At 63.4% G+C, this 57,671-nt stretch carries 47 protein-coding genes (1 of these 47 running past the window's edge); 30 read left to right on the forward strand and 17 right to left on the reverse strand.

Annotation, left to right across the window (positions count from 1 at the left end):
• The first annotated feature begins 1,487 nt into the window (after nucleotides 1-1,487).
• The 3 genes from htpG (at nucleotide 1,488) to sixA (ending at nucleotide 5,944) form a co-directional block, all read left to right on the forward strand.
• Entirely contained in the window at nucleotides 1,488-3,380 is a 1,893-nt protein-coding gene (htpG, locus tag E0L37_RS17795; protein WP_133493017.1) for a molecular chaperone HtpG, read from the forward strand.
• A gap of 1,071 nt (nucleotides 3,381-4,451) precedes the next feature.
• Nucleotides 4,452-5,477, forward strand: coding sequence for an NAD(P)H-dependent glycerol-3-phosphate dehydrogenase (locus E0L37_RS17800; protein WP_133493018.1), 1,026 nt, complete (start codon nucleotides 4,452-4,454; stop codon nucleotides 5,475-5,477).
• A complete protein-coding gene (gene sixA / locus E0L37_RS17805) occupies nucleotides 5,474-5,944 on the forward strand; it encodes a phosphohistidine phosphatase SixA (protein ID WP_133493019.1) in 471 nt (156 codons plus the stop codon). The genes E0L37_RS17800 and sixA overlap by 4 nt, the downstream gene beginning before the upstream one ends.
• Before the next feature lie 235 nt (nucleotides 5,945-6,179).
• On the opposite strand, the gene E0L37_RS17810 is transcribed toward sixA, so the two are convergent.
• Both E0L37_RS17810 and xthA read right to left on the reverse strand, forming a co-directional pair.
• Nucleotides 6,180-7,271: an ion transporter gene (locus E0L37_RS17810; RefSeq protein ID WP_133493020.1), complete on the reverse strand. Its 1,092-nt coding sequence runs from the start codon at nucleotides 7,269-7,271 to the stop codon at nucleotides 6,180-6,182.
• The gene (gene xthA, locus E0L37_RS17815; protein ID WP_133493021.1) at nucleotides 7,268-8,089 is read right to left on the reverse strand and encodes an exodeoxyribonuclease III; all 822 of its coding nucleotides are present in this window, start codon (nucleotides 8,087-8,089) and stop codon (nucleotides 7,268-7,270) included. Before xthA ends, E0L37_RS17810 begins: the two co-directional genes overlap by 4 nt.
• A gap of 657 nt (nucleotides 8,090-8,746) precedes the next feature.
• On the opposite strand from xthA, the gene E0L37_RS17825 reads away from it, so the two are divergent.
• The 3 genes from E0L37_RS17825 (at nucleotide 8,747) to E0L37_RS17835 (ending at nucleotide 11,695) form a co-directional block, all read left to right on the forward strand.
• Complete coding sequence (locus E0L37_RS17825; protein WP_133493022.1) at nucleotides 8,747-9,598, forward strand: alpha/beta fold hydrolase; 852 nt, start codon at nucleotides 8,747-8,749, stop codon at nucleotides 9,596-9,598.
• Nucleotides 9,567-10,442 (forward strand): alpha/beta fold hydrolase, encoded by an 876-nt coding sequence (locus tag E0L37_RS17830; protein ID WP_133493023.1) that lies wholly within the window; start codon nucleotides 9,567-9,569, stop codon nucleotides 10,440-10,442. Before E0L37_RS17825 ends, E0L37_RS17830 begins: the two co-directional genes overlap by 32 nt.
• Nucleotides 10,443-10,753: 311 nt before the next feature.
• On the forward strand, nucleotides 10,754-11,695 hold the full coding sequence (locus E0L37_RS17835; protein WP_133493024.1) for a metal-dependent hydrolase: 942 nt from the start codon (nucleotides 10,754-10,756) through the stop codon (nucleotides 11,693-11,695).
• Between the two features lie 148 nt (nucleotides 11,696-11,843).
• On the opposite strand, the gene E0L37_RS17840 is transcribed toward E0L37_RS17835, so the two are convergent.
• From E0L37_RS17840 to E0L37_RS17865, 6 genes are all read right to left on the reverse strand, one after another.
• Nucleotides 11,844-12,035: a hypothetical protein gene (locus tag E0L37_RS17840; protein ID WP_133493025.1), complete on the reverse strand. Its 192-nt coding sequence runs from the start codon at nucleotides 12,033-12,035 to the stop codon at nucleotides 11,844-11,846.
• On the reverse strand, nucleotides 12,032-13,168 hold the full coding sequence (locus E0L37_RS17845) for a PepSY domain-containing protein (RefSeq protein ID WP_133493026.1): 1,137 nt from the start codon (nucleotides 13,166-13,168) through the stop codon (nucleotides 12,032-12,034). Before E0L37_RS17845 ends, E0L37_RS17840 begins: the two co-directional genes overlap by 4 nt.
• Before the next feature lie 301 nt (nucleotides 13,169-13,469).
• Nucleotides 13,470-15,881 (reverse strand): TonB-dependent receptor, encoded by a 2,412-nt coding sequence (locus E0L37_RS17850; RefSeq protein WP_133493027.1) that lies wholly within the window; start codon nucleotides 15,879-15,881, stop codon nucleotides 13,470-13,472.
• Between the two features lie 67 nt (nucleotides 15,882-15,948).
• Nucleotides 15,949-16,965 (reverse strand): FecR domain-containing protein, encoded by a 1,017-nt coding sequence (locus E0L37_RS17855; protein ID WP_133493028.1) that lies wholly within the window; start codon nucleotides 16,963-16,965, stop codon nucleotides 15,949-15,951.
• Nucleotides 16,962-17,471 carry a sigma-70 family RNA polymerase sigma factor gene (locus tag E0L37_RS17860; RefSeq protein ID WP_133493029.1) on the reverse strand — a complete coding sequence of 170 codons (510 nt, stop codon included), beginning with the start codon at nucleotides 17,469-17,471 and terminating at the stop codon, nucleotides 16,962-16,964. The genes E0L37_RS17855 and E0L37_RS17860 overlap by 4 nt, the downstream gene beginning before the upstream one ends.
• Before the next feature lie 267 nt (nucleotides 17,472-17,738).
• On the reverse strand, nucleotides 17,739-18,935 hold the full coding sequence (locus tag E0L37_RS17865; protein ID WP_133493030.1) for a trans-acting enoyl reductase family protein: 1,197 nt from the start codon (nucleotides 18,933-18,935) through the stop codon (nucleotides 17,739-17,741).
• A 122-nt stretch (nucleotides 18,936-19,057) separates the two neighbouring features.
• Between E0L37_RS17865 and E0L37_RS17870 the strand changes: the two genes are divergently transcribed.
• Nucleotides 19,058-19,570 carry a DUF2505 domain-containing protein gene (locus E0L37_RS17870; protein ID WP_133493031.1) on the forward strand — a complete coding sequence of 171 codons (513 nt, stop codon included), beginning with the start codon at nucleotides 19,058-19,060 and terminating at the stop codon, nucleotides 19,568-19,570.
• A 216-nt stretch (nucleotides 19,571-19,786) separates the two neighbouring features.
• On the opposite strand, the gene E0L37_RS17875 is transcribed toward E0L37_RS17870, so the two are convergent.
• From E0L37_RS17875 to E0L37_RS17890, 4 genes are all read right to left on the reverse strand, one after another.
• Nucleotides 19,787-20,575, reverse strand: coding sequence for an SDR family oxidoreductase (locus E0L37_RS17875; RefSeq protein WP_133493032.1), 789 nt, complete (start codon nucleotides 20,573-20,575; stop codon nucleotides 19,787-19,789).
• 27 nt (nucleotides 20,576-20,602) lie between these two features.
• On the reverse strand, nucleotides 20,603-21,898 hold the full coding sequence (locus tag E0L37_RS17880) for a dicarboxylate/amino acid:cation symporter (protein ID WP_022995988.1): 1,296 nt from the start codon (nucleotides 21,896-21,898) through the stop codon (nucleotides 20,603-20,605).
• Between the two features lie 77 nt (nucleotides 21,899-21,975).
• Nucleotides 21,976-22,488, reverse strand: coding sequence for an EVE domain-containing protein (locus tag E0L37_RS17885; protein ID WP_236564193.1), 513 nt, complete (start codon nucleotides 22,486-22,488; stop codon nucleotides 21,976-21,978).
• Nucleotides 22,489-22,523: 35 nt separating this feature from the next.
• Nucleotides 22,524-22,937, reverse strand: a complete 414-nt coding sequence (locus tag E0L37_RS17890) for a hypothetical protein (protein ID WP_133493033.1) — start codon at nucleotides 22,935-22,937, stop codon at nucleotides 22,524-22,526.
• 591 nt (nucleotides 22,938-23,528) lie between these two features.
• On the opposite strand from E0L37_RS17890, the gene prmB reads away from it, so the two are divergent.
• The gene (gene prmB / locus E0L37_RS17895; RefSeq protein WP_133493034.1) at nucleotides 23,529-24,455 is read left to right on the forward strand and encodes a 50S ribosomal protein L3 N(5)-glutamine methyltransferase; all 927 of its coding nucleotides are present in this window, start codon (nucleotides 23,529-23,531) and stop codon (nucleotides 24,453-24,455) included.
• A gap of 28 nt (nucleotides 24,456-24,483) precedes the next feature.
• Nucleotides 24,484-25,590: a chorismate synthase gene (gene aroC / locus E0L37_RS17900; protein WP_133493035.1), complete on the forward strand. Its 1,107-nt coding sequence runs from the start codon at nucleotides 24,484-24,486 to the stop codon at nucleotides 25,588-25,590.
• 1,094 nt (nucleotides 25,591-26,684) lie between these two features.
• On the opposite strand, the gene E0L37_RS17905 is transcribed toward aroC, so the two are convergent.
• Nucleotides 26,685-27,551, reverse strand: a complete 867-nt coding sequence (locus tag E0L37_RS17905; protein WP_133493036.1) for a LysR family transcriptional regulator — start codon at nucleotides 27,549-27,551, stop codon at nucleotides 26,685-26,687.
• A gap of 252 nt (nucleotides 27,552-27,803) precedes the next feature.
• On the opposite strand from E0L37_RS17905, the gene leuC reads away from it, so the two are divergent.
• The 20 genes from leuC (at nucleotide 27,804) to E0L37_RS18005 (ending at nucleotide 52,628) form a co-directional block, all read left to right on the forward strand.
• Nucleotides 27,804-29,216 (forward strand): 3-isopropylmalate dehydratase large subunit, encoded by a 1,413-nt coding sequence (gene leuC, locus E0L37_RS17910; RefSeq protein ID WP_133493037.1) that lies wholly within the window; start codon nucleotides 27,804-27,806, stop codon nucleotides 29,214-29,216.
• A gap of 6 nt (nucleotides 29,217-29,222) precedes the next feature.
• On the forward strand, nucleotides 29,223-29,876 hold the full coding sequence (gene leuD, locus E0L37_RS17915) for a 3-isopropylmalate dehydratase small subunit (protein WP_133493038.1): 654 nt from the start codon (nucleotides 29,223-29,225) through the stop codon (nucleotides 29,874-29,876).
• Nucleotides 29,877-29,913: 37 nt separating this feature from the next.
• Nucleotides 29,914-30,990, forward strand: coding sequence for a 3-isopropylmalate dehydrogenase (gene leuB, locus E0L37_RS17920; RefSeq protein WP_133493039.1), 1,077 nt, complete (start codon nucleotides 29,914-29,916; stop codon nucleotides 30,988-30,990).
• A gap of 56 nt (nucleotides 30,991-31,046) precedes the next feature.
• A complete protein-coding gene (asd, locus tag E0L37_RS17925; protein ID WP_133493040.1) occupies nucleotides 31,047-32,159 on the forward strand; it encodes an aspartate-semialdehyde dehydrogenase in 1,113 nt (370 codons plus the stop codon).
• Nucleotides 32,160-32,354: 195 nt separating this feature from the next.
• Nucleotides 32,355-33,368, forward strand: coding sequence for an aspartate-semialdehyde dehydrogenase (locus tag E0L37_RS17930; protein WP_133493041.1), 1,014 nt, complete (start codon nucleotides 32,355-32,357; stop codon nucleotides 33,366-33,368).
• A 538-nt stretch (nucleotides 33,369-33,906) separates the two neighbouring features.
• Nucleotides 33,907-36,900: a FimV/HubP family polar landmark protein gene (locus E0L37_RS17935; protein ID WP_133493042.1), complete on the forward strand. Its 2,994-nt coding sequence runs from the start codon at nucleotides 33,907-33,909 to the stop codon at nucleotides 36,898-36,900.
• 181 nt (nucleotides 36,901-37,081) lie between these two features.
• Complete coding sequence (truA, locus tag E0L37_RS17940; protein ID WP_133493043.1) at nucleotides 37,082-37,888, forward strand: tRNA pseudouridine(38-40) synthase TruA; 807 nt, start codon at nucleotides 37,082-37,084, stop codon at nucleotides 37,886-37,888.
• A gap of 257 nt (nucleotides 37,889-38,145) precedes the next feature.
• Nucleotides 38,146-38,790, forward strand: a complete 645-nt coding sequence (locus E0L37_RS17945; RefSeq protein WP_133493044.1) for a phosphoribosylanthranilate isomerase — start codon at nucleotides 38,146-38,148, stop codon at nucleotides 38,788-38,790.
• Between the two features lie 71 nt (nucleotides 38,791-38,861).
• Nucleotides 38,862-40,073: a tryptophan synthase subunit beta gene (gene trpB / locus E0L37_RS17950; RefSeq protein ID WP_133493045.1), complete on the forward strand. Its 1,212-nt coding sequence runs from the start codon at nucleotides 38,862-38,864 to the stop codon at nucleotides 40,071-40,073.
• Between the two features lie 11 nt (nucleotides 40,074-40,084).
• Nucleotides 40,085-40,888: a tryptophan synthase subunit alpha gene (trpA, locus tag E0L37_RS17955; RefSeq protein WP_133493046.1), complete on the forward strand. Its 804-nt coding sequence runs from the start codon at nucleotides 40,085-40,087 to the stop codon at nucleotides 40,886-40,888.
• 67 nt (nucleotides 40,889-40,955) lie between these two features.
• Entirely contained in the window at nucleotides 40,956-41,840 is an 885-nt protein-coding gene (accD, locus tag E0L37_RS17960; protein WP_133493047.1) for an acetyl-CoA carboxylase, carboxyltransferase subunit beta, read from the forward strand.
• Nucleotides 41,837-43,093, forward strand: coding sequence for a folylpolyglutamate synthase/dihydrofolate synthase family protein (locus tag E0L37_RS17965; RefSeq protein ID WP_133493048.1), 1,257 nt, complete (start codon nucleotides 41,837-41,839; stop codon nucleotides 43,091-43,093). Before accD ends, E0L37_RS17965 begins: the two co-directional genes overlap by 4 nt.
• A gap of 125 nt (nucleotides 43,094-43,218) precedes the next feature.
• Nucleotides 43,219-43,854, forward strand: a complete 636-nt coding sequence (locus E0L37_RS17970; RefSeq protein ID WP_133493049.1) for an SPOR domain-containing protein — start codon at nucleotides 43,219-43,221, stop codon at nucleotides 43,852-43,854.
• A gap of 267 nt (nucleotides 43,855-44,121) precedes the next feature.
• Complete coding sequence (locus tag E0L37_RS17975; protein WP_026949739.1) at nucleotides 44,122-44,622, forward strand: CvpA family protein; 501 nt, start codon at nucleotides 44,122-44,124, stop codon at nucleotides 44,620-44,622.
• A gap of 15 nt (nucleotides 44,623-44,637) precedes the next feature.
• Nucleotides 44,638-46,161, forward strand: a complete 1,524-nt coding sequence (purF, locus tag E0L37_RS17980) for an amidophosphoribosyltransferase (RefSeq protein WP_133493050.1) — start codon at nucleotides 44,638-44,640, stop codon at nucleotides 46,159-46,161.
• A gap of 17 nt (nucleotides 46,162-46,178) precedes the next feature.
• The gene (locus E0L37_RS17985) at nucleotides 46,179-47,390 is read left to right on the forward strand and encodes an O-succinylhomoserine sulfhydrylase (protein WP_133493051.1); all 1,212 of its coding nucleotides are present in this window, start codon (nucleotides 46,179-46,181) and stop codon (nucleotides 47,388-47,390) included.
• 341 nt (nucleotides 47,391-47,731) lie between these two features.
• Nucleotides 47,732-48,640, forward strand: coding sequence for a MoxR family ATPase (locus E0L37_RS17990; RefSeq protein WP_133493052.1), 909 nt, complete (start codon nucleotides 47,732-47,734; stop codon nucleotides 48,638-48,640).
• 26 nt (nucleotides 48,641-48,666) lie between these two features.
• Nucleotides 48,667-49,611, forward strand: a complete 945-nt coding sequence (locus E0L37_RS17995) for a DUF58 domain-containing protein (protein ID WP_133493053.1) — start codon at nucleotides 48,667-48,669, stop codon at nucleotides 49,609-49,611.
• Nucleotides 49,611-51,635 carry a DUF3488 and transglutaminase-like domain-containing protein gene (locus E0L37_RS18000; protein WP_133493054.1) on the forward strand — a complete coding sequence of 675 codons (2,025 nt, stop codon included), beginning with the start codon at nucleotides 49,611-49,613 and terminating at the stop codon, nucleotides 51,633-51,635. The genes E0L37_RS17995 and E0L37_RS18000 overlap by 1 nt, the downstream gene beginning before the upstream one ends.
• A gap of 222 nt (nucleotides 51,636-51,857) precedes the next feature.
• A complete protein-coding gene (locus tag E0L37_RS18005) occupies nucleotides 51,858-52,628 on the forward strand; it encodes a TenA family transcriptional regulator (RefSeq protein ID WP_133493055.1) in 771 nt (256 codons plus the stop codon).
• Between the two features lie 166 nt (nucleotides 52,629-52,794).
• On the opposite strand, the gene E0L37_RS18010 is transcribed toward E0L37_RS18005, so the two are convergent.
• From E0L37_RS18010 to htpX, 3 genes are all read right to left on the reverse strand, one after another.
• On the reverse strand, nucleotides 52,795-53,334 hold the full coding sequence (locus tag E0L37_RS18010) for a YecA family protein (RefSeq protein WP_133493056.1): 540 nt from the start codon (nucleotides 53,332-53,334) through the stop codon (nucleotides 52,795-52,797).
• Between the two features lie 150 nt (nucleotides 53,335-53,484).
• Entirely contained in the window at nucleotides 53,485-54,576 is a 1,092-nt protein-coding gene (locus E0L37_RS18015; protein WP_240687498.1) for a diguanylate cyclase, read from the reverse strand.
• Nucleotides 54,577-54,856: 280 nt separating this feature from the next.
• Nucleotides 54,857-55,753, reverse strand: coding sequence for a protease HtpX (htpX, locus tag E0L37_RS18020; protein WP_133493057.1), 897 nt, complete (start codon nucleotides 55,751-55,753; stop codon nucleotides 54,857-54,859).
• A gap of 188 nt (nucleotides 55,754-55,941) precedes the next feature.
• Between htpX and E0L37_RS18025 the strand changes: the two genes are divergently transcribed.
• Nucleotides 55,942-56,868, forward strand: coding sequence for a class I SAM-dependent methyltransferase (locus E0L37_RS18025; RefSeq protein ID WP_133493058.1), 927 nt, complete (start codon nucleotides 55,942-55,944; stop codon nucleotides 56,866-56,868).
• An 89-nt stretch (nucleotides 56,869-56,957) separates the two neighbouring features.
• Here the strand turns inward: E0L37_RS18025 and E0L37_RS18030 are convergent, their stop codons facing one another.
• Nucleotides 56,958-57,671: the 3' portion of a pyridoxal phosphate-dependent aminotransferase gene (locus E0L37_RS18030; protein ID WP_133493059.1), read on the reverse strand. It continues 516 nt past the right edge of the window; the window shows 714 of its 1,230 coding nt (coding positions 517-1,230); its start codon lies off the right edge, out of view; it ends in the stop codon at nucleotides 56,958-56,960.

Genomic DNA, 57,671 nt, shown 5'->3' on the forward strand with positions numbered 1-57,671 from the left:
TGGGATACTCGCTTGCCAGCAAGCTTCCCACAGTGGCTTCGTGGCAGACCTGTGGGAGACCAGCTTGCTGGCGAGTTCCGGCCCTCTGGTGTTGGGATATTCGCTTGCCAGCAAGCTTCCCACAGCGACTTCGTGGCGGATCCGTGGGAGGCCCGCTTGCTGGCGAATTCCGGCCCTCTGGTGTTGGGATACTCGCTTGCCAGCAAGCTTCCCACAGCGACTTCGTGGCGGACCTGTGGGAGACCAGCATGCTGGCGAGTTCCGGCCCTCTGGTGTTGGGATATTCACTTGCCAGCAAGCTTCCCACAGCGACTTCGTGGCGGACCTGTGGGAGGCCAGCTTGCTGGCGAATTCCGGCCCTCTGGTGTTGGGATATTCGCTTGCCAGCAAGCTTCCCACAGCGGCTTCGTGGCGGACCTGTGGGAGACCAGCATGCTGGCGAATTCCGGCTCTCTGGTGTTGGGATATTCGCTTGCCAGCAAGCTTCCCACAGCGGCTTCGTGGCGGACCTGTGGGAGACCAGCTTGCTGGCGAGTTCCGGCCCTCTGGTGTTGGGATATTCACTTGCCAGCAAGCTTCCCACAGCGACTTCGTGGCGGACCTGTGGGAGACCAGCATGCTGGCGAGTTCCGGCCCTCTGGTGTTGGGATATTCACTTGCCAGCAAGCTTCCCACAGCGACTTCGTGGCGGACCTGTGGGAGGCCAGCTTGCTGGCGAATTCCGGCCCTCTGGTGTTGGGATATTCGCTTGCCAGCAAGCTTCCCACAGCGGCTTCGTGGCGGACCTGTGGGAGACCAGCATGCTGGCGAATTCCGGCTCTCTGGTGTTGGGATATTCGCTTGCCAGCAAGCTTCCCACAGCGGCTTCGTGGCGGACCTGTGGGAGACCAGCTTGCTGGCGAGTTCCGGCCCTCTGGTGTTGGGATATTCACTTGCCAGCAAGCTTCCCACAGCGACTTCGTGGCGGACCTGTGGGAGACCAGCATGCTGGCGAGTTCCGGCCCTCTGGTGTTGGGATATTCACTTGCCAGCAAGCTTCCCACAGCGACTTCGTGGCGGACCTGTGGGAGGCCAGCTTGCTGGCGAATTCCGGCCCTTTGGTGTTGGGATATTCGCTTGCCAGCAAGCTTCCCACAGCGGCTTCGTGGCGGACCTGTGGGAGACCAGCATGCTGGCGAATAGAGCGGCTTGGTAGCCCCTTCCGTTACAGACCCGTGTCCATGATTGAAGCGCCGTGGCCCGCCAAACCGCGATGAACCCTAAAAAGCGTTTTAGTGCTTGCCAGGGCGTTGGGTCTGGTTTTGCATTATCGGCGTCCGGCGTCCGGCGTCCGGCGTCCGGCGTCCGGCGTCCGGCGTCCGGCGTCCGGCGTCCGGCGTCCGGCGTCCGGCGTCCCAACAAACCGTGCCCCCTTGAAATCCTGGTCGCCAACCCTATTCTGCTCCTATCCCAAAACCGCACTCGACAACAAAACGGAGACCCCCTCGATGAGCAGTGACCGCGAGACCCGTGGTTTTCAGGCGGAAGTGTCCCGCCTGTTGCATCTGATGATTCACTCCCTGTACAGCAACCGGGAAATTTTCCTGCGCGAACTGGTATCCAACGCCTCGGACGCCTGTGACAAGCTGCGTTTCGCCGCTCTGGATCACCCGGAATGGCTGGAGGAAGACCCCGAGCCGGCCATTGATCTGGCGGTGGACGCCGACACCGGCACCCTGACCATCAGCGACAACGGCATTGGCATGAACCGCGAGGAAGTGGTGGAGAACCTCGGCACCATTGCCCGCTCCGGCACCGAGAAATTCCTGGCCAGTCTCACCGGTGATCAGAAGAAGGACGCGCAACTGATCGGCCAGTTCGGCGTCGGTTTCTATTCCGCGTTTATCGTCGCCGACAAGGTCACCGTGGAAAGCCGCCGGGCCGGAGATAGCGCGGAACAGGGGGTGCGCTGGGAAAGCGATGGTCAGGGCGAGTTCAGTGTGGAAACGCTGACGGTACCGCGCCGTGGCACCCGTATTACCCTGCATTTGCGTGACGACGCCAAGGACTTCGTCGACACCGGCAAGTTGCGCGGCATAGTACGGCAGTATTCTGACCACGTGGCCTTCCCGATCCGCATGGCGGTACCGGCCGGTGACGAGAAAGCCGGTGACGAGAAGGAGGAGGGCGCCACCGAGCTGGAAACCCTCAACTCCGCCACCGCCCTGTGGCAGCGCCCCCGTCAGGAGATCAGCGACGACGAATACAAGAGCTTCTATCGTCATGTCAGCCATGACTTCCAGGATCCGCTGACCTGGAGTCACAACCGGGTGGAAGGCAACCTGGAGTACACCAGCCTGTTGTACGTACCGCCGCGGGCGCCGTTCGATCTGTACCACCGGGAAGCCAGCCGGGGGCTCAAGCTCTATGTTCAGCGCGTGTTCATCATGGACGACGCCGAGCAGTTCCTGCCCTTGTACCTGCGTTTCATCAAAGGCGTGGTGGACGCCCCGGGGCTGCCGCTGAATGTCAGCCGTGAGTTACTGCAGGACTATGGCCCGGTGCGCAAGATCCGCGCGGCGCTGACCAAGCGGGTACTGCAAATGCTGCGCAAACTCAGCGGCGACCAGGACGCTTACGATACCTTCTGGCAGCAGTTCGGCCAGGTGCTCAAGGAAGGGATCGGCGAGGACGGCGATAACCGCGAGGCCATAGCCGGTTTGCTGCGCTTTGCTTCCTCCACCTCGCCAACGCCAGGGAGCGTGGGGCTGGATGATTACATTGAACGCGCCGGTGAGGAAAACAAGCGCATTTACTATCTGCTGGGCGACAGCCTGAGTGCCGCGCGGAACAGCCCGCACCTGGAAGTGTTCCGCAAGAAAGGCGTCGAGGTGCTGCTGCTGGCCGAGCGGGTGGACGAATGGATGATGGGCTTCCTTACCGAGTATAAGGGCCGCACCCTGGTCAACGCCGCCCGTGGTGAGCTGGACATGCCTGGAGACGACACCGACGAAGCGGAACAGCCGAAGCAGGACGCACCGGTGCTGGGCCGTCTGGGCGAAGTGCTGAACGAGCAGGTGGAAGCGGTGCGCGCCACCGCGCGGCTGGTGGAATCCCCGGCCTGTCTGGTGCTCGGCGCCGACGAACTGGGCCCGCAGATGCGCATGATGCTGGAAGCCGCCGGCCAGCCGGTGCCGGAAAGCAAGCCGATCCTGGAGGTGAACCTGTCCCACCCGCTGATGCAACGCATGGCGGAACTGGAGGACAGCGATACCTTTGCCGAACTGGCTCAACTTCTGCTGGACCAGGCGCTGCTGGCGGAAGGGCAGTTGCCGAAGGACCCGGCGGCCACCGCGCGGCGCTTGAATCAACTGCTGCAGGATCGCGCGGAGAGGGCGTGAGAAAAGAGCGCCGGACGCCGGACGCTAAAGTCAAAACCCGGGGCTGCGGGCATTGCAGGAATAAAGAATTGCCGGGAGCAATTTTTAACGTTGCTGTGCGACGGCCCGAAGGGTGACCGCCATGGACGGCGGTCATGAAAAGGTTCCTCGCGGTTTAGCGGGAAGGGTCGCTCCGGCGGGGGGCTCCCGTATTGCCCGGTTACCTCGAAGACCTCCCTTCAGAGGTGGCTACAGCGCCGCTGTGGGAAGCTTGCTGGCAAGCGAATCGCCAACGGCTCAGGGCATTCGCGGCCAAGCGGAGCGCCGCCCGGGCCGCTTCCCACAGCGGTTTCGTGGCATGATCCGTGGGAGGCCAGCTTGCTGGCGAATTCCGGCCCTCTGGTGTTGGGATATTCGCTTGCCAGCAAGCTTCCCACAGTGGCTTCGTGGCATGATCCGTGGGAGGCCAGCTTGCTGGCGAATTCCGGCCCTCTGGTGTTGGGATATTCGCTTGCCAGCAAGCTTCCCACAGCGGCTTCGTGGTAGATCCGTGGGAGACCAGCATGCTGGCGAATCCGGCCCTCCGGTGTTGGGATATTCGCTTGCCAGCAAGCTTCCCACAGCGGTTTCGTGGTAGATCCGTGGGAGACCAGCTTGCTGGCGAATTCCGGCCCTCTGGTGTTGGGATATTCGCTTGCCAGCAAGCTTCCCACAGTGGCTTCGTGGCATGATCCGTGGGAGGCCAGCTTGCTGGCGAGTTCCGGCCCTCTGGTGTTGGGATATTCGCTTGCCAGCAAGCTTCCCACAGCGGCTTCGTGGCATGATCCGTGGGAGACCGGCTTGCTGGCGAATACAGCGGCTTGATAGCCCCTTCCGTTACAGACCCGTGCCCATGATTGAAGCGCCGTGTCCCGCCAAACCGCGATGAACCAAAAAAAACGTTTTAGTGCTTGCCAGGGCGTTGGGTCTGGTTTTGCATTATCGGCGTCCGGCGAGCACCCGATGGTGGAAAGATCCGGCCCAGGCTCTTATGATGCCGGAAATTCGCGGCTTGGGCCCTGGGCCCGCGCCGCCGGACAAAGGATGCCCTGCATGACGCAACATACGGCGGCCATTCTCGGTGGTGGCAGCTTCGGTACCGCCATGGCCAGTATCCTGGCGGAAAACGGCCACGACACCCGGCTCTGGGTGCGTGATCCGGAAACCGCCGCGGCCATCAATGAGGATCGCGAGAACCCGCGCTACCTGCCAGGGCAGGCCCTGCCGGCCGGAGTGGTGGCTTCCGAGAGCCTGGAAGAGGTGCTCAAGGGCGCTGATCTGGTGTTCGTCGCGGTCCCCAGCAGCGCCTTTGTCGAGGTCCTGGGCCAGGCCCGCCACTGGGTGCCGGACGGTACCATCGTGGTCAGCTGCACCAAGGGTATCCTGGAGGATGGCTTCCTGCTGATGAGCCAGGTGTTGCAGCGGGAATGGCCGCACACCCGGGTCGGCGTGCTCAGCGGCCCGAATCTGGCACGCGAGATCGTCGAGCGCAAGTTCACCGGTACCGTTATCGCCAGTGGCGATGAGCAACTGCGCGGCACTATCCAGAAAGCCCTGAGCTGCGATTACTTCCGCGTCTACGACAACCCGGACCTGTACGGCGTGGAGCTGGGCGGGGCGCTCAAGAACATCTACGCGGTGGCGTCCGGCATGGCGGCGGCCATTGGTGTCGGCGAGAACAGCCGCAGTTTCATGCTGACCCGGGCCCTGGCGGAGATGAGCCGCTTCGCCGTGGGATTGGGCGCCAATCCGCTGACCTTCCTGGGGCTGGCCGGGGTGGGCGATCTGATCGCCACCTGTTCCTCGTCGTTGTCCCGCAATTACCGGGTTGGTTACGAGTTGGGGCAGGGCAAGTCGCTGGAGCAGGCGGTGGCGGATCTGGGACAGACCGCGGAAGGGATCAACACCATCAAGCTGGTGGCGGAGCGGGCCAGGGAGCTGCAGGTTTACATGCCACTGGCCACGGCGCTCTACGACATTATTTACGATCATCAGCCGCTGGAGACCATGGTGATACGGCTGATGAGTGGCGAACACAAACACGATGTGGAATTCAGTTTCCACGGAGCCTCGTCTTGAGAGTTTACCTGTGCCGTCATGGTGAAGCGGTGGCCAAGGCCCCCACTGACGCGGAGCGTCCGCTGACCGAAAGGGGCCGGGCGGAAGTCTTGTCCCTGTGGCAAACCTTGCGTGAGGAGGGGGTAAACGTGGGGCGGCTGGTGGCCAGCCCCTACCGGCGCGCGCAGCAGACCGCGTTGTGCATCGCGCAGGCGTTTGGCGGCATGGAGCAGGAATCCTGCGGTTACCTGGTGCCGGAGGCCCAGCCGGAGCGGTTTCTGGAATGGCTGATGCTGCAGCCCGAGCAGGAAGACCTGGTATTGGTCAGCCACATGCCCCTGGTGTCCTTGCTCACCGCCACCTGGATTGGCGAGCCGTGCTCCCGTCCGGCGTTCCGGGTCGGCTCGGTGGCGGCGCTGGATGTGGACGTGGCCGCCGCCAATGGCGCCCGCCTGCTGTGGCTGCGAGGGCCGCAACGGCCCTGCTGACAATTCCCCACCAGGCAGCTTCCCTCAGAGAAGGACTACAAAACTGCTGAGGGAAGCTGGCTTGCAAGCGAATATTGCCAACGGCAGGGAAAACAATTCGCTGCCAAGGCAGCTTCCCACAGAGAAGAGCTACGAAGCCGCTGTGGGAGCTTGCTTGCAAGCGAATATCCCAAACACCGGGAAACCGATTAAAACCCAGAGGCAGTAGCGGCCGATCAACCGGGACTCGCTTCCATTACTGTCCGGCTTTCCGTTCGCGCCTCTCACGGCGCGCTTTGCGGGCTTCTTGTCGGCGTTTCTCCTCGAGCATGCGCTCATCCGCTTCCTCGTGCTTCCAGTGCTGCACGGCGATTTGCGCCTTCACTTCCTCGAGAATATCGAGCAGAGTTTCGCGTAGCAGCGTATTCAACTGCTGCTGTTGGCCGCCGCTGGCGGTACGGATCAGGTCGTTGATCAGGTGGTCCAGCCGTTCGCGGTTGGCTGGCGCGCTGATGTCCTCCACCAACTGATCCACCAGCGCGTCCCCGGCATCACGCACGGTATCGCCAAGCAGGGCGACGGCCCGGGGACCGGCCACCGGGATCGCCGCCAGCCGGCGGCCCGCCGGGGTGCGGTTCACCGCCTCATTGGTGAGATGGCTGAGATAATCACCAAGCTGGTCCCGGTATTGATCGTGACTGCGCCGGGTGGCGTCGGCGATGCGCCCGCCGAGATAGTCCACCAGTTCGTCACGGCGTGGCAGCAGCACATCCTGTTCGATGCGATGCATCAACTGGCCGCCGCTGACGATCTCCCGCTGGGCGCCTTCCAGAATGTTGATCACCACCCGGTCGGAAATCTCCTCCACCAGGATCCGGTAATACTTGAGCACGGTGCGGCCCAGATAGGTCTCGGTGAAGTCCACCACGCCCCGCTTTTGCAGCCGGTACATGAGACTGATCACACGCAGAATCCGCAGCCAGCGGAAGCTGCCCACCGGGATGCAGCCGAGCAGATCGTACCAATGCGCGAACGGGTAAAAGAACCAGCGGTGGTAGGTGCGCCGGCCGATGGCGAAGCCCCAGCGGATCACGAATTCAGTGAGGAAAACCGCCACGAACCAAAGGTCGATCTCGAGGAAGTTGGCGTGCACGGTGTCCCGGTAGAAGCCGAAAAACGCCGGCGACAGGAATTGCAGGAACTCCTGCACGGCGGGAATGCGGAACAGCCAGTCGAACAGAATCAGCCCCAGATTGAGCAGGATCAGGCCGATCATCGCCAGATCGACCAGATAGCCCAGACTGTCCAGGTCCAGGCGCAGCCGTTTCAGGTTCAGACGTACATTCATGAGATCGGATCGAAGCGGCTCCACACCGGGCAGTGGTCGGAGGGTTTCTCCATGGCGCGGATATCGTAATCCACGCCGCTGTCCTTGAGCTTGTCGAGCAGTGGCCGGGTGGCCAGAAGAGTATCGATGCGCAGACCCCGGCGCGGATCACGATGGAAGCCCTTGGAGCGGTAATCGAACCAGGAGAACACATCGTTGGTCTCGGGGTTCAAATGGCGGAAAGTGTCCACCAGGCCCCAGTCCACCAGCCGCTGCCACCATTCACGCTCTTCCGGCAGGAAGCTGGTCTTGCCTTCGCGCAGCCAGCGCTTGCGGTTGTCCTCGCCGATGCCGATATCGAGATCGGTGGAGGAGATATTGAAATCGCCCATGATCACCAGTTGTTCGTCCGGCTTGTGTTCGTTCTCAAGATACCGTTGCAGATCCTCGTAGAACTTCTGTTTGGCCGGGAACTTGGTCGGGTGGGAGCGATTCTCGCCCTGAGGAAAATAGCCGTTCAGCACCGTCACCGGAGCGCCATCGTGATCTTGCAGACGGCCGATGATCATGCGTCTTTGCGCGTCCTCGTCATCGCCGGGAAAACCGTAGCGGATATCCGCCAACGGCTCACGGGTAATCAGGGCGACGCCGTAATGCCCCTTCTGACCAAAATAATAGGGGTGATAACCCATGTCCCGCACCGCCTGTTCAGGAAACTCGCTGTCCTGCACTTTGGTTTCCTGCAGACCGATCAGCGCCGGCTGGTACTTATTGATCACCGCTTCCAACTGATGCAGCCGGGCGCGAATACCGTTGATGTTGAAAGAAATCAGAGTCATGCCTTTTCCTCGGATCGTTACTCGGCCGCTGGCGGCCGTCGGCCATCGGGGCATTGTACACGAGCGGACGGGCGTTGCGCCGGGTGCTAGACGTCGGACGCCAGACGCCAGACGCCAGACGCCAGACGCCAGACGCTAGACGCTAGACGCTAGACGCTAGACGCTAGACGCTAGACGCTAGACGCTAGACGCTAGACGCTAAAGTCAAAACCTGGGGCTGCGGGCATTGCGGAAATAAAAAATTGCCGGGAGCAATTTTTAACGTTGCTCGGCGACGGCCCGAAGGGTGACCGCCATGGACGGCGGTCATAAAAAATTGCCGGGAGCAATTTTTAACGTTGCTCGGCGACGGCCCGAAGGGTGACCGCCATGGACGGCGGTCATAAAAAAGCGTTTTAGTGCTTGCCAGGGCGTTGTGTCTGGTTTTGCATTATCGGCGTCCGGCGTCCGGCGTCCGGCGTCCGGCGTCCGGCGTCCGGCGTCCGGCGTCCGGCGTCCGGCGTCCGGCGTCCGGCGTCCGGCGTCCGGCGTCCGGCGTCCGGCGTCCGGCGTCCGGCTGACCGAATTCGCCCCCCATGATGTCGTAATCGGTCCATGTGTTTCCCGGCCGGTGTGGCTATGATGTCCGGCTTTCCACGCTGGTTCTGAGGTTCATGCATGACGGATACCGATAACACCGGTGACGCCGGGCGTAAAACCACGCTCGCCTTCGCCCATGCCAACGGTGTGCCCGGCCACAGTTACGACACCTTCCTGGCGCCGCTGGCGGAGCACTACGATGTGCGGATTATCGAGTGTCTGGCGCACGATAAGCGCTTCCCGGTGGACGCCGACTGGAAAAGCCTGAGCCTGGAACTGGAAGCGTGGATGCGGGATCTGCCCAAGCCGCTGATTGGTCTGGGCCATTCCATGGGCTCGGTGCTGATGTTTCACGTGGCCCAGCGCCACCCGGACTGGTTCAAGGCGTTGATCATGCTGGATCCGCCCATGGCCAACGGGTTTCGCGGCGTGGTCATGCGCGGCATCAAGGCGCTGGGCCTGCAGGACCGGTTCACCCCGGCGGGCCTCAGCAAAACCCGGCTTGATCATTGGGACAACTGGGAGGATGTGGAGAGCTATTTCGGCTCCCGTGGTTTTTTCAAGGCGTTCGATCCGCGTTGTCTGCGGGATTATCTGCGGGCCGGTCTGGAACGTCACGGTGACGGCTGGCGGTTGCGCTTCCGCCCGGCCGTCGAAGTGGCGATCTTTCGGGAGGTGCCCACCGGCCTTACGCGCATGCCCCGTCTCAAGGTACCCGGAGCCCTGGTCACCGGCCAGGACTCGCCGCCGCCGTTCCATCACAGCGGCGAGCGTCACGCCCGGCGTCATCGTCTGCGCCGGCTGTTCTCGCCCGGGGGGCACATGTATCCATTGCAATACCCGGAGCGCACCGCTGAAATGGTGCGAGAACTGATTGTTGAACTGACCGGAGCCGACCATGCCCCCCATGCCGACAACAAGAACACCTGAAGAACGCCGCTTCTCCGCCTATGGGCAGACCCTGGCGGCGCTGTATTGGGACGGCGGGCATGGGGACGCGGAGGGGGAACCGATCCTGGCGCTGCACGGCTGGCTCGACAACGCCGCGTCCTATCTGCCGCTGTCCGGGTATCTGGACCGGCCCATGGTGGCGTTGGACTTCGCCGGCCATGGCCATTCCGAACACCGCCCGGCGGAGCTGGCCACCCATTATGTGGATCACGTGCGCGATGTGCTCGCCGTGGCCGACCAGATGGGCTGGGGCCGTTTCGTGTTGATGGGGCACTCCATGGGCGCTGGCGTGGCCTGCCTGTTCGCCGCCACCTTCCCGGAGCGGGTCAGCAAGCTGGTGCTGATCGAAGGGTTGGGCCCGCCCGCCACGCCGGCCAGTGACGTGGCGGGCACACTGCGCCAGGCCATCGACCAGATGCATTCGCTGCCAGAGAAGCGCAAGCCGGTCTACGCCGCCCAGGACGACGCCGTGGCGCTGCGCCGTCAGGCGCTGGGCGGGCTTGATACCGAATCCGCGCGGCTGCTGTGTGAGCGGGGACTGGTGGCGGTGGAAGGCGGCTGGACCTGGCGTACCGACATGCGTTTGCGAATTGCCTCCTCGGTTCGCTTCACCGAGGAACAGGTGGAAGGCTTTGTCCGTGCCATTGAAGCGCCGACCTTGCTGATCCTGGGGGAGAGCGGCCTCGCCGGTGAAGTGAAATTCGAACACCGCTTCGACTGGCTCCGGGACGCCGGCCGGGTCATCCTGCCGGGGCGCCACCATTTGCACATGGATACGCCCGAGCCGGTGGCGGCGGAGATCCGCGCGTTTCTGGACAATTAAACCCCCTCTGAAAAACACCCCATCATCCTGGCCTTGACCCGTACGTCACCCCGGACCAGATCCGTACGTCATCCCGGGCTTGACCCGGGATCTCCCTCTACAGGGGACATGGCCTGGTAGCCGGAGATGTCGGATCAAGTCCGGCATGACACAAGACCGGATCCGGCATGACGTTTTGCAGAGGCTCGTTAAAGCCGGGTAGGGCGATCGGGACCGGAGCCGATGGCATTTCGGTGAATCGACATTGTTGACAGTGACATTGGTCGATGTAAATTAGATTCCATCCAAGGCCTGTTCAGATGGAAGCCGACATGTCCACCGCCAAACAAAAAGCACAAGAACTGCACCGCGCGGCGGGCCATGCCCTGAAGGCCCGCCGTGTCCGCTTCGATTTTTCCGGGACGCCGCTGCACTGGCTGCCGGAAGACCCGTTTTCCTCCTACATGATCAATGGCATCCACTTGCTGCTGCCCGCCGGGGAACTGTGGTTCTGCCGCGTCTATAATCAGGCCCTGCCGCTGGTCAGCGATGACGCTTTGCGGGCCGAGGTGGAGGGCTTCATTCGCCAGGAAGCGATTCACTCCCGTGCCCACTCCGGTGCCCAGGAATATCTGCGTGGTCATGGCCTGAGTGTGGAGGAGTATGTGGCGCGGGTGGACTGGCTGTTCGGCACCTTTCTCGGTGACGCGCCGCTGGCGGTGCCGGCGCTGCGCCACTCGAGTCTGAGCCGCCACTGGCTGGTGCTGAGAGTGGGCATTATCGCCGCCATTGAGCATTTCACCGGCGTCCTCGGCCAGTGGGCCATGGACAACACCACCTGGGAGGCGCGGGGCGACGCCGCCATGGCCGACCTGTTCAAATGGCACCTGGCGGAGGAGGTCGAACACCGCACCGTGGCCTTTGATCTGTTCGATCATCTCTGCCGTACTCAACTGGGGTTCTACGTCAGCCGGCAGGCGTTGATGGCGCTGGTGTTTCCATTGTTCATTTATTTCATCTCCGAAGGCGCGCGCAGCTTGGCACGCCAGGATCCGGATCCGCGCGTGCGCCGGATCGGCCGGCTGTGGATTCCGCGACTGTTATGGCAGTTGCAACGCACCGGACGCCGCACTGGCAATGTGCCCACCTTCAGTTTCCTGGTGGTGGCCACCCTGCGCTGGGTTCACCCCGGCTTCCATCCCTTCTTTGAAGGGGACACCGAACAGGCGCTGGCGTACCTGGCGCGCTCTCCGGCCGCGCAGGCGGCGGTTTGAGTCTCTCTGGCACGCTGATTCGCTGCCAAGGCAGCTTCCCACGGGCCGAACCACGAAGCCGCTGTGGGAGCGGCCTTGGCAGCGATCGGCCACTGGTATACACATAAGCTCGCCGGCCCATAACGGTGCTTGACAGGGGCGTCCGGCGTCAGATGCGTCGTGGACGAAGGGCGATCAGCACCGGTACCGCCAGGCAGAGCCAGGACAGGGCGTCCCAGACGCCGTCGGCGAGCAGGGCGGATACCAGCCCCACCGCGCTGATCACGCCGATCCAGAAGGGGAGGCGGAAAATACCCCACAGCCCGTTGGGTTTCACCACGGCTCGTCGCGGCATGTTCATACTGTGTCCTCCAACAGGTAATCCGGTCCTTCATCCACGGCGCGTTTCGTGCCTCGTCTTTTGCCGAGCCACAAATACAAGCCCGTGATCAGCACCACGATGGTGATCACGTCAAGTGCCGTCCACAGCAGTTTTAGCGGCATGCCGCCATAGTCACCGAAGTGCAGCGGCTGTGACAGAAACAGGGTCCGGGCGTACCAGGGCATGGCGCGGGTGGCGGTGATCTCGCCGCTGGCGGCGTCCACCAGGGCTGGGGAGAGCACGCGGCTGGTCACCGGCGTATTGCCCACCAGATAGACGCCGTAGTGATGGGGGCTGGCGAATGGCGTGCCGGGGAAGGCCAGGGTAAGCAGATGCCCGTTCGGAAAGGCGGAGCGGATTTTCCCGCTTACCCGGTCCACGCTGGCGTACTGCCCGGGCACCGGACGGTCCCGGTGGGACGCGGCCATTTCCGCCAATTCGCTGGCCTGCCACATCCTTTCGATGGGCACGGCCAGGGTATTGATGATACCGGTCAGGGTGACCACGGAAAGCCAGACCACGGTGACGATGCCCAACAAATTATGCAGATCCAGCCAGCGCAGGCGCCGGCTGCGCTGGCTGCGCACCGTGGCGAACGGCTGTTTGCGCATGAACGGCGCGTACAACACCACGCCGCTGACGATGGCCACCATTACCAGCAGTCCCATCAGCCCCAGAAACAACATGCCGGGCAGTCCGGCGAACAGATCCACGTGCAGCCGCCTCATCACGTACATGAACCCTTCCGTGGGTTGGGCCACCCGCAGCTGCCGGCCATTACGCAGATCGAAGGTCTGATAATGAAAGGTCTCCGGGGCGCTCATTGGCGAGGCGCCGGTGGCCACCATCACCAGCGGGTTCTCGTCATCGAAGAACGCGTAGAGGACCTGTTCATCCGGGCGGTTGCGGTCCGCCTGGTCGATGATGCTCTGTACCGTGACCGCCTTGTGGTTCTCCGGCAGGGTTTCCAGTTCCGGCAGCGTCAAGTGTTCGATCTCATGATGAAAGATCAGCGGCAGGCCGGTCAGGCACAGCATCAGCATGAAAAGGGTGGCGATCAGGCTGGTCCACTTGTGTACGAAGGACCAGACGCGAAAGGCGCGTGGTGTCATGACGGTTCTCCCTTATTTAGGGCCTGTTTACGATCTATTCACCGCCGCGCCGGAGCTCATTTTGTCGTCAGGTCGTGATTCCGACTGTGCGGTGTAGTCCATCTACATAAACAAGCGTAATCGCGGCCTGGCGGCACTCTCCACCTAAAGAAAGTGGGCCCGGCCCTTCGGGTTGCGCTGGAAAAGCCGCCAGAGAACGCCCCGGCCTTTGCCTTTGGCCCCACCAAAGCCTTCAGTCCGCGACGCCCTCCGGCGGCTTTTCCAGCGGCAACGCGGTGGCGAATAGATCGTAAACAGGCTCTTAGAGGTCCACGGTGACGGAGAGGGTGAGTGTCCGTGGCACGCCGATGTTCACCCCCTCATAGCCACTGGCGCCCTGCCAGTAGTCCTCGCCGAAAGCGTTCTCCATATTCGCGCGCACTACCACCGGCGTGCCGGAAAGACTGAGGCGATAGCGGGCGCCCAGATCCACCCGATGCCAGTCGGGGATAGTGCGGGTGTTGGCGGCGTCCAGGTACGCCTCTCCGGTATAAATCCAGCGGGCGCCGAGGCTGATCTGACGCGACAGGTCCCAGTCGAAACCCAGGTTGGCCTGTTCGCGGGATACGCCGGGGGCGTCGTTGTCGTCATTGTGGCCGCCCTGGGTATTGGTCAGGCGAGGCTGGACATAACTCAGACCGGAAAGTACGCGCAGGCCATCCATGGGCTCACCGAAAAGATTGACTTCCACGCCCCGGTTGCGCTGTTCGCCATCGGCCCTGAAAACATTGTCACTGTTTACGTAGGCGCTGGGCTTTTTGATCTGGAAGGCGGCCAGGGTGGCGCCGAACCGGCCGCTGTCGTACTTCGCACCTATCTCGAACTGTTTGGTTTTATAAGGGGCCAGAATGGTGCCTGGATTGCTGGCGGTGAGCGGCGCGGCATCGCCGGGACTGAGGCCCTGGATGGCGTTGGCATAGAAGGTCAGGTTGTTCAACGGCATGACCGCCAGGCCGATCAGGGGAGTCCACAGTTGTTCGTTGTACGCGCTGGTTTTGGCGCCAGTACCCTGATCGTAATTGTCGGTTCTGATCCATTGCCGACGAGCGCCCAGGGTCAGTTGCACGCGCTCGTCCAGCATCAACAAGCGATCGGTGAGAGTCAGACCGCTGAACACGTATTCCTGAGTGGTCGGGATATGGCCGTCCAGAGAGGAATAATCCACGTCCAGATCCCTGGCGGGATGGTAAAGATTGCCCGGCACCGGCGCGCCAAACTGGTAAACGACGCCTTCGCGGTGTTTAAGACGGTTCACGCTCAATGACCACTGATGGTTCACGGCGCCAGTGGCAAAGCGTCCGCGCAAGCCGGTCTGGGCCACCAGGGTGCGCCGCTCGGCGCGCTGGCGCGCGGAGCCGAAATCCGACGCGCCGCTGTCCCCATCGACAACAACATTGGCGGCGACAGTATCCCATTCGTTCTTCCGACCACCGAAGGTAAGAAAGCCGGTGACATGCTCATTGAAATCGTACTCAGCGTTGTTGGCGATGGACAGGGTCTGGGCATCGGAATAGGAGTTTTTCATGCCGAACAGGCGATCGGAGTCCGGTGCGTCCGGCATCGACACGCCTTCAGCCACCTGAATCGGCCGGATCACACCGTCCAGCTTTTCCTTCTGGAACAGCAGATCGGAGGACAGACGCAAGCGCTCGCCTTGATAATCCAGCGCCAGAGCCATTAACGGGAATTCCCGGCTCTGATCTTCCAGAGCGGTGTCGCCCTGACGATAGACGCCGTTGAAGCGCACTCCGAAACGGTTCTCTTCGCCGAACCGCCGCCCCACATCCACATGAGTCCCGACCTGGCTGTCGGAGGTGTAGTCCACGCTGAGTCGGGTCAGCGGCTGCGCCGCCGCCCGTTTGGGCACCACATTAATTGCGCCGCCGACACTGCCGCTGGGCGCCATGCCGTTGAGCAAGGCGTTGGGGCCGCGTATCAATTCCACCCGCTCGGCGAATTCGATCGGCACCCGCCAATAGGGAAGCAGGCCATAGACGCCATTGAGCGCCACATCGTGGTTGTTCACCGGAAACCCGCGAATGGTGTAGCTGTCGTTGAGGTCGCCCCGGGCACCGGTGAGGCGGACCGCGGCGCTGTTGTTGACCAGAATATCGGCGATGCTGCGCGCCTGCTGATCGTCCGCCAGCTCGGCGGTGTAGGCGGTGATATTGAACGGCGCTTCCATCATATCCATGTCACCCAGCACGCCGACGCGCCCGCCGCTGGCCACCTGCCCGCCAGCGTACACCGGTACGGGTGTGGCGGCGCCGGAGACAGGGATATCGGCGTTGACGTCGATCGGCGCCAGACGTGACGCCGCCGGTTGGATTTGATAGCCGCCCTGGCCGTTGGCGCGTGCCTGCAGCGCCGTGCCCGCCAGTAACTGCTGGAGGCCATCCGCCACCGTATAGCGGCCATCAAGTCCGGGGCTGCGCAGATCCTTGACCAGCTCGGGGGGGAACGACAGCAGGATCCGTGCCTGTTGACCAAAGCGGTTCAGGGCCGCTTCCAGGGGGCTGGCGGGAACGCTGTAGTGCTGCCGGGCTTCGGCGCCGGCGGTCTGGGCCGACGCGGCGGCGGGCAGCAGAGGCAGGCTCAGAGTGAGCGCAACAAGCAGGGACCGCCCCAGGAAGGGCAAGGATCGGTAAGTAAGAGAGGGTAACAAAAGTGGCATCAGGGACTCCGGATCAAGGGAGATAGGTGGGTTTACCTCCTATGTCCCGCGAGCCGTCCCAAACAGCTCACCCGGAAGACGATTTTGGCAAAATCCGCACCCAATAGCGGGTCAGGAAGCGCACCTCCACTGGCAGGATGCCGGGCAGGGCGGTCAGCACGCGGTCGCTGTCGGCCAGCGGGTAGGTGCCGGACAAGCGCAGATCGGCCACCGCCGGATCACAACTCAGAGTCCCATTGCGATAGCGACCCAGTTCCGCCAGGAAATCCGCCAGACGCTGGTTGCTGGCCACCAGCATGCCATGGGTCCAGGCCGCGGCGTTGTCGTCCAGCGGAGCGGCAGGTGCCACGCCGAAGGCGTTGAAGCGCCGCTGCTGGCCGGCCGGCACCCTGGCGGCTTCGCGACCCTGGCCACGAGGGCGAATCGCCACCACGCCTTCGAGCACGCTGAGCCGAACGGCGTTCTCCAGTATGCGCACATTGAACCGGGTGCCCAGCGGGTGTAGCTCCCCCTGTCCGGTATCGATCACCAGGGGGCGGGTGTCCTGGCCGGTGGTGACCATGATCTCGCCCGCGAGCAGGCGCAGCCGCCGCTCCTGATCATTGAACCGCACATCCACGGCGCTGTCGGTATTCAGGGTCAGTTCGGTACCGTCGTCGAGCCGGTGGGTGGCGCGCTCGCCCACCGCGGTGCGCAAGTCCGCCCGCCACTCCGGCCAGGCATCGCGAGTGATCCAGGCGCCGCCACCGAGAAACAGAGCAGCGACCAGTGACTGCACCACTTGCCGGCGTTTGCGTGCTCGGGAAGAGAGGGGAGGCGTCAGCAGGGTGGCCCGGGCCAGCGGTGCTCGTTGCGGACCACCGAGATCGCGCAGGTGCTGATTGACCTGCTCGATGTGTCGCCAGGCACTGCGGTGATCCGGGTTGGCCTCGTGCCAACGGCGAAAAGCCTCCTGACGGTCGGCGGCCATGTCACCGGATTGCCATTCCACCAGCCATTCCACCGCCTGCCGTGCAATCTCCTTGGGAATGTCCGGAGGGGCGGGCAACCCCTGCTCGGCGTCGGTGGACCAGGACTCGCTCATGTGCTTTCCAGGGCGAAGTAGCATTGGGCGGAGGCGCGAATCAGATAACGTTTCACGGTGCTGACCGACAGGTTTAACTGGTCGGCGATGGCCTGATGAGTCAGGCCGTCCAACTGGGCATACAGGAACGCGCGCTTCACTGGCAACGGCAGATTCCCCAGCATCCGGTCCACCTGGTGCAGGGCTTCCAGCAGCAGAGCGTGTTCCTCTGGCGAGGGCGCCTGCTCCTCGGGCAGCGCCGCCAGACTCCTCAGGTAAGCGGCTTCCACTTGTTCGCGGCGCCAGTGATTGGACAGCACGCGGCTGGCCAGAGTGGTGAGAAAGGCCCGCGGCTCGCGCACGGTGATGGCTTCGCGGCGTACCAGCAGACGCATGAAAGTGTCGTGGGTGAGATCATCGGCGCGCTGGTGGCAACCGAGCTTGCGACGGAACCAGCTCACCAGCCAGCGCTGATGGTCTCCATACAACCGGTCGATTTGCTGGTGCCACTGGCCGCTGCTCGCCATCGCGGATCGTCGTCCCCATGCTCGTTCATGATAATAATAATGGTTATCATTATGCGGATTGCTGGGACGGCGCGCAATTGCGGGAAAGGCCTGCTTACACGCAACATACTGATTCGCTGCCAAGGCAGCTTCCCACGGGCCGAACCACGAAGCCGCTGTGGGAGCGGCCTTGGCAGCGAATACGCGACCATGCAAAAGCGTCAAGCCTCCGGCGTCTGGCGCTTTTGCACTTATGGGGCACTACTGGCTCACGGGCCCGCCATCAAGCTATCCGCTGGTCCGTTGAAGCTGCTCGAAACGGAGGCCGGCTTTGATCAGGCGCTCCAGCAACGGGTCCCCTAACGCCATCACCGGGGTGATGACACCGGTATCCTGGGGCTGGCCCGGATCCAGTGCCAGCGCCATGGCGGTTTCGGCGAGCATACAGGCGGTCTCGTCGTAGCCGGGATCGCCACCGGACACCTGGCACAGCACCTCACTGTCTCCACAGCGCCCGCGCAATCTCACCTGGAACCAGGAGCGGGCACGGGTGGCCGCGTCCGGGCCCTCGCCAGCCGGGCGGCTCCGCAGCAGCCAGCGCCGCAGCGGGCCGACTTGCGCCGCGCCGATCAGGGCGCCAACAGCGGCGGCACCGAGGCCGAGTTTGAGCGGGTTGTCGTTGGCCAGATAATGGCCGTAGCGGAATTGCGGCCCATAGCGGTCCAGCGCGCGGGCGGAGCGCAGCACCACCATCGGGTCGATGGTCGGCAGCGGCGCCAGCCAGCCCCCCAGATCCGTGTCATGTCGGGCCCGGAAAGGCAGAGTGGCGACCTGTCTCGGATAGTCCCGGCGCAGTTGCTCGTTGGCCCGGCGCAGGCTGTCTCGATTGGCGCCGGGGCGGGCGAAGGCTTCCACGGCGGAATGCCAGGTGCCGCCGGAAAACCGGGCCGAAGCGGTCAGTGCCCCTTCCACCGTTACCGGCTGGTCCAGCGGGCGGCCGTGGGCCTGGATCAGCCGGTTGATGGTGAACAGCACGCCGGCATCGTGGGGAATGGAGTCAAAGCCGCAACTGTTGACGATGGCACAGCCGGCGTCGCGGGCGGCGGCATGGTGCTCCAGCAGCAGGCGATTGACGAACTCCGGCTCGCCGGTGAGATCACAGTAGTGGGTGCCCTGGTCGATGCAGGCCCGCACCAGCGGTTCACCATGACGAACATAGGGCCCCACGGTGCTGATCAGCACCCGGGTCCTGGCGGCCATGGCGGCGAGGCTGGCCTCGTCGTCACTGCTGGCGATCAGCAGGTCCGGCCGGTGACCGCGCTGTTCCAGGGCGGCGGCGATTTTTTCCAGACCATCGCGGTGCCGCCCGGCGATGGCCCAGTGGGCATTCCGGGGCAAATGGCAACTCAGGTAGCGGGCGGTGAGCCCGCCGGTGAAACCGGTGGCACCGTACAACACCAAGGCATAGGGACGTTCGTCGCTCATGCTGTGCCCGATCCTGTTCACAACGGGTATTCCAGTGTACCGTCCCCGCCGTTTCTGGCCCATCATAGAGTTCTTTGAACACAGGCTTTCTGGCCAATACGAAAAAACGTTCGGGAGATAACATGGAAATGACGGTGGAGCGCCGCTATCCGGTGGATGTGGAAACGTTGTATGCAATTCTCACCAGTAAGGCGTTTTTTGAGCAGCGTTACGCCTGGGGCAAGGTAGAGAACTATCGTTTTGATGCGTTTGAACAGACTGGTGACGGGGTGCTGATCCGCATCGTTCAGCCGATCGCCATCCGTGCCGATAAAATTCCCGGTTTCGCCCGCCGCTTTCTGCCCACCCAGGCCGATCTGACCACGGAGTTCCGTTGGCACCCCGCGCCGGAAGGCGGCTACCGCGCGGAATACCGCTTCGCCCTCGGCAATGTGCCGGTGAAAGTCAGCGGCACCATGACGCTGTTACCCGGCAGCGACGGCAGCGGCGAAGCCCGTCAGATCACTCAGGTGGCGGTGCGCTCCTCGGTGCCCTTGGTGGGCGGCAAGTTGGAGAAACTGATCGGCCAGCGTTTCGACCAGGCGCTGGAAGGGGACTATCGGCACACGCTGCGGTATATAAAAGAAAAGCAGTGAAGAGTTAATAGGGAACAGGGAAGAGTTAACAGTGAATAGTTAATAGTGAAAAGAAAGCGGCGTTGCGATGACGCAAAGGCCGTTTGCCGATCCGCAATAGTCCGCTTTTTTGTTTTTCCAATCAAAGAGGCCGCTCCCTGTCCCGGACGCGGCCTCTTTGATTTCAGTTACCGCCTTTCGTAGCACGCGCAACTATTCACTGTTCCCTATTCACTGTTAACCGCGTTTTTGCCATTTATGGAAAAAACGCATGGGATTGCGCCGTTTGCGGCGCCAGGCGCGGCGGGCTGTCGCTTGCGGGAAAATGTACAGCGGTCGTTTGGTGGCGGCGGTGAGGATATCCCGTGCCACCGTGTCGACGTCATCATCGGCACGTTGCATGGCCCGCTCCAGGCGGGCGCGGCTGAGTGGGTCAGCGCCGGTCAGCCGCAGGTGCAGGGTGCTGGGAAAGACGTCCGGGCAGGCCACGCTGACGGCGACATCGTAGTCGGTCAGTTCCGCTGCCAGCGCCTCGCTGAGGCTGATCACAGCGCCGCTGGCGGCGGCGTAGCTGCTCATGCCAGGTTGGCCGGTGATGCCGGCCAGTGCCGAGATATTGATCAGATGGCCGCTGTTCTGCCGTTTCATCATCGCCAGTGCTGCCCGGCACACATATACGGTCCCCATCACATTGGTTTGCCAGAGCTGCTGCCAACCGTGGTTACCGAGCGCTTCGAACGGGCCCGCATCGGCCACGCCGGCGTTGTTGATCACCACGTCCAGGCGCTCCCAGCGCCGCTGTATCCGTTCCATTGCCTGGCGGACCGCGCGTTCATCACTGACATCGGCATGCAGGAAGAGCACCTCACCGGTACGGCCGCGCAGAGTGTTGGCCAGGGTCTGCCCGGCCAATTCATCACGATCCAGCAGCGCCAGTCGGTAATCATCGGCGGCCACCCGGGCCAGGGCGGCGCCCAGACCGTGGGCGGCACCGGTGATCAGCATCACGGGGCGGTTCTGACTCACGGCCGGCGCTCGTGCCGGAGGTTGGATCTACACTGCATGGCGTTGGCCATCCAGTTGGCGCATGGGGGTTTGTAGCACGTTTTCCTCGCCTTCACTGCGGGCCAGCAGGACGGCGCCGACGCTGTCGCCCCACACATTCACCGCGGTGCGGCACATGTCGAGAATACGGTCGGTGACCAGAATCAAACCAATCGCCTCCGCCGGCAGGCCGATGATGCCAAGGATCACGGTGATCGCCACCAGGCTGGCGGCGGGGATGCTGGCGACGCCAATGGACGTGATCAGAGCGGTGAAGACAATGGCGAACTGCATGCCGAAGGAGAGATCCAGACCATAGGCCTGGGCGATGAAAATGGCGGCGGCGCATTCGTACAGCGCGGTGCCGTCCATGTTCACGGTGGCGCCCAGCGGCAGCACGAAACTGGCGGTGCGCTTGGAGACGCCGGAGCGTTTCTGCACGCAGTCCATGGTCAATGGCAAGGTGGCGGCGGAACTGGCCGAGGAGAATGCGGTCATCAGTGCCGGTGACATGGCCTGGAAATGGCGCCAGGGTGAGCGTTGCGCCAGCACCCGGATCAGCAGCGGCATCACCACGAAGGCATGCAGGAACAGGGCGGCGAGCACCGTGAAGAAGAACCACAGCAGCGGTTCCAGAGCGTCCAGGCCGGTGCGGGTGACGGTGGCGGCGATCAGACCGAACACGCCCAGCGGGGCGAAACGGATGATCAGCATGGTGATGCTGACCATCACTTCGTAGAACCCCTCGACCATGTTGCGCAGGGTGTCGCCCGGTGCGCCGGCCAGCGTCCGCAGGAAAAAGCCGAACAGCAGCGAGAACACGATCAGTCCCAGCATCTGGCCATCGGCGGCCGCCTGGACCAGATTGGGCGGTAACATTTGCAGCAGAATCTGAGTGAACTCGCCGGCGCCCCGGCCTTCGATTTTCTGCAGCACGTCCTGGGTGTTGGCGGCGAAGCCCAGCAGATCCCGGGCTGGCTCGCCGTCGATGATGCCTGGCGTGGTGATATTCACCAGCAACAAACCGATTAGAATGGCGATCAGGCTGGTGCTCATATAGAACAGCACTGTCTTGGCGCCCAGCCGGCCGAGGTTCTTGCCCTGGCCGACGTTGACCAGACCGCTGATGATGGCGGTGGTGATCAAGGGGACCACCAGCATCTTCAAGGCATTGATGAACAAAGTGCCGATCAGGTCATAGGCTTCGATAACGGCGATGCCCAGAATCCGGGTATCTTCACTGGTCACCCAGCCCGCCAGCCCGCCCAGAATCATGGCGAGAAAAATCTGGTGATGCAGTTTCATGGAGTGCCCCACTGCGTTGTTATTCTTACCCAGCATACCGGAGGAAACGATGGTGAGTGAAACCGCCTCTCGCCGGGTCAGGCCGCGCCGGAGGCGGATCGCGGCTCATCGATTCCGCACAGCGCCAGAATCTGCTGGTACTGACGATCCGTTATCTGCTGGATCGACAGCCGTGGGCGGGTCACCAGCTCCATGTCGGCGAACTCCGCGTGATCCCGGATGGTCGCCAGGGAGAGCGGTTCGGGAAAGTGGCGATGGTAACGCACGTCCACCTGATACCAGCGAGGCTCACCGGCGTGGCCGGCGGTGAACTGGGTGGGATCCGGATAGGCGTTGGACACCACTTCCGCCTCGCCAACGATGGCCGGCACCTTGCAACTGGAATGGTAGATCAGAACGCGATCACCGTTGCTTACCTCATCGCGCAACCGGTTGCGCGCCTGGTAGTTGCGCACGCCATCCCAGCCGGAGGTACCGTCAGGGGCGGCTCGCAAGTCGTTCAGACTAAAGGTGTCGGGTTCGGTTTTGAATAACCAGATGCGCATGGCTTCCTCATCAGTGTCCGCGAAGAAAAGGGCAGGCATGATCATTATGGACCACCGCCACGCCTTGCCCTTTTTCTTTACTACCTGCCTTTGGCACCAGCGGCAAGGGGGCGGTCCGTTTCGTCGGGAGGAAGCTCGTTGAGCAGACGGGTTCTGGCCTGCTCGAACGATAACGCCGTGGTGACGGTAAAAGCCGGCTTATTGAGTGTCAGCATCATGTGCGCGAAGGTCCGATTGAGCGCGCCTTCCAGCACGATGACCTTGTGCGCGGTGATCCGCGCGAACTCGTGGCCGCAGGCAAAGCGCGCGGCACGCATGTCGAGACTGCCGATGTTGCCTTGGTAGATGACTCGCTGGGGCTGGTCGCCATGCGCATGAAACAGCGCCAGTCGCTGACGGTAGATACGCCACTGCACCGCCGGGTCCACATCGAGGCCGTCGGGTAGCTCGACCAGAGTCAGGGGGCCGTCCTGGCGGACGGTAAGGGAGGGCATGGGATTATTGCATCCTGCTTATTTTGGTTAACCTGATGAGAGTGGCGTAGATGGGCGCGGAAAATCAATCCGGTGAAAGTGCTATTAGGGGCCAGACGCCGGACGCTAAAGTCAAAACCCGGGGCCGTACTACGGGCACGGGTCTGTAACGGAAGGGGCTACCAACCGCTGTATTCGCCAGCAAGCGGGTCTCCCACGGAGCATGCCACGAAGCCGCTGTGGGAAGCGGCCTTGGCCGCGAATGCCCTGGGCCGTTGGCGATTCGCTTGCAAGCAAGCTTCCCACGGCGGCTTCGTAGCCCCTTCCGATTACAGACCCGTGCCCGTAATTGAAGCGCCGCGGCCCGCTAAACCGCGATGAACCATAAAAAAGCGTTTTTCGTGCTTGCCAGGGCGTTGTGTCTGGTTTTGCATTATCGGCGTCCGGCGTCCGGCGTCCGGCGTCCGGCGTCCGGCGTCCGGCGTCCGGCGTCCGGCGTCCGGCGTCCGGCGTCCGGCGTCCGGCGTCCGGCGTCCGGCGTCCGGCGTCCGTGATCCTCCATCCCGCGCCGTTCTATGCTAATCTTGCGCGCCCATTGGTGGAGGTCCACAGGTGATCGACGAGATTCAGCAACAACAGGCCCTGGCCTCTCTGCGCACCCCCCGGGATTGCCTGCGCTGGGGCGAGAGCTGCCTGCGTCGCGGCAAGGTGTTTCTGGGCCACGGTACCGACGACCATGGTGACGAGGCGCTGGCGCTGCTGCTGCACGTGCTGGCCTTGCCCCATGACACCGACCCCCGCATGCTCGATGCCCGTTTGCTGCCCCATGAAGTGGAAGCGTTCGTGACGTTGATGACACGCCGCGTCAACGAACGGGTGCCGACGCCGTATCTGACCGGCCAGGCCTGGTTTTGCGGTTTGCCGTTCCAGGTGGATGAGCGGGTGCTGATCCCCCGTTCGCCGATCGCCGAACTGATCGAGGCCGGTTTCCAGCCGTGGCTTGATCCGGAACAACCATTGCGTGCACTGGATTTGTGCACCGGGGGGGGATGCATCGCCATCGCCATGGCCATGGCCATGGAACACGCTGAGGTGGACGCCAGTGATATTTCCGCCGACGCCCTGGCGGTGTGCCAGGCCAATATCGATCACTACGGCCTCGGGGACCGGGTGCGGGCGGTGCTCTCCGATGGCTTTGACGGCCTGCGGGGGCGCTACGACCTGATCGTGTCCAACCCGCCCTATGTGGACGCCGCCGATCTCGCCGCCATGCCAGAGGAATTCCATCATGAGCCGGAGTTGGCGCTGGGCTCCGGTGTCGATGGTCTGGATTTCACCCGCCGCATCCTGGCCCGGGCCGCCGACTATCTGAACGACGACGGCGTGCTGATCGTGGAAGTGGGCAACAGCGACCAGCACGTGATGGCGACCTGGCCGGAGGTGCCGTTCCTGTGGCTGGCGTTCGAGCGCGGCGGCCATGGCGTTTTTCTGCTGACACGGCAACAATTGATCGACCATCGTGAGCATTTCGCCGGCTGACCGGCACCCCCCTGATCTAGGAGCACGAATGTCTGGGAACAGTTTTGGTGAACGGTTTCGGGTGACCACCTTCGGTGAGAGTCACGGCCCGGCGCTCGGGGCCATCGTCGACGGCTGCCCGCCGGGATTGGCGTTGAGCGAGGAGGACCTGCAGGGGGAGCTGGATCGGCGCAAACCCGGCACCAGCCGTTACACCACCCAGCGACGCGAACCGGATCAGGTGCGCATTCTTTCCGGCGTGTTCGAAGGCAAGACCACCGGCACGCCCATTGGATTGCTGATCGAGAACACCGATCAGAAATCCAAGGACTACAGCGAGATCGCCAATACCTTCCGTCCCGGTCACGCCGACTACACCTACACCCAGAAGTACGGCTTCCGTGATTACCGCGGCGGCGGCCGCTCCTCCGCCCGGGAAACCGCCATGCGCGTGGCCGCCGGCGCCATCGCCCGCAAGTTTCTGTCGGAGCGGCTCGGAGTGCGGATTTACGGTGGGGTCGAGCAGATCGGCGATATCCGCGCCGAACAGTTTGACTGGAGCACGGTCAACGACAACCCGTTCTTTTTTCCGGACGCCGCCAAAGTCCCTGAACTGGAAGCGCTGATCAACGCTTTGCGCAAGGACGGCTCTTCCATTGGTGCCCGGGTCACGGTGTTCGCCGACAGGGTGCCGCCAGGCTGGGGCGAGCCGGTATTCGACCGCCTCGACGCCGATCTGGCCAAGGCGATGATGTCGATCAACGCGGTCAAAGCAGTGGAAGTGGGAGACGGCTTCGAGGTGGTCAACCAACGCGGTGAACAGCACCGCGACGAGATCACCCCGCAAGGCTTCGTCAGCAACCATGCCGGCGGCGTGCTCGGCGGTATCAGCTCCGGTCAGCGCCTGCGCGCCAGCATCGCGCTCAAACCCACCTCCAGCATCCTGATCCCGGGCCGCAGCCTGACCCTGGACGGCCAACCCACCGAAGTGGTCACCAAAGGCCGCCACGACCCCTGCGTCGGCGTGCGCGCCACCCCCATCGCCGAAGCCATGATGGCGCTGGTGCTGATGGACCACTACCTGCGCCACCGGGCGCAGAATGGTGACGTGGTGCCGCCCTTGTCGCCGGTGCCAGGCGACAAGGGCAGTGAATAGTGAACAGGGAATAGTTAACAGTGAAAATCAAAAGCGCTGGTCTTTAGCCCCTGTGGGAAGCTTGCTCGCAAGCGAATGAGCCAACGGCGGTGAACACAATTCGCTGCCCCGGCAGCTTCCCACAGAGCCGGGCCACGAGGCGGCTGTGGGAAGCTTGCTCGCAAGCGAATTCAGCAACGGCGGTGAAGACAATTCGCTGCCCAGGCAACTTCCCACAGAGCCGGGCCACGAGGCGGCTGTGGGAAGCTTGCTCGCAAGCGAATTCAGCAACGGCGGTGAAGACAATTCGCTGCCCAGGCAACTTCCCACAGAGAAGGGCCACGAAGCGGCTGTGGGAAGCTTGCTCGCAAGCGAATGAGCCAACGGCGGGGAAGACAATTCGCTGCCCAGGCAGCTTCCCACAGAGAAGGGTCACGAAGCCCCTGTGGGAAGCTTGCTCGCAAGCGAATGAGCCAACGGCGGTGAACACAATTCGCTGCCCAGGCAACTTCCCACGGAGCCGGGCCACGAAGCCGTTGTGGGAAGCTTGCTTGCAATCGAATGAGCCAACGGCGGTGAAGACAATTCGCTGCCCAGGCAGCTTCCCACGGAGCCGGGCCACGAAGCCGCTGTGGGAAGCTTGCTCGCAAGCGAATGAGCCAACGGCGGTGAAGGCAATTCGCTGCCCAGGCAGCTTCCCACGGAGCCGGGCCACGAAGCCGCTGTGGGAAGCTTGCTCGCAAGCGAATGAGCCAACGGCGGTGAACACAATTCGCTGCCCAGGCAGCTTCCCACAGAGCCGGGCCACGAAGCCCCTGTGGGAAGCTTGCTCGCAAGCGAATTCAGCAACGGCGGTGAACACAATTCGCTGCCCAGGCCGCTTCCCACGGAGCCGGGCCACGAAGCCGCTGTGGGAAGCTTGCTTGCAAGCGAATGAGCCAACGGCGGTGAACACAATTCGCTGCCCAGGCAGCTTCCCACAGAGAAGGGCCACGAAGCCGTTGTGGGAAGCTTGCTCGCAAGCGAATATCCCAATGCTGGAGACGCATTCGCCAGCAGGCTGGCTCTCACAGCAAAGACACGAACTGTTTTTGACTTTCGCTATTCACTCTTAACTATTCACTATTAATTGCCTCCAGGAAGGCCCGGGCCGCGTTAGAGCGGCTCCGCCCGGGGTGGGTGACCACGCCCAGCTTGCGTTCCGGCAGGGGAGTGTCCACCGCCAGTTCGATCACGCTCTGGTCCAGCATGGTGGCCGGCAGCACGCTCCAGCCCAGGCCGATGGAGACCATCATATGGATGGTCTCCAGATAATTGGTGGACATGGAGATGTTCAGCGCCAGGCTGTGTTCCTGGAACAGCCGCTCAACGATGCGGCGGGTGAAGGTCACTGGAGAGGGCAGGATGGCGCTGAAGCGGGTCAGGGTTTCCAGGGTGAGATCCGCTTGCCGGGCCAGCGGGTGTTCCGGCGCGCACATGAACACCAGCGGGTCGTCCCAGATCACCTGGCTGTGCAGGCGGGTATCCGGCTGCGGCGGCAGGGTCACCACCCCCATCTCCAGATCCCCGTGCAGCACCGCCTCCCAGGCTTCCTCGGAATCGATGAAATGGATGTCCAGGCGCACCTGTGGGTACTCCCGGGAGAAACGCCGCAGCACCGGTGGCAGGCGATGCAGGCCGATATGGTGGCTGGTGCCGATGCGCAGGGTGCCGCTGACTTCGCCGGTGAGGTTGTTGATGGCGCGACCCATGTCCTCCAGTTCCTGAAGCACTTTCCGCGCCCGGGGTAACAGCGCCTCGCCGGCTTCGGTGAGGCGGATACGCCGTCCGACCCGGTCGAACAGGCGCGCCCCCAATTGCTGTTCCAGCACCGCGATGCGTTTGCTCACCGCCGGCTGGGTCAGGAACAGCCGCTCCGCCGCGCCGGAAAAGGAGCCGCTCTCGGCCACGGCCATGAAGGCTTGCAAGGATTGGGTATCCATAAGGTCTCGCTTGCACGCAACACGCTGACACGCAACACGCAAAAATAGGAGGGTAGCGTGCAGGCGTGTTGCGTGTCAGCGTGCCAGCGCTTCCCTTGCCAGGCCGGAAGCCCTTTGCTTTCCGGATCTCTGCAATACTCTCAAATAACCCCTGGGAATCCAAACCATAAAAAAGATGAATTGGATTTATCTTATGCCCCCGCGTAGGGTGTGGTCATTAATAGCCCCCCCAAGGCTCCAGGAGAAGCATCAATGGCAGGCAAGACCCTCTACGACAAGTTGTGGGACGCCCATCTCGTCGCCCAGCGGGAAGACGGATCGGCGTTGATCTACATCGATCGTCACATCATTCACGAAGTGACCTCGCCGCAGGCCTTTGAAGGGCTGCGTCTGGCCGGGCGGCAGCCCTGGCGGACCGGCGCGGCGGTGGCGACCATCGACCACAATGTGCCGACCACGCCGTTCAAGAGCGCCGCCGATATCACCGACGAGACCTCGCGCATTCAGGTGCAGACGCTGCAGGACAACACCCGCGAGTTCGGTATCACCGAGTTCGGTATCGGTGACGTGCGTCAGGGCATCGTGCACGTGATGGCGCCGGAGCAGGGCGCGGTGGTGCCGGGCATGACCGTGGTGTGTGGCGATTCCCACACCTCCACCAATGGCGCGCTGGCCTGTCTGGCTCACGGTATTGGCACCAGTGAGGTGGAGCATGTGCTCGCCACCCAGACCCTGGTGGCCAAAAAGATGAAAAACATGCAGGTGAAGGTGGAGGGCGACCTTGGCCCAGGCGTTACCGCCAAGGATGTGGTGCTGCACATCATCGGTGTGATCGGCACCGCCGGCGGTACCGGCCATGCCATCGAATTCGCCGGCAGCGCGATCCGCTCGCTGAGCATGGAAGGCCGCATGACGGTCTGCAACATGGCCATCGAGGCTGGCGCCCGCGCCGGCATGGTGGCGGTGGACGACACCACCGTGGATTACGTCAAGGGCCGTCCCATGGCGCCCAGCGGCGAGCAATGGGCGCAGGCGGAAGCCTACTGGCGCACCCTGGTGTCCGATGACGACGCCCGATTCGATACCGTGGTGGAGATCGACGCCGCCGACATCCGTCCGCAGGTGTCCTGGGGCACCAGCCCGGAGATGGTGGTGGCGGTGGACGCCAACCTGCCGGACCCGCAGGCGGAAAGCGATGAAGTGAAACGCTCCGGTATGTTGCGCGCCTACGAGTACATGGGCCTCAAGCCGGGCATCAAGGTCGGCGACATTCCGGTGGACCGGGTGTTCATCGGTTCCTGCACCAATTCGCGAATCGAGGATTTGCGCGCCGCCGCCGATGTGGCCAGGGGCCGCAAGAAAGCGGATTCGGTGAAGCAGGTGCTGGTGGTGCCCGGGTCCGGTCTGGTGAAGAAGCAGGCGGAACAGGAAGGCCTCGACAAGATCTTCATCGAAGCCGGTTTTGAATGGCGCGAGCCCGGTTGCTCCATGTGTCTGGCGATGAACCCGGACCGTCTGCAACCCGGTGAGCACTGCGCCTCCACTTCCAACCGGAATTTCGAGGGCCGGCAGGGCAACGGCGGCCGCACCCATCTGGTGAGCCCGGCCATGGCCGCTGCCGCCGCGGTGGCCGGTCATTTCGTCGACGTGCGGGGATTGGGGTAAGCGATCATGGAAAAATTCGTCAAGCATGAAGGATTGGTGGCGCCGTTGGATCGCGCCAACGTGGACACCGACCAGATCATTCCGAAGCAGTTTCTCAAGTCGATCAAGCGTACCGGTTTCGGGCCGAACCTGTTCGATGAGTGGCGTTATCTGGACGAGGGCTACCCGGGCCAGGACAACGACGCGCGGCCGGAGAACCCGGATTTCGTGTTGAATCGGCCGGAATATCAGGGCGCCACCGTGCTGCTGGCGCGCCGCAACTTTGGTTGTGGCTCCAGCCGTGAGCACGCGCCCTGGGCGTTGATGGACTTCGGTTTCCGTGCGGTGATCGCGCCGAGCTTCGCCGATATCTTCTACAACAACTGTTTCAAGAACGGCCTGCTGCCCATCGTGCTCTCCGAGGAGCAGATGGAAGAGTTGTTCCAGGCCGAGGCGGCCAATCCCGGCCTGCGTCTGACCGTGGACCTGGAAGCCCAGCAGGTGCGCACGCCGGACGGCAAGGCCTACGCTTTCGACATCGATGAATTCCGCAAGCACTGCCTGCTCAACGGCCTCGACGAGATCGGCCTGACCCTGCAGGAAGCGGACACCATCCGTGCCTACGAGGAACGCCGCCGGGCCCGCGAGCCCTGGGTGTTCGCCGAGCACGCCAGCCACTGATCAGGACAACCCACGGACAACACCACGGAAGCGAACCATGAGCCACATTCTGATTCTGCCGGGTGACGGCATCGGCCCGGAAATCGTTCAGGAAGCGGTGCGCGTGCTGCGCGCCGCCGAGCAGCGTTTCGGCCTCGACATCAGCCTGGACGAAGCCCCGGTGGGCGGCGCCGCCTATGACCTGCACGGCGACCCGCTGCCGGAGTCGACGCTGGATAAGGCGCGCGCCGCCGACGCCATTCTGTTCGGCTCCATCGGCGGTCCCAAATGGGACACCATTGAGCGTGACAAGCGCCCCGAGCGCGGGCTGCTGCGGCTGCGTTCCTCCCTGGGCCTGTTCGCCAATCTGCGCCCGGCGATTCTGTTCCCGCAACTGGCGGACGCTTCCTCGCTGAAGCCGGAAGTGGTGTCGGGCCTGGATATCCTCATCGTCCGCGAACTGACCGGTGGCATCTATTTCGGTCAGCCGCGTGGGATCCGTGAAGAAAACGGTGAGCGTGTCGGCTTCAACACCGACGTCTATTCCGAATCGGAAATGCGCCGTATCGCCAAGGTGGCGTTCGAACTGGCCGGCCAGCGCAACAACAAAGTGTGCTCGGTGGACAAGGCCAACGTGCTGGAAGTGACCGAGCTGTGGAAAGAGGTGGTCACCGACGCCGCCAGGGATTACCCGAATATCGAACTGTCCCATATGTACGTGGACAACGCCGCCATGCAACTGGTGCGCGCGCCGAAACAGTTCGACGTGATCGTCACCGGCAACCTGTTCGGTGACATCCTCTCCGATGAAGCCGCCATGCTCACCGGCTCCATCGGCATGCTGCCCTCCGCGTCCCTGGACGAAAACCGCAAGGGCCTGTACGAACCCTGCCACGGCTCGGCACCGGATATCGCCGGCCAGGGCATCGCCAACCCGCTGGCCACCATCATGTCGCTGGCCATGTTGATGCGCTACAGTCTGGAGCGTGGCGACGTGGCGGATGCGATCCAGACCGCGGTGGAGCAGGTTCTCGACCAGGGGCTGCGTACCGCGGATATTTACACCGAGGGCACGCGCAAAGTGAGCACCGAGGAAATGGGCGCCGCCGTGGCCGAAGCACTGGCTCGCGGTTGATCGGCGCCTGAACCCATTGATTAAGAAGGGGCAATCCCTTCGGGAGACAAGTCTCAATGAAGAAAGTCGGTTTTATCGGCTGGCGTGGCATGGTCGGTTCCGTATTGATGGACCGCATGCGTGAGGAAAACGATTTCCAGGACATCGAACCGGTGTTCTTCTCCACCTCCCAGGTCGGCCAGGCCGGCCCGGACGTGGGCAAGGAAATTCCGGCGCTGGGCGACGCCAAAAGCGTCGATGAGCTGAAAAAACTGGACGTCATCGTCACCTGCCAGGGCGGCGACTACACCAATGAGGTGTATCCGAAACTGCGTGAAGCCGGCTGGCGGGGCTACTGGATCGACGCCGCCTCCGCGCTGCGCATGCAGGACAACAGCGTCATCGTGCTGGACCCGGTGAACCGCAAGGTGATCGACCAGGCGTTGGACAGCGGCGTCAAGGACTACGTTGGCGGCAACTGCACCGTGAGTCTGATGCTGATGGCCCTGGGTGGCCTGTTCAATGCCGATCTGGTGGAGTGGGCCAGCGCCCAGACCTACCAGGCGGCCTCCGGCGCCGGCGCCCAGAATATGCGCGAACTGATCGCGCAGATGGGCACCATCCACGGTGCCGTGGCGGACAAACTGGCCGACCCGGCCAGCGCCATTCTCGACATCGATCGTCAGGTGGCGGACACCATGCGTTCCAGCGATCTGCCGCAACAGCACTTCGGTGCGCCGCTGGCCGGCTCGCTGCTGCCGTGGATCGACAAGGAAATGGAAAACGGCCAGAGCAAGGAAGAATGGAAAGCCCAGGCCGAGACCAACAAAATCCTCGGTCGCGGCGAGCAGCCGATTCCGCTGGACGGCACCTGCGTGCGTATCGGCGCCATGCGCTGCCACGCTCAGGCACTGACCGTGAAACTGAAAAAGGACGTGCCGCTGGACGAAGTCCTCGAGCTGATCCGCAACGCCAACGACTGGGTGAAAGTGGTGCCCAACGAGAAGGACGCGACGCTGCGTGATCTGACGCCAACGGCGGTGACCGGCACCCTGACCATTCCGGTGGGGCGCCTGCGCAAGCTGAACATGGGCGGCGAATACCTCAACGCTTTCACCGTCGGTGATCAGTTGCTGTGGGGCGCCGCCGAGCCGCTGCGTCGCATGCTGCGGATTTTGTTGGAAAGATAAAGATCGCTGGCACGCAACACGCAAAAAGACACGCTCTAACAAGGGCACGTGGCTGCCCGGCGTTGCCGAGCAGAACGGTGTTTCCGAACCCGTTCTCGCCGCAAGTATGGCGTGCCGGCGTGCAAGCGTGTTGCGTGTTGCGTGTAAGCACCATCCCACGATGGTGGAACAGCGGTCGCCTTGGAGGAAAACTCAATGTCGATGGAACCCGGATTGGCGGTGGTTGGTGCCACCGGCCTGGTGGGCGATGCCCTGCTGGAACAACTGGCGGAGCGTAAGGTGCCCTATGGGGAACTGTTTCTGCTGGCCTCGGAAGAGAGCGAAGGCAAGTCCTTGCGGGTGGGTGGCCGTTTGCTGACGGTGCAGCGGTTGGAGGGCTTCGACTTTTCCCGCGTGGCGTTGGTGGTGTTCGCCGCCGGTGCCGCGGTCTCCCAGGAATGGGTGCCGCGCGCGGTGGATGCCGGCGCCATGGTCCTGGACCTGTCACCGGCGTTTCGCTACGAGCCGGACGTGCCGTTGCTGGTGGCCGGAGTCAACGACGAGCAGATTCCCGCCGCCCGCGAGCGCAATCTGGCCGCCGCCGCCGACGCCGCCACCGTGCAACTGATGCTGGCCTTGAAGCCGCTGATGGCGATCTCCGAATTGCAGCGGGTCACCGTGACCCAGTTGCAGGCCGCCTCTTCCTCGGGGCGCAATGGCGTGGAACGTCTGGCCCGCCAGAGCGCCCGTTTGCTCAATGGCATGGATGCCAGCGAAGGCGCGGAACCGCAATACGCCTTCAACCTCGTGCCCACCGTCGGGCGCCTGCAGGACAACGGCTATACCAGCGAGGAATTGAAACTGATGCTGGAAGCCCGGCGGGTGCTTGGGCGCCCGGACCTGGCCGTGGATGTGAGTTGTGTGCAGGTGCCTGTATTCCACGGCCTTTCCCAAGTGGTGGTGGTGCGCGGCGGCCTGCCCATCGGTCTGGCTCAGGCACAGGCCTGCTGGGATGAGGCGCCAGGTCTGGCCCAGGATGAAGGTGGGGAGGGCGACGGCGCGTCGCCGGTACGGCAGGTGAAGGAGGAGCCGCTGGTGCGCCTGGCCCGCGCCCGGGAAGATGTGGACGGGCAGGGCGAACTGAGCTTCTGGACCGTGGCCGATAACATCAAGGCCGGTGCCGCCCGTAACGCTGCCCTGCTGGTGGAGCAACTGCTCGCCGGCGGGTGAGCCCGCTTGCACGCAACACGCTCGCACGCTGGCACGCCATTCGCTGCCAAGGCCGCTTCCCACCGCGACTCTGTAATCCCCTGTGGGAAGCGAGCTTGCTCGCGAATCGGGCCAGGCACCGAATCCGCGAAAATGGATCAGACGCCAGCGCCCCGCCAACCGCGTGCCCGCAATTCACGGGCAAAGGAAGTGCTTACCCCCTCGACAACCCCCATCCCACCAGAATAAAGTCGTACCTCCCGGGCCGCCCTGATGGCTCGGGATGGGGGCGTCTCAATTCATGGTTGGGAGCGCATTTTTTTGAAAAAACCATGGAAAATGCGTACTTACTAACAATATGTGACGCAGTTTCTAGGTTTGTCCCCCGCCGTCGGGCACAATCGAATACGGACTTTTCGACCAGAGCGTCTCAGAATAAGGTTTGTTTTCTCTGGATTGATCCAGACCTTATTCCGAGGCTCGCGGAAGGAAATCCGCAGCGTGCCTGCCGCGGCTCAGAGGGCGGGGAATACAGAATAAGTAACTGGGGTTCAACCACATGCTCCGAAAATTTGGCATAGGGTTTGTCGCACTGGCGGCGATGACGCCGGGACTTGCGGCTGCTCTGGGGGTGGGGGAATACGAGCTTAACTCCTATCTGAACCAGCCGCTGGAGATGGATGTCGTCCTGCACGAAACCGGGCGGCTGTCGACAGAAGAAATCGTGGTCAATCTGGCCCCGCAGGCGGAATTCGACTCCGCCGGGGTGGAGCGCGGCTACTTCCTTAATGATCTGACCTTCGAGGTGATCTTCACCGGCAAGGGCGACGGGGTGCTGCATATCCGTTCCCGCCAGCCGGTGCGTGAACCCTATCTCAATTTCCTGGTGGAAATTCTCTGGCCCACCGGCCGGCTGGTGCGCGAATACACCGTATTGCTGGATCCGCCCAGCTACGACGCCGGCGGCGAGACGGTCAGTGCCGCCCGGGTTGAGCCGGCGCCGGTGCCGGTCGTGCCGCAAGCGGAGCCGAAGACAAAACCGGCAGCGCCCGCGCCGGCGCACGAACCGCCGGAGCCCGCCGTCAGCGGGGAGGCGACGGACGAGGCAGCACAACAAGAGGAACCGCGAGACCAGCTGGAAACCGCCGCCGAGCCGGAGCAGGACGATTCCGCAACGGTGGCGGAATCCGAAGAAACCGGCCCGGATCAGAGCGCCAGCAACGCGACGCCGGGGCGCGGCACCCTGAACGAAAGCAATGGCCGTTACCGGGTGCGCTCGTCCGATACCCTGTGGCGCATCGCCGCCGAGCACCGTCCCGGCAGCCGTGTTTCCGTTCAACAGATGATGATGGCGATCCAGGAAATGAACCCGGAAGCGTTCATCGACGGCAATATCAATTTGGTGCGGGAAGGCGCGGTGCTGCGGTTGCCGAGCGAGCGTCAGGCCACGGCGATCGCCAGCAGCGAAGCGATGCGGCGAGTCGCTGATCAAACCAGCGAATGGCACCAGCGGCGGGCAGACCGCGGCAATGACGAAGAAACGTTGGCGGCGGCGCAATTGGATGCCACCGAGCAGAGTGACGCGGTGCCGGCGCAACAGCAAGACGACGGCGGTCGGGTCACGTTGGTGGCGCCGGATTCCGCTGACGCCGCCACTGATGGCGATGGCACCGGGACCGGTGATGGCGGTGAAGCGGCCACCGCGGCACTGCAGAACGAACTGGCCATCCGCGATGAGAATCTGGACCGGCTGAGCCGGGAAAACGATGAGCTGCGCAGCCGTATCGATGAACTCGGCGAGCAGTTGGATACCAGTGGTGAAATGCTGCGTTTGCAGAATGAGAAGATCGCCGCGCTCCAGGAGGCGCTGCGGCAACTGCGGGAAGGCGAGGGGGACGGCGCCGTGGACGAGGCCTTGCTGGCTCCCACGGAAATCGGGCCGGAAGTGGCCCCTGAACGGTTGGTGCCGGGAGAGCCGGGGGCCGCGGAAGCGGAGGAGCCGGCGCGGCAACCGGGCAACAGCGGCCCGGAATCCGGCCCGGCGGCGGTCACCGCCTCGCCGCCGGCGGACACCACGCCGACATCCCAGTCCCAACCGGCAAGCGGCGTTGACAGCGCCGCTTCCTCGCGTCCGGCGCCGCCGGCGGCCGAGCCTGCTGCTTCGGCGCCGGCCCCCGCTGGCTGGCTGGACCGGGTGGCGGGTAATCTGCTGTATCTGGGGGCCGGGGTGGCGGTGCTGCTGCTGCTTCTGCTGCTGGCACTACGCCGCCGTCAGGGCGGCAAGGGGGATCCCGAGGAAGACGCTCCGCCGCCGTTGATGCCGCTGGCGGAGGAAGGTGGCAACGAGGACGAAGGGGCCTCAGGGCAGGGGCCGATGGCGGCGCGAGCCGGCGACGCCGATGAGGAAGACGGCGCCGCCACCACCGCCAATCAGGATCCGCTGGAAGAAGTGGAAGTCTACGTGGCTTATGGCCGCTACCCGCAGGCGGCGGATTTCCTGCGCAATGAAATCAATCAGGCGCCGGGTCGCAGCGACCTGAAAGTACGATTGCTGGAAGTACTGAACGAAATGGGCGATCAGGCGGCGTTCCGGCAGCAGGCCGCGCTGTACGCCGGCACCGCGGTGCAGCTGGACCGCGCCATCGAACGGCTGGGTGGTGGCGGGCGGGCCGCCGCGGAGGAATCGGCTCCGGTTTCCCTGGACGATCTGGAGTTGGATCTGGCCGGTGATATCGGCGCGCCGGCGCCGGCGGAACAATATCAGCACGAAGAAGACCCGCTCAATCTGGATGACTTCGAGTTCAACCTGGATGATGACGAGGCCATCCGCGACGGAGCCGATACTGATGGAGAGCCGTTGCTGATTGAGGATGATCCGGAGGAGGCGCTGGCTCTGGATGAGGAACCGTTGACCCATTCCACTCTGACGGTGAGGGACGATACGCCGGTGAAGCCGGACGGCCTGGACCTGGATGATCTGGATTTTGCTTCCGATGCCGACGATGCCGACGATGCCGGCGACGTCGGGGGGCTGGAGCTGGATACGATACCGGAGGAAGCGGTTCGGGAAGAGCCGACGGCGCCGGAGGCGGATTCGCTGGAGTTTCAACTGGATGACCTGGAACTGGAATGGGATGGCGACCAGGCCGTTTCCGCTCCCGAGCCCGTCTCCGAGCCGGTCTCTCTGGCGGAAGCCGCCGACCATGGCCAGGTGGGCGCGGGGGAGCAGGGGGATGACACCTTTGAGTTCTCTCTGGACGGTCTGGACCTGGACGAGGCCGGTGTCGATGACACCCCGGAGGAATCGATCGAACTGACCGAGCCGCCGGCCAGTGAGGGGCAGGAACCGGCCACGCCGGGTGCCGCCGACGAGGACGATGATTTCGACTTCCTGGCGGAAACCGATGAGAATGCCACCAAACTGGACCTGGCCCGCGCCTATATCGAAATGGGTGACATGGAAGGCGCCCGGGATATTCTCAACGAGGTGATCAGCGAGGGCAGTGACAGCCAGCGGGATGATGCGCGCCAATTGCTGGAACGCGTCGAGTAAGGGGGGCCGAGTTCGCTGGCAAGCCAGCTTCCCACAGCGACTCCGTAGTGACACTACTGTGGGAGCTGCCTTGGCAGCGAATCGGCGTATTACGTGTAAGCGAAAACGCTGTTCTGTAAAAAAAGGGGGCGATGCCGTAAGGTATCGCCCCTTCCTTTTGGCGTGAAAAAACAGGCCCATCATGACCCGAATCGCCCTGGCGGTGGAATACGATGGCAGCCGCTTCCATGGGTGGCAGACCCAGGAGGACGGCGTCCGGACGGTACAGTCGCACCTGGAGCAGGCCCTGTCGCGGGTGGCGGACCACCCGGTGACGTTGATCTGCGCCGGCCGCACCGATACCGGCGTGCATGCCACCGGCCAAGTGTGCCATTTTGATTCAAACGCCAATCGCGACATGAAAGCCTGGGTCATGGGCGGCAACCGTTTTTTGCCCGATGACGTGGCGGTTCGCTGGGCGGTGCCGGTGAGCGACGACTTCCACGCCCGTTTCAGTGCCTTCCGGCGCTGCTACCGTTACGTGATTTACAATGCCGGCGCGCCGCCGGCGTTGTTCCGCCGCCAGGTCACCTGGAATCACCGGCCGCTGGATGTACAGCGGATGGCCGAGGCCGCCCGGGCTTTGGTGGGGACCCACGATTTCACCTCTTACCGTTGTGTGCATTGCCAGGCCAAGTCGCCGGTGAAGACGCTGCACCGGCTGGACATTCAGCAGCGCGGCCGGATGATCATCCTGGAAGTGGAGGCCAATGCCTTCCTGATGCATATGGTGCGCAACATCGCCGGCGTGCTGATGGCCATTGGCGCCGGCCATCAACCGGTGGAATGGGCCGCCCAAGTGCTGGCCGCCCGCGACCGCCGCGAAGGGGGCGTCACCGCGCCGCCCTACGGACTGTATCTGGTGGATATCGGTTACCCGGATGAGTTCAAGCTGCCCAGGGAGCCGTTGGGGCCTTTGTGGCTGGAGCGGGTTGAAAGGAATCGCTGACATGCAACGTGCCGATTCGCTGGCAAGCGGAGCGCCGCCCGGCCATCTTCCCACAGCGGCTTCGTAGCCTCCTCTGTGTGCTGTCTTGGCCGCGAAGACAGCGCGAGTGCATGTCCGCGAAGCCGCTGTGGGAAGCGAGCTTGCTCGCGAATGGCGTGCCAGACCCGCGCCGCTTTGCTAATATGGACGGTCCCCGCGGGGCAAGCCGCGCCGCCTTTGGCGCCGTGCTTCGGTCCGCGTTTCCTGATAGGCTTTTGATGAACACACCCCGGGTTAAAATCTGCGGCATTACCCGTCCGGAAGACGCGGTACAGGCCGCCCGTGCCGGCGCCGATGCCATCGGCTTGGTGTTTTATCCATCCAGTCCCCGCTACGTGGATCCGCCGCGTGCCGCGCGCATTCTCGCCGCGCTGCCGCCGTTCGTGACCACGGTGGGCCTGTTCGTCAACGCCGACGCGGGGCTGGTGCGCGAGTACCTGCGTGAGCTGCCCCTGGACATGTTGCAGTTCCACGGTGATGAATCGCCGGCCTACGGTGCCGCCTTTCAGCGTCCCTGGATCAAGGCCCTGCGCATGCGTGACGGCGCCGACCCGGCCAGGGTGGCGCGTGAGTACGCCGCCGCCGGCGCCCGCGGGTTATTGGTGGACAGCTACGTGCCGGGCACGCCCGGCGGTACCGGCGAACGCTTCGATTGGGGCCTGCTGCCCCGGGAGTCGGCGTTGCCGTTGATTCTGGCCGGCGGTTTGACACCGGCCAATGTGGCCGAGGCCGTGCGCCAGGTGCGCCCCTGGGGGGTGGACGTAAGCGGCGGCGTGGAGGTGCGGGCGGTGACCGGTACCACCCTCGGCGGTATCAAGGACCGCCATGCAGTGCGGGCCTTTTTGCGCGCGGCCAGGGCCTGACCCTTGGATCGGGCCCTTCGGGCCCGGCGCGACAATCCTGACAGTACGCTATCCCAGACGAGGAGCATGAGGTGACTGAACGTCCTGATTACAAGGCATTCCCCGACCAGCGGGGCCACTTCGGGCAATTCGGCGGACGGTTCGTCTCCGAAACCCTGATGGCCGCTTTGGACGAACTGGAAACCATGTACCGGCGTCTCAAGGATGACCCCCAGTTCCAGGCCGATTTCGATTACGACCTGGCCCACTACGTGGGGCGTCCTTCGCCGCTGTATCTGGCGGAACGCTGGAGCGAACAGCTCGGCGGCGCCCGCGTCTGGCTCAAGCGTGAGGATCTCAACCACACCGGCGCCCACAAGGTGAACAACACCATCGGTCAGGCGCTGCTGGCCAGGCACATGGGCAAAAAACGGGTGATCGCGGAAACCGGCGCGGGCCAGCACGGGGTCGCCTCCGCCACCGTGGCCGCCCGGCTGGGGCTGGAATGTCACGTGTTCATGGGCGAGGAAGACATTCGCCGGCAGCGACTCAATGTCTACCGCATGAAACTGCTCGGCGCCGAAGTGATTCCGGTGACCTCCGGTTCGCGCACCCTCAAGGACGCCATGAACGAAGCCATGCGAGACTGGGTCACCAACGTGGACGACACCTTCTACATCATTGGCACCGTGGCCGGGCCGCACCCGTATCCGATGCTGGTGCGGGACTTCCAGTCGGTGATCGGCCGCGAGGCCCGTGAACAGAGTCTCAAGCAGGCCGGCAAGCTGCCGGACGCGCTGGTGGCTTGTGTCGGCGGCGGCTCCAATGCCATTGGCCTGTTCCACCCGTTCCTGGAGGACGAGGGCGTGGCCATGTACGGCGTGGAAGCCGCCGGTGATGGCGTCGACACTGGCCGTCACGCGGCGCCGTTGAACGCCGGGCGTCCCGGTGTGCTGCATGGCAACCGCACCTATTTGATGGAAGACGAGAACGGCCAGATCATCGAGACCCACTCGGTGTCCGCTGGTCTGGATTATCCGGGGGTCGGCCCCGAGCACTCCTGGCTCAAGGACATCGGCCGGGTCAATTACGTGGCCGCCGATGACCAGGAAGCGCTGGCCGCGTTCCGGGAACTGACCCGGGTGGAGGGCATCATGCCGGCGCTGGAATCCGCCCACGCGCTGGCCTATGCGCGCAAGCTGGCGCCCACCATGGGCGCGGATCAGAATCTCATCGTCAATCTGTCCGGACGGGGTGACAAGGATATCCTGACCGTGGCCGACATCGACGGCATCGAGTTTTGAGGGGGAATGCCATGAGCCGTATTCAAGCCTGTTTCGAACAACTGAACACCGATGGCCGCAAGGCGTTGATCCCCTTTATCACCGCCGGTGATCCGAACCGGGACGTGACCGTGCCGGTGATGCACGCGATGGTGGCGGCTGGCGCCGACATCATCGAGCTCGGGGTGCCGTTCTCCGATCCCATGGCCGATGGCCCGGTGATCCAAAAAGCCTGTGAGCGGGCACTTGAAGCGGGCACCAGCCTGCATGACGTGCTCGCCATGGTCACCGAGTTCCGTCGCCAGAACGAGGATACTCCGGTGGTGCTGATGGGCTATCTGAACCCGGTGGAAGCGATGGGTTACGAGACCTTCGCCGACGCCTGCGTCAGCGCCGGCGTGGATGGAGTGCTGTTGGTGGACCTGCCACCGGAGGAATGCGAACAGGTGGTGCCGCGGTTTCGCCAGCGCGGTGTCGATCTGATCTTCCTGGTGGCGCCGACCACCACCGATGAACGCATTCGCCGTATCGGCGAGGCGGCCAGCGGTTATCTTTATTATGTCTCCCTGAAGGGCGTTACCGGTGCCGCCTCTCTCAATGTGGAGGAAGTGGCGGCGCGGGTTGAAACAATTCGCAACCTTGCCCAATTGCCCATTGGGGTAGGCTTTGGTATCAAAGACGCGGCATCGGCCCAAGCCGTCAGCCGGGTCGCCGATGGCGTGGTGGTGGGCAGCGCGCTGGTCAACCAGATTGCCGCCAACGCCGGGCAAACCGATGCCATCGCACCGGCGGTGTCGGCGGTGCTGGCCGAGATGCGCTCCGCCATGGACGAATAAGCCGGTGCCGTATTCGCTTGGTGACAAGCGGGTCCCATAAAGCGGGTCAAACACAAGGGTCTAGGTAATGAGCAACAACTGGCTGGAAAAGATTCTGCCCGCGGTTCGTCGGCCGCAGGAAAACCGTCGCAACAGCGTGCCGGAAGGTCTGTGGCGAAAATGCCCACGCTGTGACAGCGCCTTGTACCGGCCGGAACTGGAGCGCAACCTGGATGTGTGCCCCAAGTGCGAACACCATATGCGTATTGGGGCCCGCAAACGCCTGAAGCTGTTCCTGGATGAAGGCGTCACCTCCGAGATCGGTGCCGAACTGGCGCCGGAGGACCGGCTCAAGTTCAAGGATTCCAAGAAGTACAAGGACCGCCTCACCGGCGCGCAGAAGGACACCGGCGAAAAAGACGCTCTGGTGGCTTTGAAGGGCAAACTGCACGGCCTGCCGCTGGTGGCCTGCGCCTTTGAATTCCGCTTCATGGGCGGGTCCATGGGCTCGGTGGTGGGCGAGCGTTTCGTGCGCGCGGTGGAAGTGTGCCTGGAACAGCGACTGCCGCTGGTGTGCTTCTCCGCCAGTGGCGGCGCGCGCATGCAGGAAGGTCTGTTTTCCCTGATGCAGATGGCCAAGACCTCGGCCGCTCTGGAACGCTTGCGCGAAGCCGGGCTGCCGTTCATCTCGGTACTCACCGATCCGGTTTATGGCGGCGTTTCCGCGTCCCTGGCCATGCTGGGCGATATCAACGTGGCCGAGCCCAACGCTCTGATCGGCTTCGCCGGCCCGCGGGTGATCGAGCAGACCGTGCGGCAAAAGCTGCCGGAAGGCTTCCAGCGCAGTGAGTTCCTGCTTGAGCATGGCGCCATCGACATGATCGTGCCGCGTCTGCAAATGCGCGACACTCTGCATCGTCTTCTCGCCAGCATGACCGGAGCACCGGCGCCCCTGCCTCTGTCCGACGAATGAGCGATCCGCAGTCTTGGCTCGAACGCATCGAGCGGCTCCACCCCAGCGAAATCGAGCTGGGGCTGGAGCGTTTGCGTCGTGTCGCCGGAGACCTGGGCGTAGGCACTCTGCCGATGCCGGTAATCACCGTGGCCGGTACCAACGGCAAGGGTTCGGTGGTGCGCCTGCTGACCGCCATGGCGGAGGCCGCCGGGCTGCGCTGCTGTGTTTATACCTCCCCCCATTTGCTGCGTTTCAACGAACGTATCCGGCTCCCCGACGGCCCCGCCTCGGACCGGGCGCTTTGTCAGGCGTTCGAAGCGGTGGAGCGGGGGCGTGGCGATACCGCGCTGACTTATTTCGAGTTCACCACCCTGGCTGGTTTGTGGCTGTTCCAGCGTAGTGACGCGGATTTGTGCATCCTTGAAGTTGGACTGGGTGGGCGCTTGGACGCGGTCAATCTGATCGACGCCGACGTGTCGGTGGTGACTTCGGTGGGGCTGGACCATCTGGATTGGCTCGGTGACAGCCGCGAGGCGATTCTGCGGGAAAAAATCGGCATCGGCCGGGCCGGCCGGCCACTGGTTTACGGTGAATTGGCGGCGCCCTCGAATCTGGACTCGGAACTGGCGGCGCTGGCGGCCTTGCCGCTCAGGGCGGGGCGGGAGTTCACGCTGGGCGACGGGGAAGTGACCGTGCGTGACGGCGACGGGCAACGCCGCTACCGGATACCGGAGCCGGCGCGTCTGGGCAATGACAACCTGGCCACCGCGATCCAGGCACTGGCCGCGGCGGGTCTGGCACCGGCCCCGCCTGTTCCGGCCCGGGTGGTGGACACCGGCCTGACCGGTCGTTGCGACCAGCGCCGTTTCCAAGGCATCGAGTGCATTCTCGATGTCGGCCACAACCTGGAAGCACTGACCCGACTGCGGCGGCGGTTGCCGTCCTGTACCGGCCGCCGCCGGCTGGTGCTGGGCATGATGGCGGACAAACCGGTGGAGCAGGTCGTGGCCCTGTTCGCCAGCGAGCCGCTGGAATGGTATCTGTGCCGGCCGGATCTGCCTCGCGCCGCCACCGTGGAAAGGTTGGCGTCGGCGCTATCGGAAACCACCTCACGGGACGGAGCGGTCCATCTTTGCGGCAGTGTCGCCGAAGCACTGGAAGCGGCGGTGAATGACAGCAATACTGGCGATCAGGTGGTGATCGTGGGATCCTTCTACACTGTGGCTGAAGCCCTGACGGTGATTGAAGCGGCGCCCGCGCCGCGCCGCTAGAACCGCTGGCGTGCCGGAGCGCTGGAATAGCCCGGCGGCTCCGGGCCGCCCCCTCCGGGGCTGGCCCGCCCGAGCCCGCGACCACCTGATGCTGGACCTTTAATTCGCGCAAGGAGCCTTCGTACGTGCACCCCCGCACCCGCCATCGCTTGATTGGCCTGTTGTTGCTGCTTCTGCTGGCGGCGATTCTCGCTCCGCTGGTATTGCGATCCCCGGACCAGGTCCGGGTGGCGCTGGACATGACCCTGCCGGAGGCGCCGATGCTGGAAACCACCGAGCTGGAACCGGTCATCGACGAACAGGAGCAGGAAAGCCTGGAGCGGGAAATCGAAGCGGATCAACAGGCCGTGGCTGACGCTGGCCAGGCGGAGCTGGAGACTCCCTTACCCGAAGAACGGGACGACAAGGCCGAGGCGGCGTCCGGCGATCAGGTCGAACCCCGCCCTGAACCTCAGCCGGACCCCGAACCGGAGCCGGAACCCAAGCCCGCCCCGGCTCAGAACGGCACCCTGCCGAAATCGGGTTTTACCGTGCAAGTTGCCAGCTTCAGTGATCAGGCCAACGCCGATGCCCTGGTGGAACGGCTGCGCGAGGCGGGCTACAACGCCTATTTCCGCACCCAGGAACAGGACGGCAACCGCTGGCAGCGGGTGTTCGTGGGGCCGGAAATCCAGCGCAAGGACGCCGAGGCGATGAAACAACGCCTGCGCGATGACAAACGCTTCGCCCTCGATGGCCTGGTGCGTACCTTCGTGCCTTAGTGATCTCTACAACCGCTGTGGGAGATGGCTTGCCAGCGAATGGAATACGTTCGGGCGTTTGGACTATTCGCGGCCAAGGCCGCTTCCCGCAGCGGCTTTGTAGTTCCCTCCGTGGGAAGCTGGCCGGGCGGCGCTCCGCTTGCCAGCGAATATGCCCCTATACACATAGGCTCCGACGATGACGTTCATTCACGTTCATCCATGGGCAAGCGCGGGACGCTCTGGTAAACTTTGCCGCCTGTTCCGCCCACGCCCCATCTCATGACTCTGAATCTGGCAGACGGCATCATCCTGTTCATCATCGCTGTGTCGGCCTTGATCAGCCTCCGCCGCGGTTTCACCCGGGAAGCCTTTTCTCTGCTGACGTGGGTGGCCGCCTTCGTGGTGGCGCGGTTGTTCAGCCCGGCGCTGGATGCGCTGCTGGTGGATCAGATCGAGACCCCCAGCCTGCGTTTGGCGGTGGCGTTTGGTGTGCTGTTCGTCCTGACACTGGTGATCGGCGCGCTGATCAATCATTTGCTCGGCGAGTTGGTCCGGGTCACCGGCCTGAGCGGGACCGACCGGCTACTGGGCATGGTATTCGGCGCCATTCGCGGCGTCCTGCTGGTGGTGGTGCTGGTCGCACTGGGCCGCCAGCTTTTCATCGAGGATCCCTGGTGGCAGGCGTCGGTACTGGTACCGCATTTCGTCATGCTGGAGAACTGGACCCGCCAGGTGGCCGGGGATCTGCTCACTTATCTCATCAACATCAGCGCAAGCTCCAGCTAGCTCGAGGATAAGCAAATGTGCGGCATTGTTGGCATCGTGGGCCACTCCCATGTGAACCAGGCGATCTACGACGCCTTGACGGTCCTGCAACACCGTGGACAGGATGCCGCGGGCATCGTCACCTGTGACGGCGACAGGCTGTTTTTGCGCAAGGACAACGGCATGGTGCGGGACGTGTTCCGCAACCGCCATATGCGCCGACTGGTCGGCAACATGGGCATCGGCCATGTGCGTTACCCCACCGCTGGCAGCTCCAGCTCCGCCGAGGCACAGCCGTTTTATGTGAACTCGCCTTATGGCATCACGCTGGCGCATAACGGCAACCTGACCAATTCCGAGGCGCTGGCCGAACACATCTTCCGCGCCGATCTGCGCCACATCAACACCACCTCCGATTCCGAAGTGCTGCTCAACGTGTTCGCCCACGAGCTGCAACTGCGCGGCAAGTTGCAGCCGGAGCCGGACGACATCTTCGACGCGGTGGCGGCGGTGCATCGCCGGGTGGAGGGCGCCTACGCGGTGGTCGCCATGATTACCGGCTACGGTATTCTCGCGTTCCGTGACCCGCACGGTATCCGCCCGGTGTGCTTCGGCAAGAAGGACACCGAGCAAGGGCCGGAATACATGGTGGCTTCCGAATCGGTGGCGTTGTCTTCCCTGGGCTTCCATCTGGAGCGGGATCTGGAACCCGGTGAAGCGGTTTACATCACCGCCGACGGTCAGCTGCATACCCGCCAGTGCGCCGACAATCCGCAACTGAGCCCGTGTATTTTCGAGCACGTTTATCTGGCCCGTCCGGATTCCATCATGGACGACATTTCCGTGTACAAGGCGCGTCTGCGCATGGGCGAAAAGCTGGCGGAGAAAGTCGAGCGGGAATGGCCGGATCATGACATCGACGTGGTCATCCCGATTCCCGACACCAGCCGCACCTCCGCCCTGCAAATGGCCAACCGGCTCAACGTGAAATACCGGGAAGGTTTCATCAAGAACCGCTACATCGGCCGTACCTTCATCATGCCGGGCCAGCAGATGCGGCGGAAATCCGTGCGCCAGAAACTGAATGCCATCGAGCTGGAATTTTCCGGCAAGAACGTGCTGCTGGTGGACGACTCCATCGTGCGCGGCACCACCTGTCACGAGATTATCCAGATGGCGCGCGAAGCCGGTGCCCGCAAGGTCTACTTCGCTTCCGCCGCGCCGGCGGTGCAGTATCCGAATGTGTACGGCATCGACATGCCCGCCGCCGATGAACTGATCGCCCACGACCGCAGCGTCGAGGAAGTTTGCCGGATCATCGGCGCCGACCGTCTGATCTATCAGGATCTGGACGACCTGGTGTCCGCCTGCAAGGAAGGCAATTCACGGGTCAAGGAATTCGATTGTTCCGTGTTCAACGGCGTTTATTTAGCCGGTAACATCGACCAGGGTTATCTCCAGAATCTGGAGCAACGCCGCAATGACCTGGCCAAATCCGCTCGCGAACAGGCCCGGGCCCTGGCGGAAAACGAAGTCATCGACCTGCACAACTCCAATTGAGGTGAACCGAGTACATCATGAGCGATTTTTCTGATCCAAACGAACTGCATACCGATACACTGGCGATTCGCTGGGCGCAGTTACGTACCGATCAGATGTCGCACTCGGAGCCGCTGTTTCTTACCTCCAGCTTTGTCTATGACAGCGCCGCCCAGGCGGCGGCGCGGTTCTCCGGCGAGGAGCCGGGCAACGTTTACACCCGCTTCACCAATCCCACCGTGGCGGCGTTCGAACAGCGCCTGGCCGCCATGGAAAGAGCGGAGAAGGGCGTGGCCCTGGCTTCCGGCATGGCCGCCATCAGCAGCACGTTCTTCGCGCTGCTGGCCCCGGGCGATCACATCGTCAGCTCCCGCAGTGTGTTCGGCACCACCAATGTGGTGTTCGACCGCTACCTGAAGAAATTCCAGGTCGAGACCACCATGGTGGACCTGGCGGACCTGGAGCAATGGCGTGCCGCGATCCGCCCGGAAACCAAGGTGCTGTTCCTGGAGACGCCGTCCAACCCGCTTTCCGAAGTCGGTGATATTCCGGCCCTGGCCAAATTGGCCCACGACAACGGCGCCATTCTTATCGTCGATAACTGTTTCTGCACGCCGGCCTTGCAAAAGCCACTGGCGCTCGGCGCGGATCTGGTGATCCACAGTGCCACCAAGTATCTGGACGGCCAGGGGCGCTGCCTGGGTGGCGCCGTGGTGGGCCCTGCTGATCTGGTGGATCAGGTTCATGGCTTCGTCCGCTCCGCCGGACCGAGCATGAGCCCGTTCAACGCCTGGGTATTTCTCAAGGGGTTGGAGACCCTGGGCATCCGCATGCAGGCCCATTCCCGCAATACGCTGGAGCTGGCCGAATGGCTGGAACAGCAGCCGGGCATCGCGCGCGTGCACTACGCCGGACTCAAATCCCACCCGCAGCATGAACTGGCGGCGCGTCAGCAGAGCGGCTTTGGCGCGGTACTGGCGATTGAAGTGGAAGACAGCGACGGCAACCGGGACCGCCAGGCCGCCTGGCGTTTCATCGACGGCACCCGGCTGATCTCGATCACCGCCAACCTCGGCGATACCAAATCCACCATCACCCATCCGGGCAGCACCACCCACGGGCGGGTGGCGGAAGAAGACAAACAACGGGCCGGCATCACGGAAAACCTGATCCGTATTGCGGTAGGCTTGGAGGATGTGGCGGACCTGAAAGCGGATCTGTCCTTGGGGCTGAAAATGCTTGGGTTCTAGAAGAAAGCCATCGTGGTCCGTGGACCACTGGTGTCCCACAGATGTGGAACAGGCGGCTTACACGCAACACGCTGGCACGCCTACACGCTGATTCGCTGCCAAGGCAGCTTCCCACAGAGGACGCTACGGAGCCGCTGTGGGAAGCTGCCTTGGCAGCGAATACAGCGCGATTTCATATCTCCAAGACCAATAGACTGGCCACGGCCATGGATTCCTCGGTCAAACCTTAGAACCATCAAAATTTGTGGGACAGCAATGGTCCGTGGACCGCTCCCGGTATTTTAACGTGCTCCTGATTTGGGGGGAGCGCCATTTTAAGAAACAACCACAAGGCCGTACCCATGCAGGCACTGGAAAAAGCCCTGGCCCAGGTGGGCCGGGTGGTATTGGGGAAACCGGAACAAATCAAACTGGCCCTGGCCTGCATGCTTGCCGGCGGCCATCTGTTGATCGAAGACCTGCCCGGCATGGGCAAGACCACGCTGGCTCAGGCTCTGGCGCGGGTCTTCCGGCTGGATTACCGGCGGGTTCAGTTCACCAGTGACATGCTGCCGGCGGACATTCTCGGGGTGTCCGTATTCGACCCGGACAGCCGTGAATTCACCCTCCGGGAAGGGCCGGTATTCACACAACTGCTGCTGGCCGACGAGATCAACCGTGCCACGCCCAAAACCCAGGGGGCGTTGCTGGAGGCCATGGAAGAGCAGCAGGTATCGCTCGATGGTCTGACCCGGCCGCTGCCTGACCCCTTCTTTGTCGTGGCCACGCAGAACCCGGTGACCCAGGCCGGCACCTTCGTCCTGCCGGAATCCCAACTGGACCGCTTTTTGATGCGCATTTCGCTGGGCTATCCGTCACCGGAAGTGGAGCGGGATCTGCTCGCCGGCGGCGACCAGCGTGATCGGGTAAGGCAACTGGAGTCGGTGATCGAGCCGTCGGGGCTGCGCAAACTCTGCCGCTTCGTCGATCAGTTGCGCGCCACCCGGGAGCTGATCGACTACGTGCAACGCTTGCTGGAGGCCACCCGCGCCGACAGCCGGTTTGTCGCCGGTCTTTCACCCCGTGCCGGTTTGGGGTTGCTGCGCGCCGCCCGTGCCTGGGCGTTGCTGCATGGCCGTGACTATGTGCTGCCGGAAGATGTGCAGTCGGTCTGGGCGGCGGTGGCGGAACACCGGCTGCAACCCCGTGAAGGCGGCAACGTGGCGGCGATGACCCAGTCCCTGTTGCAGACCGTGCCGGTGGTGCGCTGACCGGCGTCGAGCGAAGGAGGGCGGCCATGCTAAAACGCGCCTGGCAACACTGGTTGGCCCGACGTCTGCCCCGTGACCATCAGGTGCAACTGAACCAGCGCCGTATCTTCATCCTGCCCAGCGGTTACGGTGTGCTGTATCTGGTGGTGGCGCTGCTGTTGTTTCTCGGCGGTGTCAATTACGAGAACAACCTGATTCTGGCACTGTGCTTCCTGATGGTGTCGTTATTCGTGATGGGCATCCTGCATACTTTCCGCAATCTTTCTGGTTTGACCCTGCGCGCTGGCGCCGCCCGTAATGGCTTTGTCGGCGGGCACGGTGGTCTGGCGGTGGTGCTGGTGTCCCAGGGACAGCCGCACCGCAGTGTATGGCTGAGCTGGCCGGGGCAGGATGCCCAGGAAGTCAGCCTGGAAACCGGAGAAGAGAAAACCGTTTGGTTGAATCTGGCGCTGCCCCGCCGTGGTCCGGTCTGGTCGCACCGGTTGCGGGTGGAAAGCCGTTATCCGTTGGGCCTGTTGCGGGCCTGGTCGTTGGTGGAGCTGGAGCACCATTGTCTGGCCTGGCCCAGACCCCGGGAGGAGGCCGCTTCGCCCTGGGAGGGTAGCGGTGGTACCGGTGGTGTCGGCCGCCATGGCAGCGAAGCTTTCCAGGGGTTGCGTGCCTACGTGCTGGGGGATTCGCTGCGCCAGGTGGACTGGAAAGGTTACGCACGTGGACGCGGCATGAACACCAAGCTGTTTGATGCCGAGGAGGGCGAACGGCTCTGGCTTGGCTACGAGCGCCTGGAAGGCCTGCCCGAGGAGCAGCGCCTGGCGTTGCTATGCCATTGGGTGTTGCTGTTGAGCGAGGCCGGCCAACCCTTTGGTTTGCGTCTGCCCGGCGTGATGCTGGCGCCGGGCGGTGGTGATGAACATCGGCTGCGGGCTCTGGATTTGCTGGCACTGCACGGCAGCGAAGGAGGGCCGCGCTGATGGCCCGCCTGTATCAGGTGCCCAGCCATGCCCGGCCCTGGCTGACCGCCGCCATTCTCGCCATTTCCTTGCCGCAATTGCTGCGTGGACCGCTCTGGCAGGTGCTGTTGTTGGCGGTGATCCTGTTGTGGCGGGCGCTGATGGATCGTCAGCGGGCGCCGCTGCCGGGCCGGTGGATACGGCTGTTGCTGTTGCTCGGCACGGTGGGCGGCATTCATCTGAGTTTCGGTCGCTTGATCGGACCGGAAGCGGGCACCGCTTTGATCACCAGTTTGTTCGCGCTGAAGTATCTGGAGCTGGTGGGGCGTCGCGACGCCTATGTGTTGATCATCATCGGCTATTTCGTCTGCGCCACCATCCTGCTTTTCCAGCAGGGGTTCTTCGTTTTTCTTTACGTCTGTCTGTGTCTGTTGCTCCTTACCGCCAGTCTGGTGGGGATCCACTACAACGATTCCCAGGCGCGCGCACGTCAGCATCTGGGCAAGGCGGCGGTGCTATTGTTGCAGGCAGCGCCGTTGGCGGTGGTACTGTTCGTGCTGGTGCCGAGGCTGCCACCGTTATGGAACGTGCATACCGATCAGGGACAGGCGCGCACCGGCATGAGCGACACGATGGCGCCGGGGCAGGTCAGTAATCTGGCCGAGTCCAGCGCCATCGCCTTTCGTGTGCAGTTCGATGGCGAGATACCGCCATACCGGCAACGCTATTGGCGTGGCCTCACTTACAGCTGGTTTGATGGCCGTACCTGGAGCCAGGCTCGGCCGGACGATTGGGGCGACGAACTGACCTTCTACAGTGGCCGGGGAGAACCGCCGTTGTGGTACCGGGATCTGCTGGAGCGGGCCGCCGATCGCCCTTACTGGGGCTACCAGGTGATCATGGCGCCGAGCCAGCGACGCTGGCTGTACGCGCTCAATACTCCGGTGCCGGAGTTCGATGGTCTGGTGCTGGCCCGTGACCGGCACCTGGTGGCCACCGAGCCGGTCACGGGTAACTTCCGCTATCGGGTACGTAGCTATACGGGGGTACCACTGACCGAACCGCTGGCGCCGGATCAGCGTGCGTTGATGTTGAGTTTGCCGGAACAGGGTTTCCCGCGCGCCCGCGAACTGGCCGGCCAATGGCGTCGGCAATATCAGCACGATAGTGCCCTGGTGAGCGCCGCCTTGAGCTGGTTTCGCAACGAGCCGTTTCATTACACCCTCAGCCCGCCCGCCGTCGGCCCGGATGTGGTGGATGGTTTTCTGTTCAATACCCGTCGGGGGTTTTGCGAGCACTACGCCAGCAGTTTCGTGGTGCTGATGCGCGCCGCCGGCATTCCCGCCCGTGTGGTGGGAGGTTATCAGGGCGGCGAAGCCAACCCCATGGGGCGGCACCTGCTGATTCGTCAGTACGATGCCCACGCCTGGGCGGAGGTGTGGCTGCCCGGACGCGGCTGGGTGGAAGTGGATCCGACCGCGGCGGTGGCGCCGGAACGGGTGGAACTGGGCTTGCGGGGCTCGCTCAGCCAGGCCGGCGCCGCGCGTATTCCCGGTGATGGCATCGGACGTTTGCCGGTGTTGTTTCAATTGCGGCAATGGGCGGACCTGCTTGAATTCCGCTGGCAGAGCTGGGTGCTGGGCTATGACCTGGAGCGTCAGAATCAATGGCTGTCCCGTTGGCTTGGCGCGGTGACGCCCTGGCGGCTCGCGTTGCTATTGCTGACCCTGGCGGCACTGCTGGTGCTGGCCACGGCGCTGATCATGTTCCGGGGGCGCGGCCCCCGCTCCGCCACGCCGCTGACCCGTGAATACCGGCGGCTGGCTCGCGGGCTGAGCAAGCGTGGCGTGCGGGGAGCGGAACGTTTGTCCGCGGCCCAACTGTGCGAGCGGCTCGAGCGCCGCTGGCCGGCGGCGGAAGCGGCGGCCCTGGCCTGGCGGGAGACCTTCGAACGGATGGCCTATCAGCAGGACTCGGCGCCTTCCATCGCCGCGTTGCGAACTTTGCGCCGGCAACGGCGGCGGTTGCTGAGGGCATGTCGTTGACTCTTGTGAGGTAGTGAGCCTGGACGCCGATTCGCTGGCAAGCCAGCTTCCCACAGCGGCTTCGTGTCCCTTCCGTGGGAAGCTGGCTTGCCAGCGAATGCAGCGCGAATTCTTGATTCCGGAATCCAGCCATGCGGCCCTGGCGTCCACTGGCACAACCACCAAGAGCGCAGTAGGCTTTATCCCTTGATGATCACGGGAACGATCAAAAAAGGGGAGACTATGTCCGTCGCGCGTTATAAGGAAGCTCTGCAACTGACCGATCACGAACCCTGGGCACAACGCTTTTGGGAGGCGCTGGTGCCGTACAAGGACCGGGTGGCTGAGCATCCGTTGTTCGTGGAAATGGGGGAGGGAACTTTGACGCCGGAGCGGTTTCGCGACGCGCTGCTGCACTTCTACCCCTTGGTGGAAAATTTCCCCAAGTACATGGGCCTGGCATTGGCCAAAACCCGGCCGGGCATTTTCCCCGGTCATGAAGAAAGCAAGAACTGGCTGATCGGCAACATCAAGGTGGAACAGCGGCACGCCTATTGGTATCAGGACTGGGCCGCCGGCTTCGGCATCGATCAATCGATCCTGGAGAACACCGTGCCGCCCGCCGCCATGGACGCGGTGAACCATTACCTGTGGTCCGTTGGCGAGCGCGGTACGCTGGAAGAAAGCATTGCCGCCACCAACCTGGCCATCGAGTGGGCCACCGGCGAATGGAGCCAGCGCGTGGTGACTGGCATGACCCGCTACGCGGAGCAGGGGGTGGCGGAGATCAACCGGCACACCCTGGCGTGGTTGCGCGCCCATGCCAGCTATGACGACGCCCATCCCCATGAAGCCATGGAACTGATCAAACGGGTGGCGATGGAACCGGAATCCCGCCGCCGCGCCTTTACCGCCGCCCGCCGTGGACTGGAATACTACCTGCTGGCGCTGGACGATTGTTATCGGATCGGCGGGAAAAGAGCGGAAGAGAAAACACCGGAATTCAATGAATAATTAATAGGGAACGGTGAATAGTTAACAGCAAAAAAAAGAGATGATCTTTAGCCGCTGTGGGAAGCTTGCTTGCAAGCGAATATTGCCAAACGCCTGAGCGATATCATTCGCTTGCAAGCAAGCTTCCCACAGCAATTCAAAGTCACCTGTTTTTGTCTTTCCGCTGTCAACTATCTTTTCCATCTGTTCCATGAAAGTGCAGCACCAGTTCTTCCAGCAGATCCGGCAGGCCGGTGGCCATTTGCCGGACCACGGCGGAATTTTCCCACAGCTCGTCCAGGGAGGGGTCCTCGTCCACGCCGGAGATCAGAACCACTGGCAGTAGCCAGTTGGCCATGGTGTCTTCGTGATCCTGATACCAGTCTTCCTCCCGCAAGAACACGCCGGCGAGAAAACCCGCGCACCAACTGGCCAGGTCGTTGCCATCCTCTTCCCGGTACGGGTCCAGCAGGCAGGGCAGAGTGGTGCGTTCGCCGTTGTACAGGCCGGTCAGCAGGCGCCCGCGCAGTGACACCAGAGCATCCAGAACCGGCTCCGGCAGCTCGCTCTCCAGGGCCGTGACGAAATCCTCCGGCCCCCCATAAGGACCCACCGCCAGGGCGCAGGTCAGACCGTGAATTTCCACCCAGGTAGGGGCGTCCTCGCCTTCGCCGGCGAAATGCCCTTCGATGACCTGCTTGAGGCTCGGGTTGGTGACATCGCTCATAGATTCCTCCCTATGCGGGCAAGGATACCGGTTTGCGTGGAGGATGGAAGCGCCGCTGAGGGGTATTATTCGCTTGCAAGCAAGCTTCCCACAGGAGCGTCACCAACAAAGTGGGAAGCTGCCTTGGCAGCGAATAACGATGCGGCATGCCTACCCGCTGACCCGGTTACGGCCTTCGGACTTCGCCCGGTACAGGGCCTGGTCGGCGCGTTCCAGCAGGGTGCGGGCGGTGTCCCCAGGCTGATAGGCGGCCAGACCGCAAGACAGAGTTACCCGCAGGTCCGGAGCAAAAGCGTAGCGCGCTTCCGCGAACCGTTCGCGTAGACGGGTGATGGCCGCCAGGCTGGCTTGGTGGTGGCTGCGCGGAAACAGGATGGCAAATTCCTCGCCGCCATAGCGGGCCAGCACATCGGTGCGTCGCAGGCAGTGGCTGGCGATGTTGGCGAAGCGCTGCAGCACCGCGTCGCCGGCCTGATGGCCGTAGGTATCGTTAACCGGTTTGAAGTGATCCAGGTCCACCAGTGCCAGATACAGCGGTGCCGGTTCCCGGCTGATTCGGCTCAGTTCCTCATCAAACCGTTCGAGAAAGTGGCGGCGGTTGTACAGACCGGTGAGTTCGTCGCGCACGGCGATACGGGCCAGTCGGTCATGGGCTTGCAGCAGCGACTCGCGCTGGGCCCGGAAGCGCTGTTGCAAGCTCTGAATATGGCTGCCCATGGAAACGAACCAGGTCAGGGTGAGCGCCAGAATGCCCCAGTGGCTGAACATCAGGGTGAAACGCGGTTGAGCCGGTTTGTTCAGCCATTCGTAGATCAGCAGCAAGGTGAAGGCGCTTTGCGCCACCAACGCCATGGCGATTTGTCGGCGCCGGTGAATCGAGAACACTCCGAAGGTCATCAGCATCAGGTACAGGCACAACAGGGCGCCGCGCAGCTCCCGCGCATAGTGCAGAATCAGGGTGATCACGGCGATGCCCACCAGCATTTGCGCCACGGTCAGACTGGGGTCCTTGAAGCGCTCGCTGTACCCGCTGCGGATCATCACGAAAAACACCGCGTTGATCGCCAGAAGCACCAACAGCAATGGCCAATGGGGCAGGTCCGGGGCCACGGCGCCCAGCCTGGTGCCGATCACCAGTCCGCCCCACATCAGCAGATAGGAATACACCGCCATCAACAGGCGGCGCAGGCGCAGGGCCCGATCCGGGTGATCCCGGGGTATCAGACGAAAACCGGGTTCCAATGAATGTCGACTCAAAGACAGCGGCCAGCGGTCACCCTGGGCGCAAGGCCGGGGTGCCTGGGCATGTTAGTAGTTATATAAGCTCACCCTACACGGAGCGGGGCAGGCGGGGAAGTGGAAAAGGAGGGGCGGGTTGGCCCTGGAACAGGAACCCGGAGGGCGCTACGAAGCCGCTGTGGGAGCTAGCCCTGCTGGCGAATTGGCCTTGGCGTTTGGGAATATTCGCTTGCAGGCAAGCTCCCACGGAGACTCCGTAGTCTTCTCTGTGGGGTAGGTGGCCTTAACCGTAGCGCTTGTCGCTCAGCGCCTGGATCCGGTCGTCCAGTGGCGGGTGCGAGCGGAACAGGGCGGAAAGCCCACGGCGCACGCCGCTGTTAATGCCGAACGCCACCAGGCTGTCGGGCATCTGGTTGGGCACTTCCGATTCCGCTTTCAGCCGTTGCAGCGCGGCGATCATGTCGCGGCGGTCCGCCAACTGGGCGCCGGAGGCGTCGGCGCGGTATTCGCGGAAGCGGGAGAACCACATGACAATGACGCTGGCGGCGATACCGAAGATGATCTCCGCGACGAACACCACGATGTAATAGCCGAAGCCCAGGCCGCCCTGGCCGTCGCGGCGCAGGAAGCTGTCGATCACATAACCCACCACCCGGGCGGCGAAGATGACGAAGGTGTTGACCACGCCCTGGATCAGGCTGAGGGTGATCATGTCGCCATTGGCCACGTGGCCAATTTCATGGGCCAGCACGGCGCGGGCTTCCTCGGGGCGGAAGCGTTGCAGCAGACCCTGGGAAACCGCCACCAGAGCGGCGTTCTTGTTCCAGCCGGTGGCAAAGGCGTTGGATTGCTGAGCCGGGAAGATTCCGACTTCCGGCATTTTGATGCCCGCTTTCCGGGACAGTTCCTCGACGGTGGCCAGCAGCCAGCGCTCGGCTTCGTTGCTGGGCTGTTCGATCACCTGAACCTTGGCGGACCATTTCGCCATCGGCTTGGAAATAAGCAGGGAAACCAGCGAGCCGGCGAAACCAAAGACGGCACTGAAAATCAGCAAGTTAGTCAAATCCAACCCGGTACCACTTTGGGCCAGGTAGGAATTCACTCCCAACAGGCTCAAAGTAATGCTGGCGACCACGATCACCGCCAGGTTAGTGAGCAGGAAAAGCGCAATGCGCATCATCGGTATGTTTCTCCACTGACTGATGTTGTTAGCCCTGATGGGTCCGATGCCCGGACACCAGCTTACCCGACGTGGAGGACCCCCACATCGAGCAAACTTCAATGGAAAATGGGGGCGGAGCGGTTGCCTTCAAGGTCCGGTAGCGGAATACTCCCGCTTTTCCCGGCGTGACTGCGAATGCCCAGGCTATGACCCATTCCTTTTCCATTGACCCACTCGATCCCTATTTGGTTCCCCCCGGAGACCCCCGCCACCGTCTTTTTCATGGGCGGGGGAAAACCCTGCCCGGCTGGGAGGGGCTGACCGTCGATCGCTTTCCTCCGGTGCTGATGGCGACTCTGTTCGATGACTACGATGCCGCCACCCTGGAGGCTCTGGAGCAGCGGCTGCGGGCGGCGTTGCCGGCACTGGGCTGTGACACCCTGGTGTTTCAGCATCGCCACCGCCGGCCAGCGCTGACCCGGGTGATCGTCGGCACCGTACCGGAGCCGCACTGGGCCCATGAACAGGGATTACGTTACCGGCTGGACTTTGAGCGGGGCCAGAATCTGGGGTTCTTCGCCGATATGGCGCCCGGGCGGAGCTGGCTGCGGGAACGGGCGGCGGGCAAGAAAGTGCTGAACCTGTTCAGCTTTACCTGTGCCTTCTCGGTGGCGGCGCTGGCCGGTGGCGCCGAATCGGTGGTGAACATCGATCTGTCCGCACCGGCGCTGGCCCTGGGGCGGGAGAACCAGGTCGCCAATGGCCTCGCCGATGCCCGGGCGCACTATCTGCCGCACAATATCTTCCGCAGCTGGAAGAAGCTGCACAGCCTGGGCCGCTATGACCTGATCGTGGTGGACCCGCCCAGCGCCCAGCGCGGCAGTTTCATGGTGGAGAAGGACTACCCCAAGGTGCTGGAACGGCTGTCCAAGCTGTTGGCGCCGGAGGCGGAATTGCTGGTGTGCCTGAACGCGCCCTGGTTGGGACGGGACTGGATTGAGGCGCGGGTGGCGGAGCGGTTGCCGGGCGCCGTTCTGGAGGCGGTACTACCGGGAGCGCCGGGCTTCGATGAGGTCGCGGAGCCGGCATTGAAGGCGCTGCACTATCGTTATCGGCGGCCGGCGGTGGAGTGAGCGGCTGGCGGGGCCGAATTCGCTGGCGAGCCAGCTTCCTACAGAGGGGACGAAGCCGCTGTGGGAAGCTGGCTCGCCAGCGAAAGAGCCTACTTCTTGCGAATCCGGTCCAGATAGCGGGCGATGCGGCCGATGGAGTCTTCCAGGTCGTCCACCCGTGGCAGAAAGACCACCCGGAAGTGGTCCGGGTCCGGCCAGTTGAAGGCGGTGCCCTGAACGATCAGCACGTGTTCCTCGCGCAGCAGGTCCAGGGCAAAGGCCTCGTCATCCTGGAACGGGAACACCTTCGGATCCAGCCGCGGGAACAGATACAGCGCGGACTTGGGCTTGACACAACTGACCCCGGGGATGGCGCTGAGCATTTCCCAGGCAATATCCCGCTGCCGGCACAGCCGCCCGCCCGGTGCCACCAGATCGTCGATGCTCTGGTAGCCGCCCAGCGCCGCCTGGATCGCGTTCTGGCTGGGCACATTGGCGCACAGGCGCATGCTGGCCAGCATCTCAAGACCCTCGATGTAACTTTCCGCGAGATGCTTGGCGCCGGAGATGATCATCCAGCCGGAGCGGAAGCCGGCGGCCCGGTAGTTCTTGGACAGGCCATTGAAGGTAATGAACAGCAGGTCGTCCGCCAGGGACGCGATGGAGGTGTGTTTCTCTTCGTCGTAGAGAATCTTGTCGTAGATCTCGTCGGCGAACACGATCAGGTTGTGTTCGCGGGCGATCCGCAGCATGTCCTCCAGCAGCGCGCGGTCATAGTTGGCGCCGGTGGGGTTGTTCGGATTGATGATCACCAGGGCACGGGT

Source organism: Alcanivorax sp. 24, from assembly GCF_004360225.1.
In the GTDB taxonomy this organism is placed as follows: Bacteria; Pseudomonadota; Gammaproteobacteria; order Pseudomonadales; family Alcanivoracaceae; genus Alloalcanivorax; species Alloalcanivorax xiamenensis.

Bases quoted from the DNA above. Each gene is read 5' to 3' on its own strand.
- htpG (WP_133493017.1), top strand. From the start codon at position 1,488: ATGAGCAGTGACCGCGAGACCCGTGGTTTTCAGGCGGAAGTGTCCCGC.
- E0L37_RS17800 (WP_133493018.1), top strand. From the start codon at position 4,452: ATGACGCAACATACGGCGGCCATTCTCGGTGGTGGCAGCTTCGGTACC.
- E0L37_RS17810 (WP_133493020.1), bottom strand. From the start codon at position 7,271: ATGAATGTACGTCTGAACCTGAAACGGCTGCGCCTGGACCTGGACAGT.
- xthA (WP_133493021.1), bottom strand. From the start codon at position 8,089: ATGACTCTGATTTCTTTCAACATCAACGGTATTCGCGCCCGGCTGCAT.
- E0L37_RS17825 (WP_133493022.1), top strand. From the start codon at position 8,747: ATGACGGATACCGATAACACCGGTGACGCCGGGCGTAAAACCACGCTC.
- E0L37_RS17830 (WP_133493023.1), top strand. From the start codon at position 9,567: ATGCCCCCCATGCCGACAACAAGAACACCTGAAGAACGCCGCTTCTCC.
- E0L37_RS17835 (WP_133493024.1), top strand. From the start codon at position 10,754: ATGTCCACCGCCAAACAAAAAGCACAAGAACTGCACCGCGCGGCGGGC.
- E0L37_RS17840 (WP_133493025.1), bottom strand. From the start codon at position 12,035: ATGAACATGCCGCGACGAGCCGTGGTGAAACCCAACGGGCTGTGGGGT.
- E0L37_RS17845 (WP_133493026.1), bottom strand. From the start codon at position 13,168: ATGACACCACGCGCCTTTCGCGTCTGGTCCTTCGTACACAAGTGGACC.
- E0L37_RS17850 (WP_133493027.1), bottom strand. From the start codon at position 15,881: ATGCCACTTTTGTTACCCTCTCTTACTTACCGATCCTTGCCCTTCCTG.
- E0L37_RS17855 (WP_133493028.1), bottom strand. From the start codon at position 16,965: ATGAGCGAGTCCTGGTCCACCGACGCCGAGCAGGGGTTGCCCGCCCCT.
- E0L37_RS17860 (WP_133493029.1), bottom strand. From the start codon at position 17,471: ATGGCGAGCAGCGGCCAGTGGCACCAGCAAATCGACCGGTTGTATGGA.
- E0L37_RS17865 (WP_133493030.1), bottom strand. From the start codon at position 18,935: ATGAGCGACGAACGTCCCTATGCCTTGGTGTTGTACGGTGCCACCGGT.
- E0L37_RS17870 (WP_133493031.1), top strand. From the start codon at position 19,058: ATGGAAATGACGGTGGAGCGCCGCTATCCGGTGGATGTGGAAACGTTG.
- E0L37_RS17880 (WP_022995988.1), bottom strand. From the start codon at position 21,898: ATGAAACTGCATCACCAGATTTTTCTCGCCATGATTCTGGGCGGGCTG.
- E0L37_RS17885 (WP_236564193.1), bottom strand. From the start codon at position 22,488: ATGATCATGCCTGCCCTTTTCTTCGCGGACACTGATGAGGAAGCCATG.
- E0L37_RS17890 (WP_133493033.1), bottom strand. From the start codon at position 22,937: ATGCCCTCCCTTACCGTCCGCCAGGACGGCCCCCTGACTCTGGTCGAG.
- aroC (WP_133493035.1), top strand. From the start codon at position 24,484: ATGTCTGGGAACAGTTTTGGTGAACGGTTTCGGGTGACCACCTTCGGT.
- E0L37_RS17905 (WP_133493036.1), bottom strand. From the start codon at position 27,551: ATGGATACCCAATCCTTGCAAGCCTTCATGGCCGTGGCCGAGAGCGGC.
- leuC (WP_133493037.1), top strand. From the start codon at position 27,804: ATGGCAGGCAAGACCCTCTACGACAAGTTGTGGGACGCCCATCTCGTC.
- leuD (WP_133493038.1), top strand. From the start codon at position 29,223: ATGGAAAAATTCGTCAAGCATGAAGGATTGGTGGCGCCGTTGGATCGC.
- leuB (WP_133493039.1), top strand. From the start codon at position 29,914: ATGAGCCACATTCTGATTCTGCCGGGTGACGGCATCGGCCCGGAAATC.
- asd (WP_133493040.1), top strand. From the start codon at position 31,047: ATGAAGAAAGTCGGTTTTATCGGCTGGCGTGGCATGGTCGGTTCCGTA.
- E0L37_RS17930 (WP_133493041.1), top strand. From the start codon at position 32,355: ATGTCGATGGAACCCGGATTGGCGGTGGTTGGTGCCACCGGCCTGGTG.
- E0L37_RS17935 (WP_133493042.1), top strand. From the start codon at position 33,907: ATGCTCCGAAAATTTGGCATAGGGTTTGTCGCACTGGCGGCGATGACG.
- truA (WP_133493043.1), top strand. From the start codon at position 37,082: ATGACCCGAATCGCCCTGGCGGTGGAATACGATGGCAGCCGCTTCCAT.
- E0L37_RS17945 (WP_133493044.1), top strand. From the start codon at position 38,146: ATGAACACACCCCGGGTTAAAATCTGCGGCATTACCCGTCCGGAAGAC.
- trpA (WP_133493046.1), top strand. From the start codon at position 40,085: ATGAGCCGTATTCAAGCCTGTTTCGAACAACTGAACACCGATGGCCGC.
- accD (WP_133493047.1), top strand. From the start codon at position 40,956: ATGAGCAACAACTGGCTGGAAAAGATTCTGCCCGCGGTTCGTCGGCCG.
- E0L37_RS17965 (WP_133493048.1), top strand. From the start codon at position 41,837: ATGAGCGATCCGCAGTCTTGGCTCGAACGCATCGAGCGGCTCCACCCC.
- purF (WP_133493050.1), top strand. From the start codon at position 44,638: ATGTGCGGCATTGTTGGCATCGTGGGCCACTCCCATGTGAACCAGGCG.
- E0L37_RS17985 (WP_133493051.1), top strand. From the start codon at position 46,179: ATGAGCGATTTTTCTGATCCAAACGAACTGCATACCGATACACTGGCG.
- E0L37_RS17990 (WP_133493052.1), top strand. From the start codon at position 47,732: ATGCAGGCACTGGAAAAAGCCCTGGCCCAGGTGGGCCGGGTGGTATTG.
- E0L37_RS17995 (WP_133493053.1), top strand. From the start codon at position 48,667: ATGCTAAAACGCGCCTGGCAACACTGGTTGGCCCGACGTCTGCCCCGT.
- E0L37_RS18000 (WP_133493054.1), top strand. From the start codon at position 49,611: ATGGCCCGCCTGTATCAGGTGCCCAGCCATGCCCGGCCCTGGCTGACC.
- E0L37_RS18005 (WP_133493055.1), top strand. From the start codon at position 51,858: ATGTCCGTCGCGCGTTATAAGGAAGCTCTGCAACTGACCGATCACGAA.
- E0L37_RS18010 (WP_133493056.1), bottom strand. From the start codon at position 53,334: ATGAGCGATGTCACCAACCCGAGCCTCAAGCAGGTCATCGAAGGGCAT.
- htpX (WP_133493057.1), bottom strand. From the start codon at position 55,753: ATGATGCGCATTGCGCTTTTCCTGCTCACTAACCTGGCGGTGATCGTG.
- E0L37_RS18025 (WP_133493058.1), top strand. From the start codon at position 55,942: ATGACCCATTCCTTTTCCATTGACCCACTCGATCCCTATTTGGTTCCC.